57 protein-coding genes and 1 riboswitch (1 of these 58 running past the window's edge) are annotated in these 56,564 nt (G+C 73.8%); of the genes, 17 read left to right on the top strand and 40 right to left on the bottom strand.

The features are described 5' to 3' along the window. Positions 1-500 precede the first annotated feature (500 nt). Entirely contained in the window at positions 501-1,784 is a 1,284-nt protein-coding gene (gene tyrS / locus OC439_RS25650) for a tyrosine--tRNA ligase (protein ID WP_262015738.1), read from the bottom strand. A 107-nt stretch (positions 1,785-1,891) separates the two neighbouring features. Here tyrS and OC439_RS25655 point away from each other — a divergent pair, with 107 nt between their 5' ends. From OC439_RS25655 to OC439_RS25670, 4 genes are all read left to right on the top strand, one after another. After that, positions 1,892-2,275: a PaaI family thioesterase gene (locus OC439_RS25655; protein ID WP_262015739.1), complete on the top strand. Its 384-nt coding sequence runs from the start codon at positions 1,892-1,894 to the stop codon at positions 2,273-2,275. Between the two features lie 71 nt (positions 2,276-2,346). Then, positions 2,347-3,573 carry an NRAMP family divalent metal transporter gene (locus OC439_RS25660; RefSeq protein WP_262015682.1) on the top strand — a complete coding sequence of 409 codons (1,227 nt, stop codon included), beginning with the start codon at positions 2,347-2,349 and terminating at the stop codon, positions 3,571-3,573. Next, positions 3,570-3,950, top strand: coding sequence for a hypothetical protein (locus OC439_RS25665; protein WP_262015683.1), 381 nt, complete (start codon positions 3,570-3,572; stop codon positions 3,948-3,950). Before OC439_RS25660 ends, OC439_RS25665 begins: the two co-directional genes overlap by 4 nt. Then, complete coding sequence (locus OC439_RS25670; protein ID WP_262015684.1) at positions 3,937-4,254, top strand: PRC-barrel domain containing protein; 318 nt, start codon at positions 3,937-3,939, stop codon at positions 4,252-4,254. Before OC439_RS25665 ends, OC439_RS25670 begins: the two co-directional genes overlap by 14 nt. 27 nt (positions 4,255-4,281) lie before the next feature. On the opposite strand, the gene OC439_RS25675 is transcribed toward OC439_RS25670, so the two are convergent. From OC439_RS25675 to OC439_RS25685, 3 genes are all read right to left on the bottom strand, one after another. Continuing rightward, a complete protein-coding gene (locus OC439_RS25675; RefSeq protein WP_262015685.1) occupies positions 4,282-5,652 on the bottom strand; it encodes a hemolysin family protein in 1,371 nt (456 codons plus the stop codon). 147 nt (positions 5,653-5,799) lie between these two features. Next, positions 5,800-6,435 (bottom strand): hypothetical protein, encoded by a 636-nt coding sequence (locus OC439_RS25680; protein WP_194802827.1) that lies wholly within the window; start codon positions 6,433-6,435, stop codon positions 5,800-5,802. 9 nt (positions 6,436-6,444) lie between these two features. Continuing rightward, entirely contained in the window at positions 6,445-6,948 is a 504-nt protein-coding gene (locus OC439_RS25685) for a GNAT family N-acetyltransferase (RefSeq protein ID WP_194802828.1), read from the bottom strand. 133 nt (positions 6,949-7,081) lie between these two features. On the opposite strand from OC439_RS25685, the gene ppdK reads away from it, so the two are divergent. From ppdK to OC439_RS25715, 6 genes are all read left to right on the top strand, one after another. Continuing rightward, positions 7,082-9,742 carry a pyruvate, phosphate dikinase gene (ppdK, locus tag OC439_RS25690; RefSeq protein ID WP_262015686.1) on the top strand — a complete coding sequence of 887 codons (2,661 nt, stop codon included), beginning with the start codon at positions 7,082-7,084 and terminating at the stop codon, positions 9,740-9,742. Between the two features lie 12 nt (positions 9,743-9,754). Beyond that, the gene (locus tag OC439_RS25695; protein ID WP_262015687.1) at positions 9,755-10,210 is read left to right on the top strand and encodes a hypothetical protein; all 456 of its coding nucleotides are present in this window, start codon (positions 9,755-9,757) and stop codon (positions 10,208-10,210) included. 165 nt (positions 10,211-10,375) lie between these two features. After that, positions 10,376-11,386, top strand: coding sequence for an alcohol dehydrogenase AdhP (gene adhP / locus OC439_RS25700; protein ID WP_262015688.1), 1,011 nt, complete (start codon positions 10,376-10,378; stop codon positions 11,384-11,386). 65 nt (positions 11,387-11,451) lie between these two features. Further along, positions 11,452-13,695: a formate C-acetyltransferase gene (gene pflB / locus OC439_RS25705; protein ID WP_262015689.1), complete on the top strand. Its 2,244-nt coding sequence runs from the start codon at positions 11,452-11,454 to the stop codon at positions 13,693-13,695. Next, entirely contained in the window at positions 13,692-14,477 is a 786-nt protein-coding gene (pflA, locus tag OC439_RS25710; RefSeq protein WP_262015690.1) for a pyruvate formate-lyase-activating protein, read from the top strand. Before pflB ends, pflA begins: the two co-directional genes overlap by 4 nt. Positions 14,478-14,509: 32 nt before the next feature. Further along, positions 14,510-14,764, top strand: coding sequence for a hypothetical protein (locus tag OC439_RS25715; protein ID WP_262015691.1), 255 nt, complete (start codon positions 14,510-14,512; stop codon positions 14,762-14,764). Positions 14,765-14,767: 3 nt separating this feature from the next. On the opposite strand, the gene OC439_RS25720 is transcribed toward OC439_RS25715, so the two are convergent. Continuing rightward, positions 14,768-15,238 carry a cyclic nucleotide-binding domain-containing protein gene (locus OC439_RS25720; RefSeq protein ID WP_013285560.1) on the bottom strand — a complete coding sequence of 157 codons (471 nt, stop codon included), beginning with the start codon at positions 15,236-15,238 and terminating at the stop codon, positions 14,768-14,770. Between the two features lie 159 nt (positions 15,239-15,397). Between OC439_RS25720 and OC439_RS25725 the strand changes: the two genes are divergently transcribed. Then, positions 15,398-16,306, top strand: coding sequence for a universal stress protein (locus tag OC439_RS25725; RefSeq protein WP_262015692.1), 909 nt, complete (start codon positions 15,398-15,400; stop codon positions 16,304-16,306). Between the two features lie 70 nt (positions 16,307-16,376). After that, on the top strand, positions 16,377-17,261 hold the full coding sequence (locus tag OC439_RS25730) for a universal stress protein (RefSeq protein WP_262015693.1): 885 nt from the start codon (positions 16,377-16,379) through the stop codon (positions 17,259-17,261). Between the two features lie 181 nt (positions 17,262-17,442). Here the strand turns inward: OC439_RS25730 and OC439_RS25735 are convergent, their stop codons facing one another. Further along, positions 17,443-18,069 carry a CE1759 family FMN reductase gene (locus OC439_RS25735; protein WP_013285557.1) on the bottom strand — a complete coding sequence of 209 codons (627 nt, stop codon included), beginning with the start codon at positions 18,067-18,069 and terminating at the stop codon, positions 17,443-17,445. Then, positions 18,066-19,163: an LLM class flavin-dependent oxidoreductase gene (locus OC439_RS25740; RefSeq protein WP_194802838.1), complete on the bottom strand. Its 1,098-nt coding sequence runs from the start codon at positions 19,161-19,163 to the stop codon at positions 18,066-18,068. Before OC439_RS25740 ends, OC439_RS25735 begins: the two co-directional genes overlap by 4 nt. Before the next feature lie 139 nt (positions 19,164-19,302). Between OC439_RS25740 and OC439_RS25745 the strand changes: the two genes are divergently transcribed. From OC439_RS25745 to OC439_RS25755, 3 genes are all read left to right on the top strand, one after another. Next, positions 19,303-19,941, top strand: a complete 639-nt coding sequence (locus OC439_RS25745) for a DNA-3-methyladenine glycosylase (protein WP_262015694.1) — start codon at positions 19,303-19,305, stop codon at positions 19,939-19,941. Positions 19,942-20,087: 146 nt separating this feature from the next. Continuing rightward, positions 20,088-20,522, top strand: a complete 435-nt coding sequence (locus OC439_RS25750) for a DNA-binding protein (protein ID WP_225853232.1) — start codon at positions 20,088-20,090, stop codon at positions 20,520-20,522. A 72-nt stretch (positions 20,523-20,594) separates the two neighbouring features. Next, positions 20,595-20,948 carry an MmcQ/YjbR family DNA-binding protein gene (locus tag OC439_RS25755; RefSeq protein WP_145822649.1) on the top strand — a complete coding sequence of 118 codons (354 nt, stop codon included), beginning with the start codon at positions 20,595-20,597 and terminating at the stop codon, positions 20,946-20,948. Between the two features lie 369 nt (positions 20,949-21,317). Here OC439_RS25755 and argH read toward each other — a convergent pair whose 3' ends face one another. The 26 genes from argH to rpe all read right to left on the bottom strand — a co-directional run bounded on the left by argH (position 21,318) and on the right by rpe (position 45,814). Then, the gene (gene argH, locus OC439_RS25760) at positions 21,318-22,781 is read right to left on the bottom strand and encodes an argininosuccinate lyase (RefSeq protein ID WP_262015740.1); all 1,464 of its coding nucleotides are present in this window, start codon (positions 22,779-22,781) and stop codon (positions 21,318-21,320) included. Between the two features lie 14 nt (positions 22,782-22,795). Beyond that, entirely contained in the window at positions 22,796-24,001 is a 1,206-nt protein-coding gene (locus OC439_RS25765) for an argininosuccinate synthase (protein ID WP_262015695.1), read from the bottom strand. Beyond that, entirely contained in the window at positions 23,998-24,510 is a 513-nt protein-coding gene (locus OC439_RS25770) for an arginine repressor (protein WP_262015696.1), read from the bottom strand. Before OC439_RS25770 ends, OC439_RS25765 begins: the two co-directional genes overlap by 4 nt. Next, a complete protein-coding gene (gene argF, locus OC439_RS25775; protein WP_262015697.1) occupies positions 24,507-25,433 on the bottom strand; it encodes an ornithine carbamoyltransferase in 927 nt (308 codons plus the stop codon). The genes OC439_RS25770 and argF overlap by 4 nt, the downstream gene beginning before the upstream one ends. After that, a complete protein-coding gene (locus OC439_RS25780) occupies positions 25,430-26,692 on the bottom strand; it encodes an acetylornithine transaminase (RefSeq protein WP_262015698.1) in 1,263 nt (420 codons plus the stop codon). The genes argF and OC439_RS25780 overlap by 4 nt, the downstream gene beginning before the upstream one ends. Further along, positions 26,689-27,576, bottom strand: a complete 888-nt coding sequence (gene argB, locus OC439_RS25785) for an acetylglutamate kinase (protein ID WP_262015699.1) — start codon at positions 27,574-27,576, stop codon at positions 26,689-26,691. Before argB ends, OC439_RS25780 begins: the two co-directional genes overlap by 4 nt. Then, positions 27,573-28,745 carry a bifunctional glutamate N-acetyltransferase/amino-acid acetyltransferase ArgJ gene (gene argJ, locus OC439_RS25790; protein WP_194802844.1) on the bottom strand — a complete coding sequence of 391 codons (1,173 nt, stop codon included), beginning with the start codon at positions 28,743-28,745 and terminating at the stop codon, positions 27,573-27,575. The genes argB and argJ overlap by 4 nt, the downstream gene beginning before the upstream one ends. Further along, the gene (argC, locus tag OC439_RS25795) at positions 28,742-29,743 is read right to left on the bottom strand and encodes an N-acetyl-gamma-glutamyl-phosphate reductase (RefSeq protein ID WP_262015700.1); all 1,002 of its coding nucleotides are present in this window, start codon (positions 29,741-29,743) and stop codon (positions 28,742-28,744) included. Before argC ends, argJ begins: the two co-directional genes overlap by 4 nt. 172 nt (positions 29,744-29,915) lie before the next feature. Beyond that, a complete protein-coding gene (locus OC439_RS25800) occupies positions 29,916-32,480 on the bottom strand; it encodes a phenylalanine--tRNA ligase subunit beta (RefSeq protein WP_262015701.1) in 2,565 nt (854 codons plus the stop codon). Between the two features lie 26 nt (positions 32,481-32,506). Further along, complete coding sequence (pheS, locus tag OC439_RS25805) at positions 32,507-33,568, bottom strand: phenylalanine--tRNA ligase subunit alpha (protein WP_013474913.1); 1,062 nt, start codon at positions 33,566-33,568, stop codon at positions 32,507-32,509. 168 nt (positions 33,569-33,736) lie between these two features. Beyond that, a complete protein-coding gene (locus tag OC439_RS25810; protein ID WP_262015702.1) occupies positions 33,737-34,621 on the bottom strand; it encodes a TrmH family RNA methyltransferase in 885 nt (294 codons plus the stop codon). Between the two features lie 32 nt (positions 34,622-34,653). Then, a complete protein-coding gene (gene rplT, locus OC439_RS25815; protein ID WP_043324928.1) occupies positions 34,654-35,046 on the bottom strand; it encodes a 50S ribosomal protein L20 in 393 nt (130 codons plus the stop codon). A gap of 32 nt (positions 35,047-35,078) precedes the next feature. After that, positions 35,079-35,273 (bottom strand): 50S ribosomal protein L35, encoded by a 195-nt coding sequence (gene rpmI, locus OC439_RS25820; protein WP_007075851.1) that lies wholly within the window; start codon positions 35,271-35,273, stop codon positions 35,079-35,081. A 19-nt stretch (positions 35,274-35,292) separates the two neighbouring features. Then, on the bottom strand, positions 35,293-35,940 hold the full coding sequence (gene infC, locus OC439_RS25825; protein WP_043324929.1) for a translation initiation factor IF-3: 648 nt from the start codon (positions 35,938-35,940) through the stop codon (positions 35,293-35,295). Between the two features lie 325 nt (positions 35,941-36,265). Next, the gene (locus tag OC439_RS25830; protein WP_194802848.1) at positions 36,266-36,739 is read right to left on the bottom strand and encodes a PH domain-containing protein; all 474 of its coding nucleotides are present in this window, start codon (positions 36,737-36,739) and stop codon (positions 36,266-36,268) included. Continuing rightward, complete coding sequence (locus tag OC439_RS25835; protein ID WP_262015703.1) at positions 36,736-37,698, bottom strand: DMT family transporter; 963 nt, start codon at positions 37,696-37,698, stop codon at positions 36,736-36,738. Before OC439_RS25835 ends, OC439_RS25830 begins: the two co-directional genes overlap by 4 nt. After that, positions 37,695-38,540, bottom strand: a complete 846-nt coding sequence (gene hisG / locus OC439_RS25840) for an ATP phosphoribosyltransferase (RefSeq protein WP_262015704.1) — start codon at positions 38,538-38,540, stop codon at positions 37,695-37,697. The genes OC439_RS25835 and hisG overlap by 4 nt, the downstream gene beginning before the upstream one ends. A gap of 43 nt (positions 38,541-38,583) precedes the next feature. Then, positions 38,584-38,865, bottom strand: coding sequence for a phosphoribosyl-ATP diphosphatase (locus tag OC439_RS25845; protein WP_198039659.1), 282 nt, complete (start codon positions 38,863-38,865; stop codon positions 38,584-38,586). 46 nt (positions 38,866-38,911) lie between these two features. Then, positions 38,912-39,604, bottom strand: a complete 693-nt coding sequence (locus tag OC439_RS25850; RefSeq protein WP_262015705.1) for an alpha/beta fold hydrolase — start codon at positions 39,602-39,604, stop codon at positions 38,912-38,914. Positions 39,605-39,629: 25 nt separating this feature from the next. Then, positions 39,630-40,127: a 6,7-dimethyl-8-ribityllumazine synthase gene (gene ribH / locus OC439_RS25855; RefSeq protein ID WP_091424378.1), complete on the bottom strand. Its 498-nt coding sequence runs from the start codon at positions 40,125-40,127 to the stop codon at positions 39,630-39,632. A gap of 4 nt (positions 40,128-40,131) precedes the next feature. Continuing rightward, positions 40,132-41,397: a bifunctional 3,4-dihydroxy-2-butanone-4-phosphate synthase/GTP cyclohydrolase II gene (locus OC439_RS25860; protein ID WP_262015706.1), complete on the bottom strand. Its 1,266-nt coding sequence runs from the start codon at positions 41,395-41,397 to the stop codon at positions 40,132-40,134. After that, complete coding sequence (pnuC, locus tag OC439_RS25865) at positions 41,394-42,089, bottom strand: nicotinamide riboside transporter PnuC (protein WP_194802852.1); 696 nt, start codon at positions 42,087-42,089, stop codon at positions 41,394-41,396. The genes OC439_RS25860 and pnuC overlap by 4 nt, the downstream gene beginning before the upstream one ends. After that, positions 42,089-42,700, bottom strand: a complete 612-nt coding sequence (locus OC439_RS25870) for a riboflavin synthase (protein ID WP_262015707.1) — start codon at positions 42,698-42,700, stop codon at positions 42,089-42,091. Before OC439_RS25870 ends, pnuC begins: the two co-directional genes overlap by 1 nt. 1 nt (position 42,701) lies before the next feature. Next, positions 42,702-43,763 carry a bifunctional diaminohydroxyphosphoribosylaminopyrimidine deaminase/5-amino-6-(5-phosphoribosylamino)uracil reductase RibD gene (gene ribD, locus OC439_RS25875; protein WP_262015708.1) on the bottom strand — a complete coding sequence of 354 codons (1,062 nt, stop codon included), beginning with the start codon at positions 43,761-43,763 and terminating at the stop codon, positions 42,702-42,704. Positions 43,764-43,928: 165 nt separating this feature from the next. After that, positions 43,929-44,101, bottom strand: a riboswitch (FMN riboswitch). 74 nt (positions 44,102-44,175) lie between these two features. Further along, positions 44,176-45,132: a response regulator gene (locus OC439_RS25880; protein ID WP_194802855.1), complete on the bottom strand. Its 957-nt coding sequence runs from the start codon at positions 45,130-45,132 to the stop codon at positions 44,176-44,178. Position 45,133: 1 nt separating this feature from the next. Then, positions 45,134-45,814, bottom strand: coding sequence for a ribulose-phosphate 3-epimerase (rpe, locus tag OC439_RS25885; protein WP_128137820.1), 681 nt, complete (start codon positions 45,812-45,814; stop codon positions 45,134-45,136). A gap of 261 nt (positions 45,815-46,075) precedes the next feature. On the opposite strand from rpe, the gene OC439_RS25890 reads away from it, so the two are divergent. After that, positions 46,076-46,963 carry a septum formation family protein gene (locus tag OC439_RS25890; RefSeq protein WP_262015709.1) on the top strand — a complete coding sequence of 296 codons (888 nt, stop codon included), beginning with the start codon at positions 46,076-46,078 and terminating at the stop codon, positions 46,961-46,963. A 77-nt stretch (positions 46,964-47,040) separates the two neighbouring features. Then, on the top strand, positions 47,041-47,931 hold the full coding sequence (locus OC439_RS25895; RefSeq protein ID WP_262015710.1) for a septum formation family protein: 891 nt from the start codon (positions 47,041-47,043) through the stop codon (positions 47,929-47,931). Between the two features lie 43 nt (positions 47,932-47,974). Here OC439_RS25895 and OC439_RS25900 read toward each other — a convergent pair whose 3' ends face one another. The 7 genes from OC439_RS25900 to OC439_RS25930 all read right to left on the bottom strand — a co-directional run. Beyond that, entirely contained in the window at positions 47,975-49,723 is a 1,749-nt protein-coding gene (locus OC439_RS25900; RefSeq protein WP_262015711.1) for a M28 family peptidase, read from the bottom strand. A gap of 236 nt (positions 49,724-49,959) precedes the next feature. Then, entirely contained in the window at positions 49,960-51,624 is a 1,665-nt protein-coding gene (locus tag OC439_RS25905; RefSeq protein WP_262015712.1) for an RsmB/NOP family class I SAM-dependent RNA methyltransferase, read from the bottom strand. Further along, positions 51,621-52,547, bottom strand: a complete 927-nt coding sequence (gene fmt / locus OC439_RS25910) for a methionyl-tRNA formyltransferase (RefSeq protein WP_194802937.1) — start codon at positions 52,545-52,547, stop codon at positions 51,621-51,623. The genes OC439_RS25905 and fmt overlap by 4 nt, the downstream gene beginning before the upstream one ends. Positions 52,548-52,552: 5 nt before the next feature. Continuing rightward, a complete protein-coding gene (def, locus tag OC439_RS25915) occupies positions 52,553-53,113 on the bottom strand; it encodes a peptide deformylase (protein ID WP_030271057.1) in 561 nt (186 codons plus the stop codon). Between the two features lie 42 nt (positions 53,114-53,155). Further along, a complete protein-coding gene (locus tag OC439_RS25920; protein ID WP_262015713.1) occupies positions 53,156-54,418 on the bottom strand; it encodes a cytochrome P450 in 1,263 nt (420 codons plus the stop codon). A gap of 94 nt (positions 54,419-54,512) precedes the next feature. Then, positions 54,513-55,493, bottom strand: coding sequence for an AAA family ATPase (locus OC439_RS25925; RefSeq protein WP_262015714.1), 981 nt, complete (start codon positions 55,491-55,493; stop codon positions 54,513-54,515). Between the two features lie 229 nt (positions 55,494-55,722). Beyond that, positions 55,723-56,564 carry the 3' end of a primosomal protein N' gene (locus tag OC439_RS25930; protein WP_262015715.1) on the bottom strand. It continues 1,156 nt past the right edge of the window, so only the last 842 of its 1,998 coding nucleotides appear in the window; its start codon lies beyond the right edge, outside the window; it ends in the stop codon at positions 55,723-55,725.

The following is a 56,564-nucleotide window of genomic DNA, read 5'->3' on the forward strand; positions in this document are numbered from 1 at the left end:
GCTTTACAAGCACCCTGTTGAGTTCTCAAAGAACAACCACACACCAACCAGAAGCCCCACACCGTGGAACCCCGACCGGGGTATTTCGTTCGTTCACCCGCCGCTCTCGCGCCGGGCACTTCTACTACGTTACCCGGTGGTTTCTGCGGCGTCAAATCGGTGTCCACCGGTTTTTCGCGCATCACCCTTTTACCGGGCACCCCGATTCAACCGGCTTCCGCCGGTCGTTCCGAGGAATTCGGTAGGCCGACCGCCCGCGGTTTCCCGCTGGCTCGTCCGTTTCCCTACCGGCCGACAACCTTACCCGGTCGGTTCCGCCTCGCCAAATCCGCCTCCCGGCGAATCCGGGGCACCACCCGGTTCTCAGGTCCTGCGCTCCGGCCTTCCAGGTCTTTCGCCCTGTTTCGTCCGTTCCGCGCTGGCAGAGAGAAAGTTACGCGCCCAGCCGAGCGATCGTCAAATCCGCTGGGCGCGTCCCGCGTCACACAGTCGACAGGCAGCTATCCGCGCAGCTCGACGCCCGCGAACGAGCGCTTGCCCCGGCGCAGTACGAGGTAGCGGCCGTGCAGCAGGTCGTCCGCCGACACGGTGGCGTCCACCTCGGAGATGCGCGTGTTGTTGACGTACGCGCCGCCTTCGGCGATGACCCGCCGTGCCTCCTTCATGCTCGGCACCAGGCCCGACTCCTTGAGTAGGCCGGCCACGTCCGGCAGCTCGTCGAGGTGCACCAGGCCGGCCTCGGTCAGCGCGGCGCGCAGCGTCTCCGGGGCCAGCTCGTCGAGCGAGCCGCGCCCGAACAGCGCCTGGCTCGCGGCCACCGCCTGGGCCATCTCCCGCTCACCGTGCACCAGCGTGGTGAGCTCCTCGGCGAGCGCCCGCTGGGCCAGGCGCGCCTGCGGGCGTTCCGCTGTCGCCTTCTCCAGCTCCTCCAGCTCCTCACGGGAGCGGAAGCTGAAGTACCGCAGGTAGCGGCTGACGTCGCGGTCGTCGGCGTTGACCCAGAACTGGTAGAACGCGTACGGGCTGGTCATCTGCGGGTCGAGCCAGACCGTGCCGGTCTCGCTCTTGCCGAACTTGGTGCCGTCGGCCTTGGTCACCAGCGGCGTGGTGAACGCCTCCACCGGCCCGGCGCCGCGCCGCCGGATGTAGTCCACCCCGGCGGTGATGTTGCCCCACTGGTCGGAGCCGCCGTACTGGAGCCGGCAGCCGTGCCGGCGGTGAAGCTCGAAGTAGTCGTTCGCCTGGAGGAGCTGGTAGCTGAACTCGGTGTAGCTGATGCCCGTCTCCAGCCGCGCCTTGACCACCTCGCGGGCGAGCATCTTGTTCACCGGGAAGTGCTTGCCGACGTCCCGGAGGAACTCGACCACCGACATCTCGCCGGTCCAGTCCAGGTTGTTGACGAGTTGCGCCGCGTTCTCCCCGGTGTACGTGACGAACGGCGAGAGCTGCTCGCGGATGCGCTCGACCCAGCCGGCGATCACCTCGGGCGGGTTCAGCGTCCGCTCCGCGCTCTCCTTCGGGTCGCCGATCTGCCCGGTGGCGCCACCGACGAGCAGCAGCGGACGGTGCCCGGCCTGCTGGAGCCGGCGGGCCATCACGACCTGCATCAGGTTGCCGATGTGCAGGCTCGGCGCGGTGGGGTCGAAGCCCACGTAGAAGGTGGTGCTCCCGCCGTCGAGCAGCTCGCGCAGTTCGTCGAGGCCGGTCGAGTCCTGGATCAGGCCCCGCCACAGCAGGTCGTCGGTCAGGGAGTCCCGCCCCTGCGGGAGGTTGCTGTCGGTCACGGTCACCGATTCTCCCCCATCACCGGGCCCGGCCCGTACCGGGTTTGCCGAGGTACGGCCGACTAGGCTGGCGGCGCCGTCGAACGCGAGGAGGAACCGCGGTGGACATGCCGAACCTGACCGGTGGCTTCGTGGCCCTGCTGGGCCTGACGTTCGACGAGGTCAGCGGGGACCGGGTGGTGATCCGTTGGAAGGTGCGCCCGGAGCTGCACCAGCCGTACGGGATCCAGCACGGCGGCGTCTACTGCTCGGTGGTGGAGACGGCGGCGAGCATCGGCGGCGCGCTCTGGCTGGGCGACAAGGGCAACGTCGTCGGGGTGTCGAACCAGACCGACTTCCTGCGCGCGGTGCGCGACGGCGAGCTGACCGCTGTCGGCACGCCGGTGCACCGGGGCCGCAGCCAGCAGCTCTGGCTCGTGGAGATCACCGACGCCGACAGCCGGCTGGTGGCGCGCGGTCAGGTACGGCTACAGAACCTGACCGCCTCCTGACGCATTCGCCCAAAACCGGGCACTGACGCCGATATCGTCGCCTCGGTGAGATCGTCCGCTCCCGACCCGACGTGAGGAAGCTGTTCGCCGCCACGCTCGGCGTGCTGTCGGCCGTCGGCGGCTTCGTCGACATCGGTGACCTGGTGGCGGCCAGTCAGGCCGGCGCGCTGTTCGGTATGGCCCACACCTGGGTGCTGCTGGTCGGCGTGGTCGGCATCTGCGCGTACGCGGAAATGGCCGGCCGGATCGCGGCGGTGAGCGGACGGGCGGTTTTCGACCTGGTCCGGGAGCGGCTCGGGCCGCGCGTGGCGCTGCTGAACCTGGTCGCGTCGTGGCTGGTCACTGTGGTCACGCTCGCCGCGGAGCTGGGCGGGGTGGCGCTGGCGCTGCAACTGGCGACCAGGCTGAGTCACCTGTTCTGGGTGCCGCTGGCCGCGCTGGCGGTCTGGCTGGTGCTGTGGCGGTTGCGGTTCGAGCTGATGGAACGGATCTTCGGCCTGGCCGGGCTGGCGCTGCTGGTGTTCGCGGTCGCGCTGGTGGCGCTGCCGACCGACTGGCCGCAACTCGGGCAGGGCGTGTGGCAGGTCAGCGCGTCCGGGCACGGCTGGCCGCTGTACTGGTTCGTGGCGGTGGCGTTGTTCGCCTCGACGGTGAGCCCGTACGAGGTGTTCTTCTTCTCCTCCGGCGGCGTCGAGGAGCGGTGGGGCGCGGCGGACCTGGCGCGGGCCCGCTCGAACGTGCTGATCGGTTTCCCGGTGGGTGGGTTCCTGGCGTTGTCGCTGGTCGCCGTGGCGACGGTGGCCTACCACCCGTCGGAGGCGTCGTTGAGCACGCTCGACGAGGTGGCGCGGCCGGTGGCGACGGCGCTCGGCGGCGCCGGCCTGGCCGCCGCGGTGCTGGCGTTCTTCGCGGTGACGTTCGGGGCGGCGCTGGAGACGGGACTGTCGGCGGCGTACGCGGCGGCGCAGTACTTCGGGTGGCAGTGGGGCAAACGGGTCCGCCCGCGGGAGGCGGCCCGGTTCCACAGCGTGCTGCTCGTCGGTCTGCTGCTCGGTGTGGTGATGCTGATGACGACGGTGGACCCGGTGCGGCTGACCGAGTACATGCTGGTGCTGAGCGCTGTGGTGCTGCCGCTGACGTACCTGCCGATCCTGGTGGTCGCCAACGACCGCGGGTACCTCGGCGACCGGGTCAACGGGCGGTGGATGAACCTGCTCGGCGCGGTGTTCCTGCTGCTCATCGTCGCGGCGTCGGTGGCGGCGATCCCACTGGCGATCATGACGGGGATGGGGCGATGAGGGTTCAGCTCGCCAAGCGGCTGCTCGACCGGCAGATCGTCGACGTGGACGGGCGGCTGGTCGGGCGGGTCGACGACATCGCGTTCGCCGTGGACGACGCGGGCTATCCGTACGTGGACTGCCTGCTCACCGGGCAGGGCGCGCTCGGGCAGCGGATCGGCGGGCGGGTCGGGCGGCTGCTGGTGGCGGTGGCGGACCGGTTCACCGACGACCCGCCGGTGCCGCCGTTGCGCGTACCGCTGTCGCAGGTCGCCCGGGTGGACAGCGCGGTGCGGTTGCGCTGCCCGGCGGCGGACCTGCCGCCGTCACCGGTGGAGGCGTGGCTGCGCCGGCACCTGATCGAGCGCATCCCGGGGTCCGGCCGTGCGAGCGGGTGAGCTGCTCGGCCGCACCGCGTACGACCTGCACGGACGGCGGCTGGGCCGGGTGGTGGACGTGGTGGTGCGCGGCGGGTGGCCGCCGGACCGGCTGCGGATCACCGACGTGATCGTCGCCGGGCACTGGTGGACCCGGGTGATCAGCCGGCTGATCGGCCCGGAGCTGCACCCGTCGGGGCCGTGGCTGCTGCGGGTGGTGGCCCGGCTGGTCGGGCGGAGCACCCGTCAGCTGCCCGCCGACGCGGTGCAGCTGCTTCCGCCGGTGCCGGGTTTCCCGTTCGGCCCGCCCGCCGGGCACCGCTGAGCCGGGCACCGGGAGACCCGGCGCCGGTCAGCGGCGGGCGTCGTCGAGTTCGGGGGCGTCGGCCGGGTCGGCCGCGTCGTCGTCCGGGCTGCCGGTCGCCGCGTCGTCGTCCGCCGAGTGCTCGCCGCGGCGGTGGCGGCGCACGTGCACCTCGGTGATGGCCCGCTGGTCGACGCCGGCCACGGACAGCTCCCAGCCGTCCACGGTGACCTGCTCCCCCGCCACCGTCGGGATGTGCCCGAGGCAGATCAGCACCAGCCCGGCGACGGTGGTGTAGTCGCCGGCCGGCCGGTTCGGCAGCTCCACGCCGAGGTCGGTCAGGTCGTGCACCGGGAACGTGCCGGGCAGCACCAGCGTGCCGTCGGCCTCGGTGCGCACGGCGCGCAGGTCCCGGTCGGTCTCGTCGTAGATCTCGCCGACGATCTCCTCCAGGATGTCCTCCAGCGTCACGATCCCGTCGACCGCGCCGCGCTCGTCGACAACGAGCGCGATGTGCTGGCGCTCGGCCTTGAACTGGCGCAGCGCGTCGACCACGGGCAGCGAGTCGGGCAGCAGCATCGGCGGGCGGGCGATCTCGTCGACCGGCCGGTCGTCGGAGACGCCGACCAGGTCCCGCAGGTGGATCACGCCCACCGCCTCGTCCAGGCCGCCGTGGCGGACCACCGGCGCCCGGGAGTGGCCGGTCGCCGCCAGGACGAGCCGCGCGGCCTCCGCGGTGGTGCCGCTGTCGAGCGTGAAGACCTGCAACCGGGGTACGAGCACCGCCCGCAACTGCCGGTCGGCGATCTCCACCGCGCCGGCGATGATCGTGCGCTGTTCCTTGGTGAAGCCGTGGTTGCCGGCCACGATGTCGCGCAGTTCGTCCGGGCCGATCTCGTCCGGCTCGGCCTTCGGGTCCAGACCGAACAGGCGTACCACCAGGTCGGTGGTGGCGCCCAGCAGCCAGACGGCGGGCCGGGTGATGCTGGACAGCACGTCCAGCGGGCGGGCCACCAGCAGCGCCCACCGCTCGGCCGACTGCATGGCGATCCGCTTCGGGGCCAGCTCACCGAAGACGAGCGTGACGAATGTGAGCACCAGCGTGACAGCGACGATGGCGACGGTCTCGGCGGCGTTGCCGAAGACGCCCAGCAGCGGGACGAGCGGCCGGGCCAGGGACACCGCGGCGGCGGCGGAGGCCAGGAACCCGGCGAGCGTGATGCCGATCTGGATCGTGGCCAGGAACCGGTTCGGGTCCTTCGCGAGACGGGCGAGGGTCCGTCCGCCGCGGCTGCTGCGCTCCAGCCGCTGCACCTGGCTGTCGCGCAGGGACACCAATGCCATCTCGCTGCCGGCGAACACCGCGTTGAGGATCACCAGCACACCGACCAGGGCAAGCTGGCTCCAGTAGCTCTGCACGACCGGTTATCTCCCTCGGCCCGATCCGGGTCGGCCGATGGCCGACTCGCCGGCCGGTAGATCCGGTCGGCGTGGCCCTCTGTTGCCCCGCGGGCCCGCGCCTGAATCCTGTGCGATCACTGAGCGTCGGGCGGCGGGTGCCCGCTTTCACCCGTGCGTGGCGGGGACCGGCAGGTCGAGCACGTACGCGCCGCCCTCGGGGCGGAACCCGAGCCGGTGGTAGTAGGGGGCGATCATGCCGGGCGGGCTGACCACCCGGCGGAAACCCCGGTCGGTGAACAGCCGGCTGCGCCGGTAGACGAACTCCCCCGGGGTGAAGTCGCGGAACGGCGGGGTCACGTAGTCCAGGTCGACCTGGGCCACGCCGCCCGGTTCGGCGTGCGAGAGCATCACGCCGACCACCTCGTCGGCGCGTACCACCAGGAACGCCGAGCGGTCGGCGGCGGCCGGGTCCCAGTGGAAGCCGGGGTTGAACCGGGCGATGTCGGCGGCGTGCACCCGCAGCGTGTGCGCCAGGAAGGCGTCGCCGGTGCCCACCTCGACCACCTGGTAGGTCTGCTCGTCGTGCCGGGTGGCCAGCAGTTTGCGCAGGTACCACACGTTGATCACGGCGAGCACCACGTTCAGCCCGACCATCGGCCAGACCTGCACCGCGGTGTTGTAGCCGATCAGGATGAGGCAGCCGACCAGGTTGAGCGCGCGCAGCCGCAGGATCCGGGTCTGCAGCAGGGACCAGACCAGCAGCGCGGAGCCGGCCCAGCCGACGAGTTCCAGCCAGTTCACCCGGGGAGACTAGCGGTCTGCCTGGTCAGGCCCCTCGGCGGGCAGCTCCAGCACGTACTCCTCGACCTCGGTGCCGCGCGACGGGGCGTACCCGGAGTCCTCGCCGACCACGACGAACCCGCACTTGCGCAGCACCGCGAGCGAGGCGGCGTTGTCCTTCGCGGCGCGGGCGTGCAGCGGCCGGTGCGGCACCTCGCGCAGCAGCGCGCGCAGCGCGGCGGTGGCGTGGCCGCGCCCCCAGTGCGCCGCGTCGATCCAGTAGCTGACCTCGGTCTGCTCGCCGACCGGGAACGCGGCGACCCGCCCGACCAGCCGGCCGTCGACGGTGACGGCGCGGTTGACGATCCGCTCGTCGGCGCGGATGCGCGCCCAGTGCGCGTCGAACGCGGCCCGGTCGGACGGGTCCTTCGGGCCGAACGCGGCCATCCAGTTCGCCTGCGGGTCCTGCTCGTGGGCGAAGAAGGCGGGCAGGTCGTCGTCGCGCACCGGGCGGAGCAGCACCTCGTTCGTCACGGCCGGAACGATACGGGCACCCACCGACACTCTCGGGACCTCCGGCCCGGTGTGTGTCCCGTCCGGCCCTGCCGCGCCGCCGTCCGTCCCGGTTACCAAGGAGGTGGAACGACGCAGTCGAGGAGGCCGGACCATGTCGAAGTACGTCTACGACTTCATCGAGGGTGACCGCAGCCGGGCCGACCTGCTCGGCGGCAAGGGCGCGAACCTCGCCGAGATGACCCGGCTCGGGTTGCCGGTGCCGCCCGGGTTCACCGTGACCACCGACGCGTGCCGGGCGTACCTGGCCACCGGCGCGCCGCCGGACGGCCTGTACGAGGAGATCAACGCGCATCTGCGGGAGGTGGAGGCGCGGCTGGACCGGTGGCTGGGCGACCCGAGTGACCCGCTGCTGCTGGCGGTCCGCTCCGGCGGGCGGTACTCGATGCCGGGGATGATGGAGACGATCCTCGACATCGGGCTCAACGACACCACGGTGGCCGGGCTGGCCGCCCGCACCGGTGACGAGCGGTTCGCCTGGGACTCGTACCGGCGGCTGATCCAGATGTTCGGCCGGACCGTGCACGGCATCCCGGCCGACGAGTTCGAGCACGAGCTGGCCGCGCTGCGCGCCACCGCCGGGCCGGACGGGCCGGGCGCCGGGCAGTTGCGCGACCTGGTCGAGACGTACAAGAAGATCTTCGTCCGGCACGTCGGGCACGACTTCCCGCAGGCCCCGCACGAGCAGCTGTTCCTGGCCGTACGCGCGGTGTTCGAGTCCTGGCACTCGGAGCGGGCCCGGATCTACCGGCGGCAGGAGCGCATCCCGGACGACCTGGGCACCGCCGTCAACGTGATGGCGATGGTGTTCGGCAACCTCGGCCCGGACTCCGGCACCGGTGTGGCGTTCACCCGCGACCCGGCCACCGGCGCCCCCGGCGTGTACGGCGACTACCTGACCGACGCGCAGGGTGAGGACGTGGTGGCGGGCATCCGCAACACGGTGCCGCTGACCGAGCTGGAGCGGCTGGACCCGGCGAGCTTCCACCGGCTGCGGGAGATCATGGCGACGCTGGAGCGGCACTACCGCGACCTGTGCGACGTCGAGTTCACCATCGAGCGCGGCCGGCTGTGGATGCTCCAGACCCGGGTCGGCAAGCGCACCGCGGCGGCGGCGTTCGTGATCGCCGCGCAGCTGGCCGAGGAGGGCCTGATCACCGCGGACGAGGCGCTCACCCGGGTCAGCGGGGCGCAGCTCGCCCAGCTGATGTTCCCGGCCTTCGACACCGTCGGCGCGCCCGAGCCGCTCGCGGTCGGCGTCGGCGCGTCGCCCGGCGCCGCGGTCGGGCGGGTGGTGTTCGACTCGGCCGCCGCGGCGGCGGCCGACGGACCGGTGATCCTGGTCCGCCCGGAGACCAACCCGGACGACCTGCCCGGCATGATCGCCGCGACCGGGGTGCTCACCTCGCGCGGCGGGAAGACCTCGCACGCGGCGGTGGTGGCCCGGGGCATGGGCCGGACCTGCGTGTGCGGGGCCGAGGCGCTGGGCATCGACGTCGAGCGCGGCGAGTTCACCGTCGGCGAGCAGGTGGTGCGCGCCGGCGACGTGATCTCGATCGACGGCACCAGCGGGCGGATCTGGCTCGGCGAGGTGCCGGTGCAGCCGTCGCCGGTGGCCCGCTACCTGACCGGTGAGCTGCGGCCGGAGGCGGACCCGCTGGTCGCCGCCGTGCACCGGCTGCTCGGGCACGCCGACGCGGTGCGCACGCTCGGCGTCCGCGCCAACGCGGACACGCCCGACGACGCCCGCCGGGCCCGTGAACTCGGCGCCGCCGGGATCGGGCTGTGCCGCACCGAGCACATGTTCCTCGGCGAGCGCCGGGAACTGGTCGAGCGGCTGATCCTGGCCGAGGGCCCGGCCGAGGTCGGCGCGGCGCTGGACGAGCTGCTGCCGTTGCAGCGGGCCGACTTCCTCGGGCTGCTCACCGCGATGGACGGGCTGCCGGTCACCGTCCGGCTCCTCGACCCGCCGCTGCACGAGTTCCTGCCTCCGCTCGCCGAGCTGACCGCCCGGGTGGCGGGCGCGCAGGCACGCGGCGAGGAACCGGGCCACGACGGCGTGCTGCTGGCGGCGGTGCGCCGGATGCACGAGACGAACCCGATGCTGGGGCTGCGCGGCGTACGGCTCGGACTGGTGGTGCCGGGCCTGTTCGCGATGCAGGTGCGGGCGCTGGCCGAGGCGGCCGCGCAGCGGGTCCGGGCCGGCGGTGACCCACGCCCGGAGATCATGGTGCCGCTTGTCGGTGACGTGCGGGAACTCGTCGCGGTGGCGGACGAGGCTCGGCGGGTGCTGGCCGAGGTGCCTGATGCACCGGCCATCCCGGTCGGCACCATGATCGAGACGCCCCGGGCGGCGCTGACCGCCGGGGACATCGCCGCCGAGGCGCACTTCTTCTCCTTCGGCACCAACGACCTGACGCAGATGACCTGGGCGTTCTCCCGGGACGACGTGGAGGGGGCGTTCTTCTCCACGTACCTGGAGCGGGGGATCTTCCCGGTGTCGCCGTTCGAGAGCATCGACGCCACCGGCGTGGGCCGGCTGGTCCGCCTCGCCGTCGCCGAGGGGCGGGCGGCCCGGCCGGACCTGACCGTCGGCGTCTGCGGTGAGCACGGTGGCGACCCGGAGTCGATCGGGTTCTTCGCCGACGCCGGGCTCGACTACGTCTCCTGCTCGCCGTACCGGGTGCCGGTGGCGCGGCTGGCCGCCGGCCGGGCCGCTGTCGAGGCCCGCACCGAGAAGTCCGACTCCCGCTAGGAGGGCAGCACCATGACCGCCATCTTCAACCCGACCGGACCGGCTGTCACGCCGCTCCCCCGGCCCGCGCCGCCACCGGCCGCGACGCCGGTCCCCACCCCGGCCGCGACGCCGACTGGGCCGGTCGGCCCGGTGCTGGAACTGCCCGGGGACGCCGCGCTGGTGCCGGTGAACCGCGACGGCCGCCCGGTCGGCGTGTTCGTCGCGGCCGGCGGCCGGGTCCGCTACCGGCGTGTGGTCGAACCCGACCAGTTGGTCGCCGCCGCCACCGGCGCGTTCGCGGTCGCCGCGCTCACCGCCGCCGTGGCGGTCTGGTCGCGGCGCCGCCCGCCGTCGGTCGGCGCCGTCACCATGGGGCCGGGCGGATGGGTCAGCCTGCGCGGCGTGCCGGCGCCGCGGCTGCGCCCGGACCACAGGCCCTGGTGGGCGCGCCTGCTGCGGGCCCGCCGCCTGGTCGTCGACCGCTGAGCACCCCAGGGGTACGGCCGCCGGTACGTCACCGGCGGCCGTACCGCCGTTCCCCGGGCCGCACGGGAGGGGCCGTTGGTCCCGGGTCACCGCGGTCCTGCGCCCCTGCCGGGACGCTCCCGGACGGACGACGCTGAGGGGGAGAACGAGAGAAGGAGGCCCCCGATGCGCGCCAGTGTCGTCACCGCGTTCGACCGTCCGATGGAGATCACCGAGCGTCCCGTGCCGGAGGTCGGCCCGGGCGAGATCCTGGTCCGCATCGAAGCCAGCGGACTCTGCCACACCGACATCCACGCCGCCCGCGGCGAGTGGCCGGTGAAGCCCACCCCGCCGTTCGTCCCCGGACACGAGGGCGTCGGCCTGGTCGAGCGGGTCGGCCCCGGCGTCACCGAGCACGCCGTCGGCGACCGCGTCGCGCTGCCCTGGCTCGGCTGGGCCTGCGGCACCTGCGCGTACTGCGTGACCGGCTGGGAGACGCTGTGCGAGTCGCAGCGCAACACCGGCTACAGCATCGACGGCGCGCACGCCGAGTACGCGGTGGCCTCGGCCCGCTACGCGGTACGCGTGCCCGACGCCGTGGACCCGTTCGAGGCCGCGCCGCTGACCTGCGCGGGCGTCACCACGTACAAGGCCGTCAAGGTCGCCGGGGTGCGGCCGGGCGAGCGGGTCGCGATCTTCGGCATCGGCGGCCTGGGTCACCTCGCCCAGCAGTACGCGCAGATCTTCGGCGCCGAGACGGTGGCGGTGGACGTGACCGCCGAGAAGCTGGAACTGGCCACCTCGCTGGGGGCCGCGCACACCGTCGACGCCGCCACCACCGACCCGGTCGAGCGGATCACCGCGCTGGGCGGCGTGGACGTGGCGATCGTGCTCGCGGCCAGCCCTCGGGTGATCGAGCAGGCCCACCGCTCGCTGCGGCGCGGCGGCCGGCTGGTGCTGGTGTCCCTGCCCGCCGACAACGCGATCACCCTGCCCGTCTTCGAGACGGTGCTCAAGGGCATCACGGTGCTCGGCTCGATCGTCGGCACCCGCGCCGACCTGGCCGAGGTCTTCGCGCTGCACGCCGCCGGCCGTACCCGGGTCGTCTACGAGACCCGCAAGCTGGACGACATCAACGACGCGGTGGACGACGTCCTCGCCGGCCGGGTCGCCGCCCGGCTCGTGCTCCAGCCCTGACCCCCGCCCCGGTCCCCGCACCCCGCGGGGACCGGGCCACCCCCGACGCCCGGAGAGGGACCGACATGACCGCCACCGAACCCCTGGCCCCCTGGCGCGGATTCCACGCCGGAGCGTGGCAGGAGACGATCGACGTGGCCGACTTCGTCCGCCACAACCACGAGCCGTACACCGGGGACGCGTCGTTCCTCGCCGGGCCGACGCCGCGCACGCTCGCCGTGTGGGACCGGCTGCGGGAGATGTTCCCGGAGGAGCGGCGGCGCGGCGTGTACGACGTCGACGCGGCCACCCCGTCGACGATCACCTCGCACGCACCCGGGTACATCGACCGGGAGCGGGAGCTGATCGTCGGGTTGCAGACCGACGCGCCGCTGCGGCGGGCGATCATGCCGGCCGGCGGGCTGCGGATGGTGGAGACGGCGCTGCGGGCGTACGGGCGCGAACCGGACCCGCGCGTGCACGAGATCTTCACCCGGTACCGCCGCACCCACAACGACGCGGTCTTCGACGCGTACCCGGAGAGTGTGCTGGCGGCGCGGCGCTCGCACGTCATCACCGGACTTCCCGACGCGTACGGGCGCGGGCGGATCATCGGCGACTACCGCCGGGTGGCGCTGTACGGCGTGGACCGGCTGGTCGAGGAGCGCCGCGCGCTCAAGGCGGCGCTGGACGAGCGGCGCAGCACCGACGACGTGATCCGCGACCGGGAGGAACTGGCCGAGCAGATCCGCGCGCTCGGTGAGCTGCGGGAGATGGCCGCCTCGTACGGCTTCGACATCTCCCGCCCGGCCGCCACAGGCGCGCAGGCGATCCAGTGGCTCTACTTCGCCTACCTGGCGGCCACGAAGGAGCAGAACGGCGCCGCGATGTCGCTCGGGCGCACCGCCGGGTTCGTCGACGCGTACCTGCGGCGGGACATCGCCGAGGGGCGGCTGGACGAGAGCGGCGCGCAGGAGCTGATCGACGATTTCGTGATCAAGCTGCGGATCATCCGCTTCCTGCGCACCCCCGAGTACGACCAGCTGTTCTCCGGCGACCCGACCTGGGTCACCGAGTCGCTCGGCGGGATGGGGGCGGACGGACGGCCGCTGGTCACCCGCACCGCGTTCCGCTACCTCCAGACGCTCTACAACCTCGGCCCGGCGCCGGAGCCGAACCTGACGGTGCTCTGGTCGCCGCGGCTGCCCGAGGGGTTCAAGCGGTTCTGCGCCCAGGTGTCGCTGGACACCAGCGCCATCCAGTACGAGAACGACGAGCTGATCCGCCCGGCGTTCGACGACGACACCGCTATCGCCTGCTGCGTGTCGGCCATGCGGGTCGGCCGGGACATGCAGTTCTTCGGCGCCCGGGCGAACCTGGCGAAGGCGCTGCTGTACGCGATCAACGGCGGCCGGGACGAGCTGACCGGCACGCAGGTGGCCCCGCCGGCCGCGCCGGTGGGCGGCGAGACGCTCGACTACGACGAGGTGCTGGCCGCGTACGACCGGACGCTGGACTGGCTCGCCGAGACGTACGTGGACGCGCTGAACGTGATCCACCACCAGCACGACAGGTACGCGTACGAGCGGCTGGAGATGGCGCTGCACGACCACCCGGTGCGCCGGTTCATGGCCACCGGCATCGCCGGCCTGTCGGTCGCCGTGGACAGCCTGGCGGCCATCCGGTACGGCCGGGTGAAGGTGCTGCGCGACGCCACCGGTCTGGCCGTCGACTTCGCCGTCGAGGGCGAGTTCCCGACCTACGGCAACGACGACGACCGGGCCGACGAGATCGCGGTGTGGCTGGTCGAGACGTTCGCGGAGAAGCTGCGCCGGCAGCGCACGTACCGCGACGCGGAGCTGACCATGTCGGTGCTCACCATCACCTCGAACGTGGTGTACGGCAAGCACACCGGCAACACGCCGGACGGCCGGCGCGCCGGTGAGCCGTTCGCGCCGGGGGCGAACCCGATGAACGGGCGCGACACGCACGGCCTGGTCGCGTCGGCGCTGTCGGTGGCGAAGCTGCCGTACGACGCGGCCCGCGACGGTATCTCGCTGACCGGCACCGTGACGCCGGACGGCCTGGGCCACACCCGCGACGAGCGGATCACGAACCTGGCCGGGGTGCTCGACGGCTACGCCGACGCCGGCGGGTTCCACCTCAACGTCAACGTGCTGGACCGGGCCACGCTGCTGGACGCGATGGCGCACCCGGAGCGGTACCCGCAGCTCACCGTCCGGGTCTCCGGGTACGCGGTGAACTTCGTCCGGCTCACGCCGGAACAGCAGCGCGACGTGGTGTCGCGGACCTTCCACGGGTCGCTGTGACCGGCCGCCCGCCCGCGCCGCCGGAGGTGACTCCGGCGGCGCCGGGTGCCGTCACGGGCGCGGTGCACTCGTGGGACACCTCGGTCGGGGTGGACGGGCCGGGCACCCGGTTCGTCGTGTTCCTGGCCGGCTGCCCGCTGCGCTGCCGCTACTGCCACAGCCCGGACACCTGGTACGGCCGCAGCGGCCGCCGCCGCACGGTGGACGAGATGGTCACACTCGCCACCCGCTACCGCCGGTTCATCCAGGTGGCGGGCGGCGGCGTCACTGTGAGCGGCGGGGAGCCGCTGCTGCAACCGGCGTTCACTCGGGAACTGCTGCGCCGCTGCCACGACGACCTCGGCCTGCACACCGCGCTGGACACGTCCGGCTTCCTCGGCGTCCGCGCCGACGACGCGCTGCTGGACGCCACCGACCTGGTGCTGCTCGACGTCAAGGCGGGCAACCCGCAGACGTACCGCCGGGTCACCGGCACCGGCCGGCTCGCGCCGACGCTGCGGTTCGCGCAACGGCTGGCCGACCGGGGTACGCCGATCTGGATCCGGTACGTGCTGGTGCCCGGCCTGACCGACGCGGTCGACGAGGTGGAGCGGGTGGCCGACGTGGCCGCCGGGCTGGCCACCGTGCAGCGCGTCGAGGTGCTGCCGTTCCACCGGCTCGGCGCCCACAAGTACGCCGAGCTGGGCCTGACGTTCCCGCTGGCGGACACCGAGCCGCCGGATGCCGACCTGCTGACCCGGGTACGCGGCCAGTTCGCCGCCCGCGGTCTCACCGTCACCTGACCGGCCCGCCGTCACGCCACTAGGATCGGGGCATGTCTCGTCTGCGTCCGATCGTCCGTGTCCGCCCGGTGGCCGCGACCGGGGCGCAGGCCACCGGTGCCGGTGCGACGGGCGCGCGGGCGCTGGGCGCGACCGCGATCGGCGCGCTGGCCTTCGGCGCGATCGCGCTCGGCGCCGTGGCGGTGGGCTCACTCGTGGTCGGCCGGCTGGCAGTGCGCCGCGCGGTGATCCGCGAGCTGCGCATCGGCCGGCTCGAGGTGGACGAGCTGGTCGTCCGCGACCGCTGAGCCCTAGCTGGCCGCTGCCGTCGGGTAGCCGTACAGGTCGAGCAGCCGGACCCGGGACGCCTGGAGCCGGTCCACCACCACGCTCATGAACCGGGTGGTGAGCTGACGGCCGAGCGTGTCGTCGGACTCCATCAGCCGGCGTACCCCGTCGGCGTCGAGTTCCACGGCGGTGCTGCGCTGGGTGGCGACCGCGCCGAACTGCCAGCGGTACGGCGGGAACAGCCAGGACCAGCCGAGCACCCCGCCCGGCCCGATCGTCTCGATGCCCACGTCACCTCGGCCCGGCACCGGGAAGTCCAGCGCCACCTGGCCGCCGCGGACCAGCCAGAACCGGTCGGCCGGCTGGCCGGCGCGGAACAGCCGGTGCCCGGGATGCCAGACCACCGGACGGGCGTAACCGGTGAGCCGGGGCAGCCACTCGTCGGGCAGCCCGGCCAGGAAAGGGTGGACGCGGAGCATCTCCAGCGGGGTCATCGCGCCTCCAGGGTCGACAGGAGGGGAGCACTGGCTTCCATTCCACCCCGCCACCGCCCCGGCCGGTAGGGGCCGATGGTCCCGGCCGTGCCGGGCGGATCGACTCTGCCCAGGTGGGAGCTGTCGGCGCAGGCTGAGGGGGAACCGAAGGAGGACGTGATGACCGACAGAACCGGTGCCCCCGTCGTGGTGGGCGTGGACGGCTCCCCGTCCGCGCTGGACGCGGTACGGCTGGCCGCACGCGAGGCGGTGCTGCGGCACCGGCCGCTGCGGGTGGTGAACGCCTTCCTGTGGCCGCTGGTCGGCACGCCGCTGGGCATGGTCGCCCCGGTGCTGCCCGACATCGAGCTGCGCCAGGAGGCCGAGAAGCTGGTCGAGGAGGCGGTGGACGAGGCCCGCAAGGTCGACGCGGAGCTGGCGGTGACCGGTGCGGTCGTCGACGGCGGGCCGGTGGCGGTGCTGCTGCGGGAGAGCCGCGACGCCGCTTTGCTCGTGCTGGGTCACCGGGGACTGGGCGGCTTCGCCGAGCTGCTCGTCGGCTCCGCCGCGGTGCAGCTCTCCGCCCGCGCCGACTGCCCGGTGCTCGTGGCCCGGGGTGAGGCCCGCGCCGACGGCCCGGTGGTGGTCGGCGTGGACGGCTCCGCGCTGTCGGACGAGGCGGTCGGGTTCGCGTTCGCCGAGGCCGCGGCGCGCGGCGCCGAACTGGTCGTGGTGCACACCTGGCTGTACCCGCAGCCGGTGACCTACCGGGAGGCGTTCGGCGACGTCGTACCACTGGCGTACGACCCGCAGGAGCTGCGCGCCGACGAGCAGCGGGTGCTGGCCGAGGCGATCGCCGGCTGGTCCGAGCGCTACCCGGAGGTCACGGTACGGCCGAAGCTGGTCGCCGCCGCCACCCCGTCCCGGGTGCTCGTCGAGGAGTCCGTCGGCGCGCAGCTGACGGTGGTCGGCGCGCACGGGCGCGGTAGCCTCGGTGCGCTGCTGCTCGGCTCGGTCAGCCACGCCGTGCTGCACCACTGCCACAGCCCGCTCGCCGTCGTCCGGCACCGGGGCGACCGGACCCACTGAGCCGGTTCCCCGGTCCGGGCGGGGCCGGTACCGCCACAATGGCCTGAGCCGACCGGAGGGAAAGCACCAGATGAACCGACCCGTCGTGGCGGGAGTGGACGGATCGCCGTCCAGCCTGGCCGCCGCCGACCTGGCCGCCGCGACCGCCGTCGCCCGTTCCCGGCCGCTGCTGCTCGTGCACGGCTACCTGCACCCGATGGGCTACGGCGTGCCGCTCAACCCGTACGACCTGGGGGTGCCGGCGCCCACCGCGGAGTCGGAGAAGATGCTGGAGTCGGTCGCCGCCGACCTGGCCGAGCGGCACCCGGGCCTGCGGGTGCAGGTGCGCCAGGTCGCCGGCGGCCCCGGCGCGACGATGGTCGAGGAGTCCCGCCGCGCCGAGCTGGTCGTGGTGGGCAGCCGGGGCGTGGGCGGCTTCGCCGGCCTGCTGCTCGGCTCGGTCAGCGGGCAGCTCGCTCAGCACGGGCACTGCCCGGTGCTCATCGTCCGCCCGGAGGAGCAGCCGATCCCGGTGGACGGTCCGGTGCTGGTCGGCGTGGACGGTTCCGACTCGGCCGCGTACGCGATCGAGCTGGCCGCGGACGAGGCCGCCCGGCGCGACGCGGAGCTGGTGCTGATGCACGTGCGGTCGCCGGAACGGGGCGCGGTGGCGCCGGAGGTCGCGGCGGAGGCGTCCACCGCCGAGCGGGCCGAGGCGGCGGGGCTGCTGGTGGAGGCCGCGGACCGGGTCCGGGCCGCGCACCCGGGCCTGCGTGTGACGGAGCGGGCTGTGACCGCCGCCTCGCCGGAGACCGCGCTCGTGGAGGCCAGCGGCGAGGCGTCGCTCGTGGTGGTCGGTTCCCGGGGCCGGGGCGGCTTCGCCGGGCTGCTGCTCGGCTCGGTCAGCCAGGCGCTGGTCCAGCACTCCCACTGCCCGGTGCTCGTCGCTCACCGGCCCGAGCCGGCCGACGACTGACGCGCCGCGGGGCTAGCCGGTCCGCTCAGGTCCGGTGAGCCGCTCGGTCAGAGGGATGTCCTGCAAGCGTTATGACTGAGAGGCATGAACATGCCTCTCAGCCATAACGAGTTCTCCGGCGTGGTTCGCGGGCGACGGCCACGCCCGGCGGCGGTCGTCTCCGCGCCGAACCTCCCCGGCATCAGGACGGGTCGCGGCCGGCGAGCAGGTCGGCGAAGTCGGTGGTGAGCGCGAACGGGTCGGCCGGGCCGGTCGCGGGCGGGCGTCGGTCCACCTGCTCGGCCAGCTCGGCTCCGGCCCGGCGGATCCGGGACCGCAGCGCGCTGTCGCCGTCGTCGCCGGCCCAGTCCTCCGGCGCGGCGAACACCGCCGTGGGCAGTGTCGCCGCCCGCAGGTACGTGAACATCGGCCGGACGGCGTGCTCCAACGCCAGCGAGTGCCGGGCGGTGCCGCCGGTCGCCCCGAGCAGCACCGGCTTGCCGGCCAGCGCGTCGCGGTCGACCACGTCGAAGAACGACTTGAACAGCCCGTTGTAGGACGCGTTGAAGATCGGCGTCACCGCGATCAGCCCGTCGGCGGCAGCCACCTCGTCGAGCGTCCGCCGCAGCGCGGCCGGCGCGAAGCCGGTGAGCAGGTGGTTCACCACGTCGTGGGCGTGCTCGCGCAGCTCGACCACGCGCAGTTCCACAGTGGCGCCGCGGCCGGCCAGCTCGTCGCGGGCGGCCGCGGCGAGCTGGTCGGCGAGCAGGCGGGTCGACGACGGCTGGCCGAGACCGGCCGAGACGACAGCGAGGGTACGGCTGGTCATCGCTGCTCCCCGGCCGGGGCGGCGTCGCGGGCGGCGAGCAGGCTGGCGTGGGTGGGCGCCTCGGGCACGTGTGCGGGCCGCAGCGAGTCGAACTCCTTGCGCAGCACCGGTACCACCTCCTCGCCCAGCAGGTCGAGCTGCTCCAGCACCGTCTTCAGCGGCAGTCCGGCGTGGTCGATCAGGAACAGCTGCCGCTGGTAGTCGCCGACGTACTCGCGGAAGCCCAGCGTGCGGTCGATGACCTGCTGCGGGCTGCCGACGGTCAGCGGCGTCTCCCGGGTGAACTCCTCCAGCGACGGGCCGTGCCCGTAGACCGGGGCGTTGTCGAAGTAGGGGCGGAACTCGCGTACCGCGTCCTGGGAGTTGCGGCGCATGAAGACCTGCCCGCCGAGGCCGACGATGGCCTGATCCGGCGAGCCGTGGCCGTAGTGCGCGAACCGTTCCCGGTAGAGGCCGACCATCCGCTGGGTGTGCTCCTTGGGCCAGAAGATGTGGTTGGCGAAGAAGCCGTCGCCGTAGTACGCGGCCTGCTCGGCGATCTCCGGGCTGCGGATCGAGCCGTGCCAGACGAACGGCGGTACGCCGTCGAGCGGGCGCGGGGTCGAGGTGAACGACTGCAGCGGCGTCCGGAATCGGCCCTTCCAGTCGACCACGTCCTCGCGCCACAGCCGGTGCAGCAGGTCGTAGTTCTCGATGGCCAGCGGGATGCCGTTGCGGATGTCCTGCCCGAACCACGGGTAGACCGGACCGGTGTTGCCGCGGCCCATCATCAGGTCCACCCGGCCGTCGGCCAGGTGCTGGAGCATCGCGTAGTCCTCGGCGATCTTCACCGGGTCGTTCGTGGTGATCAGCGTGGTCGATGTCGACAGCAGCAGCCGTTCGGTACGCGCGGCGATCCAGCCGAGCATGGTGGTCGGCGACGACGGCACGAAGGGCGGGTTGTGGTGCTCGCCGGTGGCGAAGACGTCGAGGCCGACCTCCTCGGCCTTGAGCGCGATGGCGGTCATGGCCTTGATCCGCTCACGCTCGGACGGCAGCCGCCCGTTCGTGGGGTCGACGGTGACGTCACCGACGGTGAAGACTCCGAACTGCATGACCAGCTCCTCGCGTGGGGTCCGGACCGGTCGGCCCGGGATCGCTCCTCACAACATATTTGACGAGTCAACTATTCCGGTGGCCGCCCGCCCCGGCGTGGCCCGGATCACGCGCCGCCCGCCGACTACCCTTGCCGCGATGACGTACCCCTGGCTCTCCGCGCCCGCCGCGCAGGTCGCGCAGACCGCGCGGACGCTGCTCGGCTGGACCGTGTCGGCCGGCGGCGTCACCGTCCGGCTCACCGAGGTCGAGGCGTACGCGGGCACCGGCGAGGACCCGGCGTCGCACGCCCACCGCGGGCCGACGCCGCGCAACAGAGTCATGTTCGGGCCCGCCGGGCACGTCTACGTGTACTTCGTGTTCGGCATGCACTGGTGCGCGAACATCGTCTGCGGTCACGACGGCGAGGCGGCGGCGGTGCTGCTGCGCGCGGGCGAGGTGGTAGACGGCGTCGAGATCGCCCGCGAGCGCCGGCCGCGCGCCGCCGACCGGGAGCTGGCCCGCGGGCCAGCCCGGCTGGTCACCACGCTCGGGCTCGGGCGGGACGCGAACGGCACCTCGGCGATCGACGGCAGCGGCCCGCTGCTGCTGACGCCACCGGCGAGCCCGGTCGACCCGGCGCGGATCGTCGCCGGGCCGCGCGTCGGGGTCGCCGCCGCGCACGACCTGCCGTGGCGGTTCTGGCTGGCGGACGAGCCGAGCGTGAGCGTCTACCGGCGGCACACCCCGCGGCGTCGGCCCGCTCCGGCCGCCTCGGTGCGGAACTCACCGGCCTGAATCGGCCGTCCCGGGCAACCCGGGACACCTCGCGGCGCGTCTGTGGTGGCATGACGCGCCGACTCTTCACCACGTGTTGAGGTCACGGTGTTTTACACGAAGGGCTTTCAACGGGGTGTTGACAACGGGCCATTCTTGGGTGTGGGATGGACGACATGGTCACCGTGGACAACGACCCGTTCACCGCTCCGGATGCTGCCCAGGCCCGGGCGCACCGCAACTACGCGGCGCTGCTGCGGATCGCCGAGCGGCACGCCGGCACCAACTCGCGCCGCCGGCGCTACGCCCACCCCGACGTGCCCGACGCCTACGAGGCGGCCACGCTGGTGATGGCGCTCGCCGGTGGCGCCGAGCTGGACGAGGGTGAGGAGCCCGTCGACCAGGCCGACCTGATGGCCGCGCTGACGCTGATCCCGCACGTACGGGCCGAGGTGGACGCACTGGAGGCCGGCCTGCTGCAGGTGGCCCGCGGCCGGGGCATGACCTGGCAGGCGATCGCCTTCGGGCTGGGGCTGGGCAGCGCCCAGGCGGCCCGGCAGCGCTACGAGCGGCTCACCGTCCGCACCGGCACCGGCGACTGACCGGCGGCCCGGCGACGCGGGCTGTCACAGCGGCGGGCGAGACTGCGCCGGACGACGGCACGGGAGGACGCGATGACGCGCGAGGAGATGCTGGCCTACTGCCTGGCCAAGCCGGGAGCCTGGCTCGACCGGCCGTGGGAGGGCGACGAGGTGGTGAAGGTGGGCAGCCGGATCTTCGCGTTCCTCGGCTCCCCCGACGGCGAGGCCCGGCTCGGGGTGAAGTGCGGGGCGTCCCGGGAGGTGGCCGATGAGTGGCTGCACCGGTTCCCGGCCGACGCGCGCCCCTCCCCCTACATCGGCCGGTCGGGCTGGAACACGCTGCGGCTCTCCGGCGGCATCCCGGACGACGAGCTGATCGAGGCGGTCGACGGGTCGTACGACGCGGTCGTGGCGAAGCTGCCGAAACGCGAGCGCCCCACCGGCTGACCGGAAACGCGGACGGAGCACCGACCGCCCGGCTCGCCGAACGACCCTGCGCAAACGGACCAGCGCCGCTGATGGTGCGGCAGATCAGGGCAACAGCGGAAGCCGCTCCGTGCGGCTGAGCCCGAAGTCCGAGGCCGCAGCGCGAGGTCCCGCAATCCGGGATCCGCGTTCCACAAAGCAGGACCCCTTGTAGATCTTGGAAGCTAAGCGCCCCTATGGGGGCCATTTCGTACCAAGATCTCGCGCGGGACGCGGGACGCGGGACGCGGGACGCGGGACGCGGGACGCGGGACGCGGGACGCGGGACGCGGGACGCGGGGCGCGAGGGCTGGTCCGGGGCGGGCGCCTGGCCCGGACCAGCCGCGCAGGTCAGCGGGGGACGACCCGCTCGGCGGCCCACTCGCGCCAGCCGGTCAGCTTGTCCGCCGCGGCAGCGAGCTGGTCGGCGACCGGGCCGGGGCCGGTGGAGCCGGGCGTGATGCGGGCGGCCAGCGCCGAGCGCACCGACAGCACGTCGCGCACCGACGGGTCCAGGTGCTCGCTCACCGCGGCCAGGTCGGCGTCGGACACCTCGTCCAGCGCGCAGTCGCGGGCCGCGCAGAGCGCCACCAGCTTGCCGGTGATCTCGTGCGCGTCGCGGAACGGCACGTTGCGCCGGACCAGCCAGTCGGCGACCTCGGTGGCCAGCGAGAAGCCCGACGGCGCGCTGGCCACCAGACGGTCCACCCGGACCGTCATCGTGGAGATCATCCCGGCCAGCGCAGGCAGCAGCAGCTCCAGCGTGTCGACCGCGTCGAACGCCGGCTCCTTGTCCTCCTGCATGTCCCGGTCGTACGTCATGGGCAGGCCCTTGAGCATGGTGAGCACGCTCATCAGGCCGCCGACCAGGCGGCCGGACTTGCCCCGGGCCAGCTCGGCGATGTCCGCGTTCTTCTTCTGCGGCATGATCGACGAGCCGGTGGCGAAGGCGTCGTCCAGCTCGACCCAGCCGAACTCCTGCGACGTCCAGAGCACCACCTCCTCGCCGAGGCGGGACAGGTGCACGCCGATCATGGCGGTGACGAACAGGAACTCGGCCACGAAGTCGCGGTCCGCGACCGCGTCCATCGAGTTGGCGAACGAGGTGCGGAAACCCAGCTCCTTGGCGACCGCCACCGGGTCCAGCGGCAGCCCCGAGCCGGCCAGCGCGCCCGCGCCGAGCGGGCTGATCGCGGTCCGCTCGTCCCAGTCGCGCATCCGCTCCAGGTCGCGCAGCAGCGGCTGCACGTGGGCCAGCAGCCAGTGCCCGAACGTCACCGGCTGGGCGTGCTGCAGGTGCGTCATGCCCGGCGCGGCGGTGTCCACGTGCCGCTCCGCCTGCTCGACGAGGGCCTCGGCCAGCTCGACCATCCGGGCCGCCACGCCGCGGGCATGGTCGCGCAGGTAGAGCCGCAGGTCGGTGGCGACCTGGTCGTTGCGGGACCGGCCGGCGCGCAGCTTGCCGCCGAGGCTGCCGAGCCGCTCCAGCAGGCCGCGTTCCAGCGCGGTGTGCACGTCCTCGTCGTCAACGGTCGGGCGGAACGCGCCGGAGGCGCAGGCCGCCTCCAGGTCGTCCAGCGCGGCCAGCATCCGGCCCAGTTCGTCCGGGTCGAGCAGGCCGGCGCCGGCGAGGACCCGGGCGTGCGCGCGGGAACCGGCGATGTCGTACGGGGCGAGGCGCCAGTCGAACTGGACGCTCACCGACAGCCGCGCGAGCGCCTCGGCGGGACCGCCGGCGAACCGGCCGCCCCAGAGGCTCGTCCGGTTGGCGGGGGCGCTGTTCTCGGTCAGGCTCTTGTCGTCCACCCCACCCATTGTGGTGCCCCCCATCAGGCCCCTCCCATCCGGGCGTCCCGTTGTGCGGCCATCGTGCTGGGCAGTCCCCACAGTTGTACGAATCCCTTCGCCAGCGACTGGTCGAACGTGTCGCCGGTGTCGTAGGTGGCAAGGCCGAAGTCGTAGAGGCTCGCCTCGGAGCGCCGGCCGGTGACGACCGCCCGGCCGCCGTGCAGGCGCAGCCGTACCTCGCCGGTGACGTGCCGCTGGGCGTCCTCGATGAACGCGTCCAGCGCGCGCTTCAGCGGCGAGAACCAGAGCCCGTCGTAGACCAGCTCACCCCACCGCTGGTCGACGCCGCGCTTGAACCGGGCGAGATCCCGCTCGACTGTCACCGCCTCCAGTTCCTGGTGGGCGGTGATCAGGGCGAGCGCGCCGGGCGCCTCGTAGACCTCGCGGCTCTTGATGCCGACCAGCCGGTCCTCGACCATGTCGAGCCGGCCCACGCCGTGCGCCCCGGCCCGCCGGTTCAGCTCCCGGATCGCCTGGTAAGGGGTGACCGTCTCGCCGTCGATGGCGACCGGTACGCCGCCGTCGAACGTGATCACCAGGTCGTCCGGGTCGCGTTCCGACGCCGGGTCCTCGGTGTACGCGTAGAGGTCCTCGACCGGGGCGTTCCAGATGTCCTCCAGGAACCCCGTCTCCACGGCCCGGCCCCACAGGTTCTGGTCGATCGAGTACGGCGACTTCGCCGACACGTCAATCGGCAGCCCCTTCTCCTCGGCGTACGCGATCGCCTTGTCCCGGGTCCAGGCGAAGTCCCGGGCCGGCGCGACGACCTTCAGGTCCGGCGCGAGGGCGGCCAGGCCGACCTCGAACCGGACCTGGTCGTTGCCCTTGCCGGTGCAGCCGTGCGACACGATCGTGCCGCCGTGGGCACGCGCCGCCGCGACCAGGTGCTTGACGATCAGCGGCCGGGACAGCGCGGACACCAGCGGGTAGCGGTCCATGTAGAGGGCGTTGGCCCGGATCGCCGGCAGGCAGTAGTCGGCGGCGAACTCGTCGCGGGCGTCGACCACCTCGGACTCGACGGCGCCGCAGTCGAGCGCGCGCTGCCGGATCACGGCCATGTCCTCGCCGCCCTGGCCGACGTCCACGGCTACCGCGATCACCTCCGCGCCGGTCCGCTCGGCCAGGTACGGGATCGCGACCGAGGTGTCCAGGCCCCCGGAGTACGCGAGCACGACCCGCTCGGTCACGAGGTGCCCCCTTCGACTGTGTCGTCGCGGCGGGCCCACGCGGCGAGCCGCTCGCCCAGCGCGGCGCCGCCGTCGGCCTCGCGGGCCACGACGAGGATGGTGTCGTCGCCGGCGATGGTGCCGACGATCTCGGTCAGGCCGGCCCGGTCCAGCGCGCTGGCGAGGTACTGGGCGGCGCCCGGCGGGGTGCGCAGGACCGCGATGTTGCCGCTGGAGTCGACGCCGTTCAGCAGCTCACGCAGCAGCCGGACCAGCCGGGCCGGTGCGCCCTCGGCGTCGCGCAGCGGCCGGTGCCCGTCCTCCGGGATCAGGTAGACGCCGCGCCCGTCGCCGCCCCGCGCGGTCACCGCTCCCAGTTCCTTCAGGTCGCGCGACAGCGTGGCCTGGGTGACCTGGATGCCGTCCCCGGCGAGCCGGTCGGCCAGCTCGGTCTGCGAGTGGATGGGGGTGTCGCGGATCAGCTCGACGATGCGGGCGTGCCGCGCGGCGCGGGTCAGCGGAGCGGTCATGCGGATTCCTCCAGGAGAAACGTCAGCAGCGCCTTCTGGGCGTGCAGCCGATTCTCCGCCTGGTCGAACACCGCGCTGTGCGGGCCGTCGAGCGCCTCGTCGGTGATCTCCTCGCCCCGGTGGGCGGGCAGGCAGTGCAGCACGATCACGCCGGCGTCGGCGTGGCCGAGCAGCGCGGCGTTGACCTGGTACGGCAGGAACGGGGTGATCCGGTCCAGCCCGTCGTCCTCCTGCCCCATCGACGTCCAGGTGTCGGTGGCGACGACGTGCGCGCCGCGCACCGCCTCGACCGGGTCGGTGAACAGCTGCACCGACCCGCCGGTGGTGGCGGCGATCTTCTCGGCGCGGGCCACGATCTCCGGGTCCGGCTGGAACCCCTCCGGACCGGCGATCCGCACGTGCATCCCGGCGGTCGCCCCGGCCAGCAGGTACGAGTGGGCCATGTTGTTCGCCGCGTCGCCCACGTACGTCACGATCCGCCCGGCGGTGCCGCCGAAGCGCTCCCGCACGGTGAGCAGGTCGGCCAGCAGCTGGCAGGGGTGGTACGTGTCGGTGAGCGCGTTCACGACGGGCACCGTGGCGTGCTCGGCGACCTCGGCGATCCGGTCGTCGCCGTGGGTGCGCAGCACGATCGCGGCGACGTAGCGGGACAGCACCCGGCCGGCGTCGCCGAGCGTCTCGCCCCGGCCGAAGTGGGTGACCTGGGTGTCCACCACGAGCGGGTGCCCGCCCAGCTCGGCGATGCCCACGTCGAACGAGATCCGGGTACGCAGGCTCTGCTTGTCGAACAGCACCGCCACCGACTTCGGCCCGGTCAGGGGCTGGTGCGCGTACCGGTCGGCCTTCATCCGGGCGGCGAGGTCGAGCACGGCGGCCTGCTCGGCGGGCGTGAGGTCGTCGTCGCGCAGGAAGTGGCGGATCATGCGGGAGCCTCCGTCGGGGTCGTGGCGTCGGGCGCGGCGGCCTCGGCGGTCGTGGCGATGCCGGCCGGCGCGGCGGCGTCGGTGGAAGGGGCCGGCGCGGCGGCGGACAGCGCGGCCGGCAGCGCGGCGAGGAACGCGTCCGCCTGCGCGGCGGTGAGGATCAGCGGCGGGGCGAGCCGGACCACGTCCGGCTGCACCGGGTTGACCAGGAAACCCGCCTCGCGCAGCGCTGCCGCGGCGGCGGCGGAGACCGGCTCGTCGAGCACGATGCCGAGCAGCAGCCCGGCGCCGCGCACCTCGCGGACCAGCGGGTGCCCGAGCGCCTCGACGCCGCGCCGCAGCCGCTCACCGACCCGCTTGACGTGATCGAGCAGACCCTCGTGCGCGATCGTGGAGACGACAGCGAGCGCGGCGGCGCAGCTGACCGGGTTGCCGCCGAACGTGGTGCCGTGCGAGCCCGGGGTGAGCAGGTCGGCGGCCCGGCCGAAGGCCAGGCAGGCGCCCAGCGGCAGCCCGCCGCCGAGACCCTTGGCGAGCGTGACGACGTCCGGCTCGACGCCCTCGGCCTGGTGGGCGAACCAGTGGCCGGTCCGGCCGACGCCGGTCTGCACCTCGTCCAGCACCAGGAGCGCGCCGTGCGCGGCGGTGATCCGCCGGGCCGCGGCCAGGTAGCCGGGAGGCGGGACGACCACGCCGTTCTCGCCCTGGATCGGCTCGATGATCAGCATGGCGGTGTCGCCGGTGACGGCCTCGGCCAGCGCGGCGGCGTCGCCGAACGGCACGTGGGTGACGTCGCCGGGCAGCGGGCGGAACGGGTCGGCCTTCGCGGGCTGCCCGGTCAGCGCCAGCGCGCCCATGGTCCGGCCGTGGAAGCCGCCGTGGGTGGCGACCACGTGCCGGCGGCCGGTCAGCCGGGACAGCTTGAACGCGGCCTCGTTGGCCTCCGCGCCGGAGTTGGCGAAGAAGACCCGGCCCGGGCGTCCGGCCAGCGCGAGCAGCAGTTCGGCCAGCGCCACCGGCGGCTCGGCGACGAACAGGTTGGACACGTGCCCGAGCGTCGCCACCTGCTTGCTGACGGCGGCCACCACCGCCGGGTGGGCGTGGCCGAGCGCGTTGACGGCGATGCCGCCGAGCAGGTCGACGTACTCCCGGCCGGTCTCGTCGGTCACGACGGCGCCGGAGCCGGAGACGAGCGCCAGCGGCGGCGTGCCGTAGTTGTCCATCATGGTGGCGTTCCACCGCTGCACGAGCGTGCTCATGACTCGATCACCATCGTTCCGAAGCCCTCCGACGTGAACACTTCCAGCAGCGTGGAGTGGGCGACCCGGCCGTCGACGACGTGCGCGGCCGGCACTCCCCCGCGCACCGCCCGCAGGCAGGCCTCCATCTTCGGGACCATGCCCGACTCCAGGGACGGCAGCAGCTTCGCCAGGTCGTCCGCGGTGATCTCGCTGATCAGGCTGGACGTGTCGGGCCAGTCGGCGTACAGGCCGGGCACGTCGGTCAGCACGACGAGCTTGCGGGCGTCCAGCGCCACGGCGAGCGCGGCGGCGGCGGTGTCCGCGTTGAGGTTGTGCAGCACCCCGTCGGCATCAGGCGCGACTGTCGAGATGACCGGGATCCGGCCGGCCGCGATCAGGTCGGTCACAGCCGAGACGTTCACCGACTCCACGTCGCCCACCTGGCCGACGTCGACCGCTTCCCCGTCCACGTACGCGGGGCGGCGCACCGCGGTGAACAGCCCGGCGTCCTCGCCGGAGAGGCCGACCGCGTACGGGCCGTGCGCGTTGATCAGCCCGACCAGTTCCCGGCCGACCTGACCGACCAGGACCATCCGGACCACGTCCATCGCCTCCGGGGTGGTGACCCGCAGGCCGCCCCGGAACTCACTGGCGATGCCCAGGCGGCCGAGCATGGCGGAGATCTGCGGGCCGCCGCCGTGCACCACTACCGGCTTCAGGCCGGCGTAGCGCAGGAACACCATGTCGGCGGCGAACGCCCGCTGGAGTTCGGGGTCGACCATGGCGTTGCCGCCGTACTTGACCACGACCGTGGCGCCGGAGAAACGGGCCAGCCAGGGCAGTGCCTCGATCAGCGTGGCGGCCTTGGCCTGGGCCCGGGTGAGGTCAGCACTCAAGTTCATGTGGAATAAGCCGAGTTCTCGTGGACGTACGCGTGGGACAGGTCGTTGGTCCAGATGGTGGCCGCGTCGGTGCCGGCGTGCAGGTCGATCCGGACCGTGACACCGCGGCCGGTGAGGTCCACCTTGGCGCGGTCCTCGGCGGCGGCGCCGCCCCGGCACACCCAGATGCCGTTGACCGCGACGTCCACGCCGTCCGGCTCGAACACGGCGGCCGTGGTGCCGACCGCGGCGAGGATCCGGCCCCAGTTCGGGTCGTTGCCGAACAGCGCGGTCTTCACCAGGTTGTTGCGGGCCACCGTGCGGCCCACCTCGACCGCGTCGTCCTCGCTCGCCGCGCCGACCACCTCGATCGCCACCTCCTTGGTCGCGCCCTCCGCGTCGGCCAGGAGTTGCTGGGCCAGGTCGTGGCAGGCGGCGGTGACCGCGGCGGTCAACTCCTCGGCGGTCGGCTCGATGCCCGAGGCGCCGCTCGCGAGCAGCAGCACCGTGTCGTTCGTGGACATGCAGCCGTCGGAGTCGATCCGGTCGAACGTGATCCGGGTGGCGGCGCGCAGCGCGGCGTCCAGGGCATCAGGCCCGGCCACCGCGTCGGTGGTGAGCACGCAGAGCATGGTGGCCATGGCCGGGGCGAGCATGCCCGCGCCCTTGGCCATGCCGCCGACGGTCCAGCCCGTACCCTGCGCCACAGTCGTCTTGGGCCGGGTGTCGGTGGTCATGATGGCCTCGGCGGCCGCCGGGCCGCCGTCGCGGGACAGGCCGCGCACCGCATCGCGTACGCCGGGAAGCAGTTTGTCCATCGGCAGCCGCTCGCCGATCAGGCCGGTCGAGCACACAGCGACCTCGCCCGCGCCGACGATCAGCCGGGCGTTCGCCGCGGTGATCGCGGCGGCGGTGTGCTCGGCGGTGGCGTGGGTGTCCTGGAAGCCGGCCGGGCCGGTGCAGGCGTTCGCGCCGCCGGAGTTCAGCACCACGGCGCGCACGACGCCGCCGTGCACGACCTGCTGGCTCCACAGCACCGGCGCGGCCTTGACCCGGTTGGCGGTGAAGACACCGGCCACACCGGCGTCCGGGCCGTCGTTGATCACGAGGGCGACGTCGGCGGCGCCGGAGGACTTCAGTCCGGCCGCGACACCTGCGGCGCGGAACCCACGGGGGACGGTGACGCTCACGGGGCCACTCCAAACACGGACAGACCGGTGGTCTCGGGGAGACCCACCATCAGGTTGGCGTTCTGCACGGCCTGGCCGGCCGCGCCCTTGCCCAGGTTGTCGATAGCGCTGACCACGATCACCCGGCCCGAGTCGACGTCCACAGTCGCCTGGAGGTGGCAGGAGTTCGACCCGGCGGTGGCGGCGGTGTGCGGCCACGATCCTTCGGGCAGCAGGTGCACGAACGGCGCGTCGGCGTACGCGGCGGCAAGCACCGCGCGCGGGTCGGCGTCGCCGGTGGGCACCGCGGTGACTGTGGACAGGATGCCCCGGGGCATCGGCGCGAGCACCGGGGTGAAGGACAGGCCGGTCGCGCCGGTGGCCTGCTTGATCTCCGGCACGTGCTGGTGCGCGCCCACCTTGTAGGGGGTCAGGTCGCCCATCACCTCGCTGCCGAGCAGGTGGGCCTTGGCGGCCCGGCCCGCCCCGGAGGTGCCGGAGGCGGCGACCACCACCACGTCGTCGGGGCGTACCGCGCCTGCGGCGATCAGCGGCGCCAGCGCCAGCGTGGTCGCCACCGCGTAGCAGCCGGTGCTGGCGACCCGCGTCGCGGCGGCGATCTCGGCCCGCTGCCCGGGCAGTTCGGGCAGCCCGTAGGTCCAGGCGCCGGCGTGCTCGCCGCCGTAGTAGCGGGACCAGGCGCCGGCGTCGCGCAGCCGGTGGTCCGCGCCGAGGTCGACCACCTTGACCGAATCGGGCAGCGCCGCGGCGAGCGCCGCGGACTGCCCGTGCGGCAGGGCCAGGAAGACCAGGTCCGCGTCGGCGAGGGCCGCCGGTTCGGTCGCGGCGAACACCAGGTCGAGGCCGGCGAGGTGCGGGTGTACGGCGCTGACGGGCTGACCGGCCTGGCTGTGTGCGGTGGCGGTGATCAGCTCGAACTCGGGGTGGCCGGCGAGCAGGCGCAGCAGTTCGCCCCCGGCGTATCCACTCGCCCCGGCCACGGCAACCCGAATGCCCATACCCACCTCCGCATGACTATGCAGAGAAGAGTACCGGTCGAGGCAGCGCCACCGCAAGGTCATACGGCGCGTTGCATAGCCATGAGACGACGTTCACCAGCGGCTCGCGTGGGCCGGCGTGTTAATAGGGGCCCCCTCCTCTACCGGAGGCGTTAAGAGGGGGCCCCTCCTTTCATGCGCCGCGCAGGGTGGCGCCGAAGCGCTCGGCGGCAACAGCCACCGCCGCGTCGCGCGCCGCCACCGCCTCCTCGCCCGCGAGGGTCCGGTCCGGGGCGCGGAACGTCAGCTTGTACGCCAGCGACTTGCGTCCCTCGCCGAGCTGCACGGAGGTGTAGACGTCGAACAGGCGGACGTCCTCCAGCAGCGCGCCGGCGCCCTCGACCAGCGCCGCCCGCACCTCGGCCGCCGGCACCGCGTCGTCCACCACCAGCGCCACGTCGATCAGGGCCGGCGGGAACGTGGAGATGGCCGGGCCGGCCGCCAGCGGGGCGGCGGGCAGCGCGTCCAGGTCCAGTTCCATGGCGCTGGTACGCCGGGGCAGCTCCAGCGCGGCCAGCACGGCCGGGTGCAGCTCACCGGCGTGGCCGACGACCACGTCGTCCACCACCAGTTCGGCGCAGCGGCCCGGGTGCCAGGGCGCCCGCTCGCCGGCCCGTACCGTCACCCGGTCGGCGGGGATCCCGGCGGCGTCGAGCACCGCCCGGCCCGCCTCGACGGCGTCCGCCCAGCCGGCCGTGCGGCCCGCGCCCCACCAGCCGGCCGGTTCGATCTCGCCGGTGAGCGCCACCGCGACGTGCCGCGGCTGGGCGGGCACCACCGCGTCGGCGGCGGCGAACTCCTCGTCGGTGGGCCGCCGGTCCACGCCCATCGCGGGCGGGGCACCGGCGCCGGGGCGCGGGTGGAAGACCGTGCCGATCTCGTAGATCGCCACGTCTCGCTGGCCCCGGCCGACGTTGCGCTTGACGATGCCGAGCAGCGGGCCGAGCAGCGTGGTGCGCAGCAGCGGCTCCTCCTCCGACAGCGGGTTCGCCAGCCGTACCGCGGGGCGGCGCGGGTCGTCGGCGGGCAGGCCGAGCTGGTCGACCAGCTCCGGCGCGACGAACGGCTGCGCCAGCACCTCGACGTAGCCGCGCTCGGCGAGCGAGCGGGCGACGGCCCGGCGGCGCTGCTGCTGCCAGGTCAGGCCCCGGCCGGGCGGCGCGGTGGGCAGCACCGACGGCACCCGGTCGTAGCCGTCGAGGCGTACCACCTCCTCCACCAGGTCGGCCGGGTCGGTCAGGTCGGGCCGCCAGCTCGGCGGCGTCACGGTCAGCACCTCGCCACCCCCGGCGGCGGAACCGCCACCGGTGGTCGTGCCGGCGCTGCCCGGGTCCTCGGCGAGGCGGTCGGCGCCGCGCGTGACGGTGCAACCGACCTGCTCCAGCATCTCCACCACCCGGTCCGGCGAGTACGTCACGCCGACCCGCCGCGAGGGCAGGTCCACCGGCAGCGTCACCGGCGTACGCGGCACGACGTGGTCGATGTCGAGCACCTCTTCGCCCGCGGTGCCGCCGGCGAGGTCGGTGAGCAGCCGGACCGCCTTCTCCAGCGCGACCAGCGGCAGCGCCGGGTCGACGCCCCGCTCCCACCGCTTCGCGGCCTCGCTGAACAGCTTGTGCCGCCGCGCGGTACGGCCGACGGTGGCCGGATCCCAGTGCGCCGCCTCGAACAGCACGTTCGTGGTGGAGGCGAGCACCTCGCTGGTCTCGCCGCCCATCACCGCCGCCAGCGAGATCGGACCCGAGTCGTCGCAGATGACCAGGTCCTCGGCGGACAGCGTGCGGTTGACCCCGTCCAGCGTGGTCAGCTTCTCCCCCGCCTCGGCGCGGCGTACCACGAGCGTCCCGGCGATCCGGTCCGCGTCGAAGGCGTGCATCGGCTGGCCGAGTTCGAGCATCAGGTAGTTGGTGATGTCCACGGCGAGCGAGATGCTGCGCACCCCGGCCACAGTGAGCCGCTGCCGCATCCAGCCGGGCGTCTCCACGGTCGGGTCGACGCCGCGCACCATCCGCGCCGCGAACCGGTCGCAGCCGACAGTGTCGCGGACCTCCACCGGGTACGCGGGCTCGGCGGTCGCGCCGGGCGCGGGCGCGTCGGCCGGGTCGCGGAACGGCACGCCGAGCGCGTGCGACAGCTCCCGGGCGATGCCGCGCACGCTCAGCGCGTACCCGCGGTCCGGGGTGATCTCCATCTCGACCACGACGTCGTCCAGGCCGACGACGGGCCGGGCGTCGTCGCCGGGCTGGGCCTTGACGTCCTCGGGCAGCACGACGATGCCCGAGTGGTCGTCGCCGAGCCCCAGCTCCTGCGCCGAGCAGATCATGCCGTGGGAGTTGCGCCCGTACGTCTTGCGCGCGCCGATCGCGAACCCGCCGGGCAGCACACCGCCGGGCAGGATCACCACGACCTTGTCGCCCACGGCGAAGTTACGCGCCCCGCAGACGATCTCCTGCGGCTCACCGGTGCCGTTCGCGGCGCCGACGTCGACCCGGCAGAAGCGGATCGGCTTCTTGAAGCCGGTCAGCTCCTCGATCTCCAGGACCTCGCCGACGACCAGCGGGCCGGTGACCGACTCGCGCAGGTCCACCACGGACTCGACCTCGATACCGAGGTCGACCAGCGCCTGCTCCAGGTCGCCGGTGGGCAGGTCGGCCGGCAGGTCCACGTACTCCCGCAGCCAACTGACAGAGACTCGCATGACTGTTAAACCACCGTTCCCGTAGCTCAGGCGCCGAACGCGCGGGTGAACCGCACGTCGCCCTCGGCCATGTCCCGCATGTCACTGACGCCGTGCCGGACCATCACGGTCCGGTCGATGCCCATGCCGAACGCGAATCCGGAGTAGACCTCCGGGTCGATGCCGCAGGCGCGCAGCACCCGCGGGTTGACCATGCCGCAGCCGCCCCACTCGACCCACTGCGGACCGTCCCGGTGCTCCGGGAACCACACGTCGAACTCGGCCGACGGCTCGGTGAACGGGAAGTAGTGCGGCCGCCAGCGCGTCTTCGCGCCCTCGCCGAACATGGCCCGGGCGAAGTGGTCGAGCGTGCCGCGCAGGTGCGCCATGGTGATGCCCTTGTCCACCACCAGGCCCTCGACCTGGTGGAAGACGGGCGCGTGGGTGGCGTCCAGCTCGTCGGTGCGGTAGACCCGGCCGGGCACCACCACGTAGATCGGCGGCTTGCGGCTGAGCATGGTGCGCGCCTGCACCGGCGACGTGTGGGTACGCAGCACCAGGCCACTGCCTTCGGGTGCGATGTGGAACGTGTCCATCAGGCCGCGCGCCGGGTGGTCGGCCGGGATGTTCAGCGCGTCGAAGTTGGTCCACTCCAGCTCGACCTCGGGGCCCTCGGCCACCTCGTAGCCCATGCCGATGAACAGGTCACTGATCTGCTCCATCAGCACGCTCAGCGGGTGGCGGGCGCCGCGCGGCCGGCGGTCGTACGGCAGGGTCACGTCGACCCGCTCCTCGACCAGCACCCGCGCGGCCCGTTCCCGGTCCAGGATCTCCTGCCGGGCGGCGTACGCGGACTCGATGGCCCGGCGGGCCTCGTTGACCCGCTTGCCGGCGTCGGCCTTCGCGGCCGGCGGCAGCGCGCCGATCTCCCGGCGCGCCAGCGACACCGGGGACCGGTCACCGAGGTGCGCGGGGCGCAGCGCGGTGAGCGCGTCCGGGTCGGCGGCCTCGGCGAACGCCTTCTCGGCGTCGGCCACTGCTCCGGCCAGGGCGTCCGGGTCGAGCAGGGCGACCTGCTTCGGGTCGTACGGATCGTTGCGGTAGCTCATGGTGAACGGGCACTCCCTCACGGCGGCGCCGACCCTCGCGGGTGGCTAGGCGAGTCTACGGACGCGCGGCTTCGCCGCAGCCCGCCGGTGGGGAGTCGTGCAGGGGGAAGGGTCAGGCCCGCCGCCCGCCGACACCGGCGGGCTGGCTAAACGAACGCCGTGGCGCGTTCATGACGAGGCGGACTCCCCTGCTGTCTCTCGCGCGCCCCGGGGGACACGCAGTGCTCTGGCGGAAGAATACAGGCAGACGGCGGCCGCCGCAGCCAGGTTCAGGCTCTCCGCGCGCCCGTGCAGCGGCACCCGGACCCGGGCGTCGGCGGCGCCGGTCAGCTCCTCGGGCAGGCCGTGCGCCTCCGAGCCGAACAGCCACGCGGTGGGGGCAGCCAGCCGTCCCGAGTCGGCGAGGTCGTCCAGGTCGCTGTCGCCGTACCCGGTGGTGGCCAGGATCTCCAGGCCGGCGGCCCGCAGCGCCTCGACGGCGGCGAGCGGGTCGGCGGCGCGCACCACGTCGACGTGGAAGAGGCTGCCGGCGGAGGCCCGCACGCACTTGCCGTTGTAGGGGTCGACCGCCTCGCCCGCGAACACCACAGCGCCCGCACCGGCCGCGTCGGCGGTGCGCAGCACGGTGCCGGCGTTGCCCGGGTCGCGGATCCCGGCGAGCACCGCTACCAGTCGCGGCCCGTGCGCGAGGGCCTGCTCCAGGGGTACGTCGAGGTGCCGGCACACCGCCACCAGGCCCTGCGGCGCGACGGTCTCGGCCAGCGCGGCCAGGGCGTCGTCGGTCACCTCGGAGACGGGCACGTCGGCCCGGGCGGCCGCGGCGGCGAGGTCGGCGTACCTGTCGAGCGCCGCCGGGGTGCCGAACAGCTCGACCACGGTGCCGGTGCGGGCGAGCGCCTCCCGGACCGCCTGCGGCCCCTCGGCCAGGAACCGGCCGGCCTGGTCGCGGTCGCGCCGGCGCTGCAGCCGGCGGGCCGCCACGACCCTGGGGGTACGCGGGGTGAACGGTCCGGGAACGGCGTCGAGGCGCCTCCCCTGCGAACGTGACTGCATGGGAGACGCCTCGATCTGCCGTACGGGGTGGGTCAGGCGGCCTGAGCCGCGGCGCCACCGGTGCCCTCGGCCGCCACGGCGGCGCGAGCCAGCTCGACGATCGCCGCGAACGAGGCGGCGTCGTTGACGGCCATGTCGGCCAGGATCTTCCGGTCGACCTCGATGCCGGCCAGGCGCAGGCCCTGGATCAGCCGGTTGTAGGTCAGACCGTTGGCCCGGGCGCCGGCGTTGATCCGCTGGATCCAGAGCTGCCGGAAGTCGCCCTTGCGGTCGCGACGGTCCCGGTAGGAGTACTGCATCGAGTGCAGCACCTGCTCCTTGGCCTTGCGGTACAGCCGGGAGCGCTGACCGCGGTAACCGCTCGCGGTCTCCAGCAGGGTACGACGCTTCTTCTGGGCGTTCACAGCCCGCTTGACGCGTGCCATCTCAACTCCTTCTTCGGTTCAGGTGGCTCGCGTCAGCGGCCGAGCAGCTTCTTGATGCGCTTGGTGTCGGCCTTGGCCAGCTCGACGGTGCCGGTCAGCCGACGGGTCTGGGTGCTGGGCTTCTTCTCCAGGTTGTGGCGAAGGCCGGCCTGCTGGGCAACGATCTTGCCCTTGCCGGTCACCTTGACCCGCTTGCCCATACCCGTGTGGCTCTTCATCTTCGGCATTGGAACGTCTTCTCCCCTGTTACTGGCCGCTGGTCTCAGCGGTCGTGCCGGTCTCGCCGGCTGCTGCGGTGTCGCCGGCCGCCGGGGTCTCGCCGGCCGGAGCGGCCGGTTCCTCCGCCGCCCGGTCGCGCGGTCCACCGCGGGACGCCGTGGCGGCGACCGCGGAGGCCTTGACGGCCCGGTGCGGAGCGAGAACCATGATCATGTTTCGGCCGTCCTGCTTCGGCGCGGCCTCGACGTATCCCAGGTCCGTGATCTCGGACTCGAGCCGGCGCAGGAGCCGGTAACCCAGCTCCGGGCGGCTCTGCTCGCGACCGCGGAACATGATCGTCACCTTGACCTTGTCGCCGGCCTTGAGGAACCGCACCACGTGACCCTTCTTGGTCTCGTAGTCGTGCGGGTCGATCTTCGGCCGGAGCTTCATCTCCTTGATGACGGTCTGCTGCTGGTTACGCCGCGCTTCGCGCGCCTTGAGTGCGCTCTCGTACTTGAACTTGCCGAAGTCCATGAGCTTGCACACCGGCGGGCGCGCCATCGGCGCAACCTCGACCAGGTCCAGGTCGACGTCCGCGGCCAGCTGCAGGGCGCGCTCCAGCGGGACGATGCCCACCTGCTCACCCTCAGGACCGACCAGTCGGACCTCACGTGCCCGGATCTGCTCGTTCACGCGTGGTTCGACGCTGATGGGGCCTCCTCGAGTCGAGTCTCCTACGGTGCCGACTCCGTGGGCTCCCGGGTGGGAGCCGACCCGGAAAGCAGAAGGCCCCGGCGTATGCCAGGGCCCACTCGACCGGTCGGCACGATCACAGGATCGCGCATCCGGCGTCGGGACATGCCCGAAACCGGGGACCGGACCCGGCCACCGTGGCGGCGACTCGGGTGGGAGCGGGCGCTCCGCTTCTCGACCGCCCGCGCGTCAGGGACGGGGGCAGTCTGGTCGACTCCGCAACACTACACCCTCGGCCCAGGTCCGCCCAAACCGGGCTCGCAGGTCAGCGGGGTGCCGACTGGCCGGCGGACAGCGCCGCCAGGTGCGCCTGGTGCAGGCGGCGCAGCGCGCGCACCGCCTCGACCGCGCTCTCCTTGTCGGCGGCCTGCAACGCGACCATCGGCAGCAGGTCGTCGTCGTGCAGCTCCAGGCTGGCCCACGGTGCGCCCCGGTCGAACCGGACACCGCGGACGACCTCCCACGGCAGCTCGTACGAGCTGAACACGTTGCGCACCCGGACGCCCTTGGCGTCGGCGATCACCCGGGGGCGGGTGAACAGCAGGAAGCCGAGCGCGCCGAAGACACCCAGGCCGATCATGGCGAACTGGTCGCCGCGCTGGAACGTGCCGTAGCCGTTGCCGGTGGCGCCGGTCAGCGACGTCGCGACGAGGCTGAACACCACGATCAGCGTGACGGCCGACACCCAGCAGACGACCCGGACGCGGCGGGGTCGCACGGTCACCACGGAATCGCTCACCCGACCAGTCTGCCATCCGGTTCACGCGCGCCTTCGGCCGCCACACGGTCCGGGCCACGCCGGCGCAGGCCGGTGACCACCACGGCGAGCAGCGTGAGCAGGGCGCCGGCCAGCACCGGCAGCCGCACACCGGGGCCGCCGGGCAGGACCAGGTCGAGCAGCAGCGCGCCGCCGAGCTGCCCGGCCACCAGCGCCAGGCCGGTGCGCAGCACCCCGGCGGCGCGTACCCCGACCAGCAGCGAGAGCACGATGCCGACGCCGAGCAGGCCGCCGACGTAGAGCCACCACTGGCCGGGCCAGCGGGGCTGACTCGCGAGCGCGCCGGTGAGCGCCGCGACCGCGCCGATCACCACGGTGCTGACCGCGAAGTTGACGGCGAGCCCGGCCGCCGGGCCGACCGACGCGGCGACCCGCCCGTTGAGCGCGGACTGCGTCGCCACCGCCAGCCCGCCCAGGACGCAGAGCAGCACCAGCCCGACCGCCAGGTCGCCGACCGGGCGGCCGAGCTGCGCCAGCGCGACAGCGCCGACGCCGAGCACCGCCCCGCCGACCCGGGGCACTGTGAGCGGCATCCGGCCGGTCGCGGCCAGCCCGGCCCGGTCCACCGCGAGGCCGCCGAGGCTGCCGCCGGCCACCTGGGCGATGGTGAACACCGCCACCCCGAGCACCGGCACCACCACCGGCGCGACCAGCACGATCACCGCACCGCCGACCCCGCCCAGGTACGCCCACCACGGCAACCCGGAGCGGCGCAGCCCGGCCAGTCCGGCGCGCATCGAGGGCAGCGCCACGATCCCGGCCAGCACCAGCAGGCAGCCGCCGAGGTTGTTTACCACCGCGCCGAGAACCGGGGCACCGGTCCGCTCCCCCATCTCGGCGTTGACCGCGCCCTGGGCGGCCGACGCCACGCCGCCGGCCACCACCACGGCCAGCGCGGCCGGGAGCGGCAGCGGCTTCACAGCCGGCAGGCGTGGATGTTGGTGACCAGGATCGCGCGGGCGCCCAGCTCGTACAGCTCGTCCATGATCCGGTGCACGTCGTCGCGGAGCACCATCGCCTGCACCGCGACCCAGCCCTCCCGGTGCAGCGGCGAGACCGTCGGCGACTCGATGCCCGGGGTCAGCGAGCTGGCCCGGTCCAGCAGACCGGCCGGGACGTCGTAGGCGAGCATCACGTACCGGCGGGCCACCAGGACCCCGTGCAGCCGGCGCTGCAACTGCTCCTGCTGCGCGCCGCCGGTCGCGCCGGCGCGGCGGACCAGGACCGCCGAGGAGCGCAGCAGCGGCTCGCCGAAGACCACCAGGCCGGCCTGGCGCAGCGTCGCGCCGGTCTCCACCACGTCGGCGACCACGTCGGCCACGCCGAGGCGGATGGCGTTCTCCACCGCGCCGTCCAGGCGGATCACGTCGGCCTTGACGCCCAGCTCGGCCAGGTGCCGCTCGACCAGACCCGGGTACGCGGTGGCGATGCGGTGCCCGCCGAGCTGCTGGACGGAGGCCACGTCGTCGGGCCGGGCGGCGAACCGGAAGGTGGCCCGTCCGAAGTTGAGGTCGACGATCTCCTCGGCCGGCGCGCCGGAGTCGATCAGCAGGTCACGGCCGGTGATGCCGACGTCCAGGTCGCCGGAGCCGACGTAGGTGGCGATGTCCTTGGGGCGCAGGTAGAAGAACTCGATGTCGTTGGCCTCGTCCCGGCAGACCAGGTCCTTCGGGTCGGTGCGCTGGCGGTAGCCCGCCTCGCGCAGCATCTGGGCCGCCGACTCGGCCAGGGCGCCCTTGTTGGGTACTGCGACACGCAGCATGGGAGTGCTCCTTCGTTCGATCGGATGATCAGCGGACGGGCACTCACAGATGTCGGTAGACGTCCTTCAGTTCCAGGCCGGTGGCGAGCATCAGCACCTGCGCCTGGTAGAGCAGCTGGGAGATCTCCTCGGCGGCCCGCTCCGGGCCCTCGTGCTCGGCGGCCATCCACGACTCGGCCGCCTCCTCGACGACCTTCTTGCCGATGAAGTGCACGCCCTTGGCGAGCGCCTCGACCGTGCCCGAGCCCGGGGTGCCGGCGGCGGCCTTGGCCTGCAGCTCGGCGAACAACTCCTCGAACGTCTTCACGGAAGGCGATTCTTCCAGCCGCCCCGGGTGAGCACGCCCACCGGGTCCACCCGCGTCGTCCGGCTCACCTGGGCAGCGCGGCGAGGAAGTCCCGCACCGCGGTGGCGAACTCGGCGGGGCGCGCGGCCGGCACCGCGTGACCGGCCTCGACTGTCACCAGGCGGGCGGCGGGGATCCGGGCCGCCATCCGCGCCAGCTCGTGCTGCGGCAGGTGACTGGCGGGACCACCGGCCACCACCAGGGTGGGCGCAGTGATCTCGGTCAGCTCCTCCCACCACGTGGGAGGCGGGGCGTTGAGTTCCGCGACGACCGCTTCGCGGGCGGCCCAGTCATAGGGCAGCGGGCCGGCCGGCCGAGGTGGCAGCCGCAGGCCGAGCGGCACCGGTGGCGGCGGTTCGACGAGCACCAGCGCCGCCACCCGGTCCGGATACGCCCGGGCGAACAGATGGGCCGCCACCGCCCCCGAGGAGTGGCCCAGCATCACGACCCGGGGCAGCGCCAGGGCGTCCAGAAACGCCAGCACGTCGTCGCGGACCAGTTCCAGCGAGTAGGCGCCGGCAGGCCCGGTCGCGCCGTAGCCGCGCAGGTCGGGGGCGTACGTGCGGGTGGCCGAGCCGAGCGCCGCCGCGAGGGCGGCCCAGGTCTCCCCCGATCCGGCGCCGCCGTGCAGCGCCACGAGTGGGCGGCCGTCGGCCCGGCCCCAGGTCCGGTACGCCATCCGCAGCCCCGGCAGGTCCGCGTACCCGATCTCCGTCACCGCGGCAGTCAACCACAGCGGTGGGTCAGGCGAAGCCGACCCGGTGGGCGGACTGGGCGTCGAGGGCGCGGACGGCCAGGGCGGCGTCCAGCGCTGCCACCGTCGCCGACCAGCCCTTGTCCTCGGCCGAGCCGGGCAGCCCGGCCCGGTCCCGGGCCTGCTCGATGGTGTCGACCGTGAGCACACCGTGCGCCACCGGCTTGCCCTCGTCCAGCGCCACCCGGGTCAGCCCCTCGGTGACCGACTGGCAGACGTAGTCGAAGTGCGCCGTCGCGCCGCGGACCACCACGCCGAGCGCGACGACCACGTCGAAGCGGCGGGCCATCGCCTGGGCCACCACCGGCAGCTCCACCGAACCGGCCACCCGGGCCACCACGGCCCGCGCCCCGCACGCCTGCGCGGCGGCCACGGCCCGCTCGGTCATGTGGTCGGTCAGGTCGCCGTGCCACCGGGCGGCCACCACGCCGACGGTCATCCCGGCGGCGTCCACCGCGGTCACGCCCGGCTCACCGAAACCCGCCATCGCCCTACGCTCCGATCTCGTCACCGGCGACCGGGCGGCCCATCGGCGCCTCGGTCACCTCGTCCAGTCCGTCCAGCAGGTGACCCATCCGGTCCCGCTTGGTGCGCAGGTAGCGCACGTTCTCCGGGTTGGACCGCACCGGCAGCCCCTCCCGGCCGGTCACGGTGAGGCCGTACCCCTCCAGCCCGGCCCGCTTGGCCGGGTTGTTGGTCAGCAGCCGCATCGACCGGACGCCCAGGTCGTAGAGGATCTGCGCGCCGGTGCCGTAGTCGCGGGCGTCGGCCGGCAGGCCCAGGTCGAGGTTCGCGTCCACGGTGTCGCGGCCCTGGTCCTGGAGCTGGTACGCCTGCAGCTTGTGCAGCAGGCCGATGCCCCGGCCCTCGTGCCCGCGCACGTAGAGGACCACGCCGCGCCCCTCCTGGGCGACCCGGGCCAGCGAGGCCTGCAACTGCGGCCCGCAGTCGCAGCGCAGCGAGCCGAACACGTCGCCGGTGAGGCACTCGGAGTGCACCCGCACCAGCACGTCCCGCCCGTCGCCGAGGTCGCCCATGACCAGCGCGACGTGCTCGGCCGGGTCGTGCTCGGCGCGGTAGCCGAGCGCCTTGAACACGCCGTACGGGGTGGGCATCCGGGCCTCGGCGGCCAGCTCGACCTGCTTCTCGGTACGCCGCCGGTGTGCGATCAGGTCCGCGATGGTGACGAGCGTCAGCCCGTGCTCGGCGCAGAACTTCTCCAGGTCCGGCAGGCGCATCATGGTGCCGTCGTCGTTCACCAGCTCGCAGAGCACCCCGGCCGGGCGCAGCCCGGCCATCCGGGTCAGGTCCACCGCCGCCTCGGTGTGCCCGGGGCGGCGCAGCACCCCGCCGGCGCGGGCGCGCAGCGGCACCACGTGGCCGGGCCGGGCCAGGTCGGTCGGGCCGGTGACGGCGTCGGCGAGCAGCCGGATGGTGTGCGACCGGTCGGCGGCCGAGATGCCGGTGCTGACGCCCTCCCGGGCGTCCACCGTCACCGTGTACGCGGTGCCGCGCCGGTCCTGGTTCGTGTGGTGCATCGGCGGCAGGTCGAGCCGGTCGCACTCGTCCTCGGTCAGCGGCACGCAGATGTAGCCGGAGGTGTACCGGACCATGAACGCGACCAGCTCCGGGGTGGCCAGCTCGGCCGCGAAGATCAGGTCGCCCTCGTTCTCGCGGTCCTCGTCGTCGACCACTACCACCGGACGCCCGGCGGCGATGTCCGCGACCGCCTGCTCGATCGAACCGAACGTGCTCATGCCACGGCCTCCGAGTACGTCGCCGGGATCGGGGCGGGCGCGGTCGCGACGGCCCGGGAGGTGCGCCACCAGCTGTACAGGCCGGCCGCGCAGAACGCGCCGTAGACCAGGTACATGGCGGCCGACGGGTAGAAGCCGCCGCGCAGCAGCAGCGGTACGCCGACCGCGTCGACGGCGATCCAGATCAGCCAGAACTCGACCCAGCCGCGGGCCATGCCGTACGTGGCGAGCAGGCTGCCGACCAGGATCCAGGCATCAGGCAGCGGCCCCCACGAACCGAGCGCGGCGAGCACCGGGTACGCGGCGGCGGTGCCGGCGACGGCTGCGACGAGCAGGCCGAGCCGCTCCGGCCAGGTGGCCCAGCGCGGCACCACGGCCGGCTCGTCCCCGCCACCGGCGCGCCGGTTGCGCGACCAGCGCCACCAGCCGTACACGCTGACGGCGAAGAAGAAGACCTGCCGGCCGGCCTGGCCGTAGAGGTCGTGCGCCTGCGGGGTGACGAAGACGCCGCCGAGGAACACGGTGAGCAGCAGCGCGTTGCCGATCATGCCGACCGGCCAGGCCCAGACCACGCGGCGCAGCCCGAGCAGCGCCGAGCCGAGCCCGAAGACGTTGCCGACGATCTCCCGGACCAGCACCGGCGAGCCGGCCACGTGCACCTGGGCGTCGAGCAGCCAGCCGAGCGGGCCCATCACCGCGCACCCCCCGCGCTCCGGTCGCCGAGCAGCCGCTCGACGTACTTGGCCAGCACGTCGACCTCCAGGTTGACCGGGTCGCCGACCTGCTTCGTGCCGAGCACCGTGAGCTTCAGCGTGGTGGGGATCAGGCCGACCGTGAACCAGTCGTCGCCCGCCTCGGCGACGGTCAGGGACACGCCGTCGACGGTGATCGAGCCCTTCTCCACCACGTACCGGGCCAGCCCGGCGGGCAGCCGGAACCGGACCGTCTCCCACTGCGCGGCCGGCTCCCGGGCGACGATCTCGCCGACGCCGTCGACGTGGCCCTGCACCAGGTGGCCGCCGAGGCGGCTGTTCAGCGCGGCGGCCCGTTCCAGGTTGACCGGGTCGCCGGGGCGCAGCGCGCCGAGCGCGGTACGGCGCAGCGTCTCGCCCATCACGTCGGCGGTGAACACGCCGCCGTCGACGTCGACCACGGTGAGGCAGACGCCGTTGACGGCGATGGAGTCGCCGTGCCGGGCGTCCGAGGTGACGAGCGGGCCGCGGATGGCGACCAGCGCGGAGTCGTCGCCGGTCTCGGTGCTCCGGACGATCTCGCCCAGTTCCTCGACGATGCCGGTGAACATGTCAGCCCTCCCTCTTCCGGGGCAGCGCGGTGATCCGCAGGTCGGGACCGACCCGCGTAACGTCGGTGATCTCCAGATCGATGGCGTCGGCGATGGTGCTCACGCCGGCGTCGAGCAGCGCGGTCGGGCCGGCGCCGAGCAGCTTCGGCGCCACGTACCCGACGATCTTGTCGATCAGGCCGGCGGCGAGGAACGCGCCGGCCAGCGTCGGCCCGCCCTCCAGCAGCGCGGCCCGCACGCCGCGGTGGTGCAGCTCCGCCAGCAGCGCCGCCAGGTCGACCCGGCCGTCCGGCCCGGCGCCGACCTCCGCGGCGGTCGCCACCCAGGTGCGGGCGGCGCCGTCGCGGACCCGGGCGTCGGCCGGGGTACGCCCCGAGCTGTCCACCACGACCCGCAGCGGCTGCCGGATGGCCAGGGTGCCGTCGCGCAGGTTGCGGGCGGTCAGCCGGGGGTCGTCGGTGAGCACGGTGCCCACGCCGGCGAGCACCGCGTCGACGGTGCCGCGCAGCGCGTGCACGTCGATCCGGGCCGCCTCGGAGGTGATCCACATGCTGGTGCCGTCGGCGGCGGCGGAACGCCCGTCGAGCGTGGCCGCGTACTTCCAGATCACGTACGGCCAGCCGCGGCGCATCGAGGTGAGCCAGGCCACGTTGCCCGCCTCGGCCTCCTGCGCGCGTACCCCGAGAGCGACCTGGACCCCGGCGGCGCGCAGCGTGGCGGCGCCGCCGGAGGCGACCGGGTTGGGATCGGGCACGGCGATCACCACGCGGGACACCCCGGCGGCGATCAGGGCGTGGCTGCACGGGCCGGTGCGGCCGGTGTGGTCGCAGGGTTCCAGGGTGACCACAGCGGTGCCGCCGCGGGCGCGCGTGCCGGCCTGGGCCAGCGCGACGATCTCCGCGTGCGGGCCACCGGCGTACGCGTGGAAGCCCTCGCCGACGACCTCGCCCTCGGTGTCGAGCAGCACGCAGCCGACCACCGGGTTGGGGCTGGTGGTGCCGAGGCCGCGCGTGGCCAGTTCGATGGCACGACGCATCGCCTCGTCGACGGAGACGCTCGCCATGGCCGCCTGTCCTCCCGCTCGCCGGTCGCGCGCGGGCGGTTCGGGAGCAGCGGCAGGAAGCCGCGGACACGCGGCGGCGGGAACCCGGGGACGGCGACGCCGACCCCGGGGAGCCCACGCGGCGGCTGAGGGTGCTCAGCGGCCGGCAGGGGCCTCCCCCGTTCCGCGCGCTGTCTCCCATCCGGACTTTCTGGGGGCGGACGAGCCGCACCCCAACCGTCGGCCCCGGATTCTCACCAGGTCCACCGTCCGGCCGAAGCCGTCCGGGTCGCGGGCTTACCACGGTCGGACCGTGGATCACCGCCGGTTCGGAATTTCACCGAGCCCCGCCAGCGCGTGGTGGGTATACGGGAAGTCTTACACGTTCCGCCCGGGCGCGCGCCACAGAGGCGAGCTACCTCACAGGACCGCCTCAGGTGACGCCGCGCCGGCGGTCCACCGCCACGTACGAGCCGGGCTGGCTCTTGGCCACCGTCTTCATCTCCGAGGCCACCGCGATCGCCTCCAGCGGGTCGGTGAACCGTTTGCCGGAATCGGACAGCGACACGCCGATGGAGAGCGTCACCAGCGCGGCGCGGCGGATGTTGCCGCGCCGGTCCTTCAGCTCGACGAAGCCGCGTTCCCGGTCGGTGGCGTCGTAGAGCGCGTCCGCGGCCTTCTCGAAGTCGACGACGGCCCGGCTGGTCAGCGGCCGGACCTGGCTGGGGGCGCAGACGATGACGAAGTCGTCGCCGCCGACGTGGCCGAGGAACGCCGGCGGCATCCCGATCGACACCACCGCCCGGTGCAGGCTGCGGGCCAGCGCCGAGATGAACTCGTCGCCGCGCACGAAGCCGTACCGGTCGTTGACGCTCTTGAACCGGTCGATGTCGATGTAGCCGACGGCGTAGTCGACGCCGTTGCGGACCCGATCGCTGATCTCCCGCCGGATCCGGCTGTTGCCGGGCAGCCCGGTCAGCGGCGAGACCTCCCGGAACTCCTTGTTGCGGCGCAGCGTGGAGTTGACCCGGGCCACCAGTTCCAGCGTGTCGAACGGCTTGACCAGGTAGTCGTCCGCGCCGACGCTGAGCCCGTTGACCTTGTCCTGGGTCATTCCCTTGGCGGTCAGCATGATCACCGGCAGGGCCGAGGTCATCGGGTCTGCGCGCAGCCGCCGGGTCAGTTCCAGCCCGTCGATGCGCGGCATCATCAGGTCGACCACTGCGAGGTCGGGCCGCTGCCGCTCGATGACCTCCAGCGCCTCCTGGCCGTCGGCGGCGTGCAGCACCTCGAAGCCGTGCAGGCGCAGGTTGAACTCGACGAAGCGGGCGATGTCCTCGTCGTCGTCGACGACGAGGATCACGTCGGGTCGCTCGCCGGCCGGGTCCATCTCAGGCCCCGGTCATCGCGCGTTCCGCCAGGCCCCGCAGGCGGCGCACCGCCTCCGCGGGATCGTCGGCGCCGTAGACGGCGGTGCCCGCGACGAACGCGTCGGCGCCGGCCGCGGCGGCCTGCTCGATGGTGTCCGCGGCGATGCCGCCGTCGACCTCGATGCGCAGCTCCAGGTGCCCGCTGTCGACGTGCCGGCGGGCCGCGCGCACCTTGTCCAGCAGCTGCGGCAGGAACCGCTGGCCGCCGAAGCCGGCCTTGATCGTCATGATCAGCAGCGTGTCGAAGCTCGGCAGCAGCTCCAGGTACGGCTCGATCGGGGTGTCCCGGTCGATCGCCAGCCCGGCCTTCGCCCCGGCCGAGCGCAGGTCCTTCGCCAGCGCCACCGGGTCGTCGCACGCCTCGGCGTGGAACGTGACGTTGTACGCCCCGGCGTCGGCGTACCCGGGCGCCCAGCGGCGCGGATCCTCGATCATCAGGTGCACGTCGAACGGGATCCCGGTGACGGCGCGCAGGCTCTGCACCACCGGCAGCCCGATGGTCAGGTTGGGTACGAAGTGGTTGTCCATGACGTCGACGTGCAGCCAGTCGGCGGCGGGCTCCACGGCACGGACCTCGTCGGCGAGGCGGGCGAAATCGGCGGCCAGGATGCTGGGCGCGACGATCGGCGGCGGTACGGTCACGGGGCCAGTGTACGAACGCGGTGATCCGGAGGTAGCGGCACGGCTCCCGGAGCGACCAGCGGTGATCCTTCCGTCACCCGCGGTGCACCATCCGGCCGTCCGGAGAGAAAATCGGCACGAATAGTCGCCGGTGACTGGCCGATCGATTGAAAGATGACGAAACTCCTACAGGGACGGTCACGTATGCTGCACGCCCGGGCGCGGGGGACGCCGGTCGGGCCTATGACGACCGGCTGTCATCTCTCCCGGAAGGGGCGGACGATGCGACGGTGGCTCCACGTGCTCGCGCTGGCCGGCGCCGCGACTGCGGTGCTCGCGGGTTGCGCTCAGGTGCATCGGGCCGACGGCGACCTGATCGACGACTGGGCGGCGCTGCCGGTACCGCAGCTGTTCGTCCCGGCGACCGAGGCCTGCCTGCCCCGGCTGAGCACCGTGGTGGCCGCCGCCACCTACGAGACGGTCAACTGCGCGGGCAGCCACCTGGCCGAGACCGTGCACGTCGGCCGGTTCACCGGGCCGGCGGCGCAGGGCGTACGCCCGGAACCCGGCTCACCGGCGCTGCGGACCGCACGCGCCGAGTGCGACCAGCGGGCCCGGGAGATGATCGGCGGGGACTGGCGGGCCGCCCGGCTGACGCTGAACATCGCGCTGCCCACCGTCACCGCCTGGACGTCCGGCGCCCGCTGGTTCCGCTGCGACCTGGCCGAGACCGACAGCATCGACAACACCCGCCCGGTCAACCGGGTCGGCAGCCTGCGCGGCGCGCTCGTCGGCGACAACCCGCTGGTGCACAGGTGCTTCGACCCGAAACTGATCGGCCAGAACCTCAACTACATGGCACCGGTGCTGTGCACCGAACCGCACCGCGCGGAGTTCGTCGGCGTGTACGAGGAACGCGACATGAGCTGGGCGGAGTTCACCAAGGGCGCGCCCGCCACGCACCGGCGCTGCATGACGCTGATCGCCGCGTTCGCCGAGGTGCCGGACAACGCCGAGCTGCCGTACCGGGCCGGGTCCATCTTCTACCCGCCGTCACAGCGGGAGTGGGAGGAGGGCGACCGGGGCGTGCGCTGTTTCCTGTGGAGTGACGACCGCAAGCTGAACCGATCGGTGCGCGGCGCCGGCCCCGAGGGACTCCCGGTCACCTGATCGGCTGCCGTATGCTCCACCGCCGAGGCGTACCGGGTGACCGGACGGCGCCGGATGCGCGGGGGAGGTCGGTCGGGATGCGGCGATGGCGGGTGGCGGTCACCGTGGGCACGGCGCTGGCGCTGGCGCTCGGCGGCTGCGCCGCGCCGGCCGGAGTGGACCGGGACCTGGTCGACGACTGGCCCGCGTTCGCCGCGCCGGTCGGGTTCGTGCCGAAGTCCGGCGCCTGTCACCCCACGGTCGCCGACGTCGGCTACCTCAGCGGCTACCAGCCGGTCGACTGCGCCACCCCGCACCGCACCGAGACGCTGCACGTGGGCACGATGACCGGCGCGGAGGCGGAGCGTTCCGCGCCGCCGCGTACCGGATCGGCGGGGATGCGTGCCGCGCACGCCGAGTGCGCCCGCCAGGTCACCCGCGCCGTCGGCGCGGACTGGCGCTCCGGGCGGCTGCGCCTGGCGGTGGTCTTCCCGTCGGCGCTCGCGTGGTCCGGCGGGGCCCGCTGGTACCGCTGCGACGTCGCCGAGATCAGCGATCTGGACGAGGGCGCCGTGTCCCAGCGCACCGGCAGCCTGCGGGGGGCGTTGAAGCCCGGCTCGAAGCTCGCGCTCGGCTGCTTCAACCCGAAGCTGAGCAAGGACGAGGTGCAGTCGATGCGGCCGGTGGCCTGCACCAGCAAGCACCACGCCGAGTTCGTCGGCGTCTACCAGGCGCCGGACATCAGCTACGCGGAGTTCGACCGCACGCCGCTGCGCGCGCACAAGGCCTGCCGCGGCCTGATCGCCAAGTACGCCGGGCTGCCGAACGACGGCAACATGCAGTACCGGGCCGGCACCATCATCTATCACCCGTACGAGGAGCAGTGGCGCGACGGCGACCGGGGCGTGCAGTGCTTCCTGTGGGTCTCGGGACGGTCGCTGACCCGCTCGGTCAAGGGCGCGGGCGCCAAGGCGCTGCCGATCAACTGAGAACCGGGCGGGGCGGGCCGGCGCCCACCCCGCCCGGTACCGCTCAGCCGACCTGCAGCGTCACGTCGTCCACGACGAAGCTGGTCTGCAGCGAGGAGTCCTCGACCCCGGTCCACTTCAGCGTGACCGTCTGACCGGCGTACGCGGCCAGGTTGAAGGTGCGCTGGGTGTAGCCGGTGGCCTTGTTCAGGTTCGAGTACGTGGCCAGCGTGGTCGAACCGACCTGCACGGTGAGCTTGTCGTACGCGGTCGAGGTGGTCGTCTCGGCCGAGTCGATGTGCAGCCAGAACGAGAACGTGTAGCTGCTGCACCCGGCCGGCAGCGTGACCGACTGGGACAGCGTTTCGGTACGCGAGGAGCCGTACCCGTTCATCCACGCCTTGTACGACCCGGTGCGGGCCGCCTGGCTGGAGCTGTTGGTGATCACGCCGGAGCTGGCCGTCCACGGCGTGGTGCCGGACTCGAAGCTGCTGTTGCCGATCAGCTGCCCGCCGGTGCAGCCGCCGCTGCCGCCGGTCACGGTGATCGTGTAGCCGGCGGTGCGGGTGACCGAGCCGGTACCGGTCACGGTGAGCGTGAACGTACCGGTGGTGGCCGTCGACGAGGCGGTGACGGTCATGGTGGCCGAGCCGCCCGAGGTGACCGAGGACGGGCTGAAGCTCACCGAGACGCCGCTCGGGGCGCCGCTGGCGGACAGCGCCACGGTCTGCGCGCTGCCGGCGGTGGTGGCGGTGCTGACCGTGGCGGTGGTGGAGCCGCCCCGGGCGACGCTGCCGGAGGTGGGGCTCACCGAGACGGAGAAGTCGTTTGTCGGCGTGCCGCCGCCGACCGCGAGCTGCCAGATCGCGTACGCGACGCCGTCCGCGGCCCGGTTCAGGATGGTCGTGTTGATGTTGCTGGTGTTGTCGCAGGAGCGGTGGTAGCACCCGTCGTACGCCGCGCCCGCGGTGCCGCCCCACTTGCTGGCCTGCGCCGAGGTCTTGGTGTAGCTGGCGCCCGCCGCGTAGCCGGAGGTCTGGATGCCGGCGTTGGCGAACGAGTAGTCGTCCGAGCGGCCCTGCCCCTCGGTGTTCTCCTCCGGCGAGATGCCGAACGAGTCCCAGTACGCCTTCAGCGGCGCGGCGGTGGCCGAGGTGATCCGGTTGATGAAGTACCCGCCGTTGGGCGAGCCCACCATGTCGAAGTTGTAGTAGCCCTTGATGTAGCCGCGCTGGGTGGAGCTGAGCTGGTTGACGTAGTGCTTGGAGCCCTGCAGGCCCTGCTCCTCGCCGTTCCACCAGGCGAACCGGACCCGCTTGGTCATGGTCGGGTTCTGCGCGGCCAGCACCAGCGCGTTCTCCAGCAGCACCGACGAGCCGGAGGCGTTGTCGTTGATGCCGGGGCCGGCGGCGACGCCGTCCAGGTGCGCGCCGAACATGACGACCTGGTCGGAGGGGCCCTGCGGCCACTCGGCGATCAGGTTGTTGCCCGGGTAGGTGCAGGTGGAGCAGTTCTGCTCGGTGACCGTGTAGCCGGCGGCCTGGAGCTTGCCCTTGACGTAGTTGACCGACGCCGTGTAGCCGGCCGAGCCGGCGCGCCGGTTGCCGCCGTTGCTGGTGGCGATGGAGTTGAACTGGGTGAGGTGGGCCTGGATGTTGCTCAGGGAGACGTCCGGGGCGGCGAGTGCGGCGACGGCCGGGGCGGGGGCGGCGGCCGGGGCGGGCGCGGCGGAGGCGGTGCCGGCCAGGCTCGCCGTCGTCAGGGTGGCGACGAGGGCGAGCGCGAGGCTCGTGGTCGGCGTTCTGCGTCTCATGGAGACTCCTCGTGGGGGTTCGGCGGGCGGGGGTGCCGGGACCGGTGGTCGAAACAGTTACATGCATCGATCAAACAGTCAACGGGCTGTCACATCCCACCGGCCCCCTCCCCCCACCGGGATGCCGCACACGCTCCATCCCTCCCCATTTCTCCCATGACGATCAAGGAGTTCGTGTCCGGGCGCGGCGGCCCCGGGGACACGAACTCCTTGATCGACTGCGAGAGGGAGGTGGATCAGACCCGGCGGAGGACCGCCAGGAACATGGCGTCGGTGCCGTGACGGTGCGGCCAGAGCTGCACCGTGGGGCCGTCGCCCAGGCCCGGCATGCCGGCCGGCAGCAGCGGCCGCGCGTCGACGAAGTCGACGCCGAAACCGCACCGCCGGGCCGCCTCGGTCACCGTCACGTGCGTCTCCACCACGTGCGGCGAGCAGGTCACGTACGCGACCAGGCCACCCGGCCGGGCCGCCCGCAGCCCGGCGGTGAGCAGTTCCCGCTGCAACCGGGTCAGCGGCGGCAGGTCCGACGGCTGGCGGCGCCACCGCGACTCCGGACGGCGGCGCAGCGCGCCCAGCCCGGTGCACGGCGCGTCCACGAGCACCCGGTCGAAGTGCTCCTCCGGCAGCTTCGGATCGCTGCCCACCGTGCGTCCGTCGGTGTGCAGCACCGTCACCGGCAGCCCACGGGTCGCCTGCTCCACCAGTCGTGCCCGGTGCTCGGCCACCTCGACCGCGGTGAGCCGCGCGCCACGGATCGCGGCGAGCGCGCCGAGCAGGCCGGACTTGCCGCCCGGACCGGCGCACAGGTCCAGCCAGCGGCCGTCCGGGCCGTCCAGCGGCGCCGCCGTCAGCGCGTCCGCCACCAACTGGGAACCCTCGTCCTGCACGTGCGCGCGGCCGTCGGCCACCGCCGGCAGGTCACCCGGCGCGCCGCCGGGCAGGTAGACCGCGTACGGCGAGAACGCGCCTGGCGCGCCGCCCACCTCGTCGGCCAGCGCCACCGGATCGGCCAGCCCCGGCCGGGCGCACAGGTGCACCGGCGGGCGCTCGTTGTCCTCGATGAGCAGCCGGGTCGTCTCGCCCATGTCGCCGCCGAGCGCCTCGGCGAACGACCGCACGATCCACTGCGGATGGCTGTACGCGAGCGCGAGGTGCCCGATCGGATCGGTCTCCTGCGCCGGGGCGAGCTTCGCCACCCAGGCGTCGGCGTCCCGGGTGGTGATCTCCCGCAGTACCGCGTTGGCGAACCCGGTGGCGCCCGGCCCCACCGACCGGACCAGGTCCACAGTGGAGGACACCGCGGCGTGCGCGGGCACCCGGGTGTGCAGGATCTGGTACGCCCCGAGCCGCAGCGCGTCGCGCACCGGCGGGTCGATGCGCTGCACGTCCCGCCCGGCCGCGTCGGTGACGATCGCGTCCAGCGTGCCGGTGTGCCGCAGCGTGCCGTAGGTCAGCTCGGTGGCGAACGCGGCGTCCCGGCCGGTCAGCCCGGCCTCGCGCAGCATCGCCGGGAGCACCAGGTTGGCGTACGCGTCGTCGCGGTGCACCGCCGCGATCGCCTCGTACGCGATCTGCCGGGGCAGGTCGACTGCCGGACGGACCGGACGCCCGCCCCGCCGGTCCCCACCGAACCGGTCGCCGCCACGCCGGTCGCCGCCGGGCCGGTCCCCGCCCCGCCGGTCACCGCGCTCACGGTCACCGCGCTCACGGTCCCCGCCGAACCGGTCGCCGGCACGCCGGTCCGCGGCGGGCCGGTCGGAACGCTGCCGGGCGCCGCGCTCACGGTCACCGAACCGGTCGTCGCCCCGGCGCTCGCCGCCGGGCCGGTCGCCGTGCTCACGCGCGTACCCCCCGGGACGCTCGCCCTCGACGGGCCGGTCCGGGCGCTGCGGCCCCGTCACGCGAACACCTCGCCGGCGGTGACCCGGGCGCCGCGCGCCCAGTCGCCGGCGGGCATGGCCTTCTTGCCGGCGGCGCGCACCTCGCCGAGGCGCACCGGCGTGGTGGCGGTGCCGACGAGCACACCGGACTTCTCCACGTGCAGCTCCCCCGGCTTCAGCTCCGGGCCGTCGGGCAGCGGCGTGACCGGGCCGAGCTTGACCCGGTCGTCGCGGAACGTGGTCCACGGGCCGGGCGCGGGCGTGCAGGCGCGGATGCGCCGGTCCACCGCGAACGCGGGGTCACCCCAGCGGACCCGGGCGTCCTCCACCGTCAGCTTCGGGGCGAGCGAGACGCCGTCGGCCGGCTGCGGCACGGCCCGGGCGGTGCCGGCGCCGATCGCGTCGAGCACGGCGACAAGCAGCCCGGCGCCGGAGTGCGCGAGCCGTTCCAGCAGGTCACCGGAGGTGTCGGCGGGCCGGATCTCGTCGGTGACGGTGCCGTAGACCGGGCCGGTGTCCAGCCCCGCCTCCAGCTCGAAGACGCTGGCCCCGGTCAGTTCGTCGCCGTGCAGCACGGCGTGCTGCACCGGCGCGGCGCCGCGCCAGGCGGGCAGCAGCGAGAAGTGCAGGTTGATCCAGCCGTGCCGGGGGATCTCCAGCGCGACCGGCGGCACCAGCGCGCCGTAGGCGACCACCGGTACGCAGTCCGGCGCCAGCTCGCGCAGCCGGTCGAGGAACTCCGGCTCGCGCGGACGGGCCGGGGTGAGCACCTCGACGCCGTGCGCGTCGGCCCACGCGCCGACCGGCGAGCGGACCAGTCCCCGGCCGCGCCCGGCCGGGGCGTCGGGGCGGGTGACCACGGCGAGCAGCTCGTGCCCGGAGGCGGCGATCGCGTCCAGGGCGGGTACGGCGACGGCCGGCGTGCCGGCGAAGACCAGGCGCATCCGGGTCACCGCCCCAGACCGAACGGGTTGCCGGCGGCGTGCGGGCTGAGCTTGACCGTCGGCGGGGCGGCCTGGTCGTACCACTCGGCCTGGCGGATCGCCTTCATGGCCTCCTTACGGCCGGCCGCGTCGAGCCGGTCGACGAAGAGCACGCCGTCGAGGTGGTCGGTCTCGTGCTGCACGCAGCGGGCCATCAGGCCGGTGCCGACGATCTGCAGCGGGTCGCCGTAGCCGTTGAAGCCCTTGGCGATCACGTTCTGCCGGCGCTTGGTGTCGAAGTAGAGCCCGGGGATGGACAGGCAGCCCTCCGGGCCGTCCTGTTCCTCCTCGTCGGGGAACTCCAGCACCGGGTTGACCAGGTGGCCGAGGACGTCGTCGACGTCGAAGGTGAACACCCGCAGGCCCACCCCGAGCTGCGGCGCGGCCAGGCCGGCGCCGCTCTGCTCGCGCATCGTGTCGGTCAGGTCGGCGATCAGCTTGCGCAGCTCGGCGTCGAAGTCGACGACCGGGTCGGCCGGCGTGCGCAGCACCGGATCGCCGAACAGACGGATGGGCTGGACGGTCACTCGGCGTGGCTCCTTGTCTGGGTCGAACGATGCGCGTCCAGTCTACGGAGTCGGCCCGGCCGCCCCGGGTCGCGTACCGGGAACGGTGACCGGGGCCGCCTCCCGCCCCACGGTCACCGGCAGCGTGGCGTGACCACGCAGGGTGAGCCGGACCCGCCGCTCGGGCCGGCCCGCCACCGCCAGCGCGGGCAGCCGGCGCAGCAGCAGCGGGAACGCCACCTGCGCCTCCAGCCGGGCCAGCGCCGCACCGAGGCAGTAGTGCGGCCCGGCGCCGAATGAGAGCGGCGCGATCTGCGCCCGCCACGGGTCGAAGCGGGCCGGCTCGGGATAGCGGCGGGGATCACGGTTGGCCGCGCCGAGCAGCACGATGACCCAGCTCTCCGGCGGCAGGTCGACGTCGCCGTAGCGGGACGGCGCGGTGCTCATCCGCGAGGTGAGCTGCACCGGCGAGTCGTAGCGCAGCAGCTCGTCGACGTAGGCGGGGGCGAGGTCGGGCCGGTCGCGCAGCGCCGCCGCGGCGCGCGGATGCTCCAGCAGCGCCACCAGGCCGTTGCCGAGCAGGTTGGTGGTGGTCTCGAAACCGGCCACCAGCAGCACGATCAGGTTGGCCAGCAGTTCGTCGCCGGAGAGCCGGTCGCCGCCGTCGTGGGCCTGGACCAGCGCGGTGGTGAGGTCGTCGGCCGGGGCCCGGCGGCGGGCCGCCACCAGCTCGGTGAAGTAGTCCCGCAGCTCGGTCGCGCCGCGGTCGGCCACCGCCAGCTCGTCGGCGGTGATCTCCGGTTCGAGCACACCGGTCAGGTCGGTGGCCCAGCGCCGGAACAGCGGCCGGTCCGCCACCGGCACGCCGAGCAGCGCGCAGATCACGCCGACCGGCAGCGGGTACGCGAACGCGGCCATGAAGTCGACCGGCCCGTCGGCGGCGAGCATCGCGTCGACCAGCTCGTCGGCCTGCGCCCGCACCACGTCGCGCATGGCGGCGATCCGGCGCGGGGTGAACGCGCCAGCGGCCAGCCGGCGCATCCGGCTGTGGTCGGGCGGGTTGGTGCGCAGCATCGACCGGGAGATCGACAGCACCGCCGGGCTCTCCCGCCAGCCCGGCATGAACTGGTCGCGCAGCGCGTCGTCCATCACACCGAAGCGCGAGTCGCGCAGGATCGCGTCGGCCTCGGCGTAGCCGGTGACCACGTAGAGGACCGGCCCGGCCTGGACCACCGGGCCGTGCGCGCGCAGCCGCTCGTACGTCGGGTAGGGGTCGAGACGACCCTCGGGGGACATCAGCAGCGCGAGCGCGTCGGTCGGATCCACGATTCCGCCTCCCCAGGCATCGGAGGCCTTCATCATGCTCCGGCCCGCCGGATCGGGTGAACCCTCACCGGCGAGGTGGCGGTGTCCCCGGCGGTCAGGCCCCGGCGCCCGGCTCCCCGGCGAGCACCGGGCCGCCACCGAGCAGCGCGTGCTCCGGCAGCGGCAGCGTGATGCCGTGCGCGTCCTCCCAGTCGTGGATGAGCCCCGGGCGGGCCTGCGCGGTGAAGAAGTCGACGGCGCTGATCCCGCCGACCACCGGCTCGTCCACCTCGGCGACCAGGCGGGCCGCGACCATCGGGAGGCCGGCGCGCACCGCGGCGCTGAGCCGCCGGTGCCCGTCGACGACGAAGAAGTACTCGCCGGTGTAACCGATGCTCAGCGGCTCCGGCTCACCGTCGCTGTCGGCCGCCCCGGCGGCGGCGTCGGCGTCCCAGAGGCCGCGCAGCGTCGACACGTCCTCGGTGGGGTACACCCGGTTCGGGTCGAGCAGCAGCAGCGGCCGGCCCGCCCGCAGCACGTCCGCGCCGAGGCGGCCCTCGTAGACGTCGATGACGTGCTGGATGACCTGCTCCGGGTCGGCCCGGGTGGTGTCGCAGACCAGGTCGTAGTTGCGCAGGCGGGCCTTGTCGACGCCGTACCGGACGATGAACCGGCCGCGCTCGCTCTCGCTGCGCTCGCGCAGCTTGGCCCGCGCCTCCTCCAGCGAGGTGTAGCTCTCGGCCGGGCCGGACGGGCGGGCCAGCACGCGCCGGGCCGCCTCGGTCGGCTCGGTGATCATGTGCACCTTGAGCGCGTCGGTGAAGAAGTGCCAGGCCAGCCGGGAGTCCATGACCAGGGACTCGCCGGAGGCGGCGATGTCGCGCTGGAGCTGGTCGACGTACCCGTCGACGGCCTGGTCCAGCTCGGCGTGCAGGTTGAGCTGGAGGGCGGTCATCTGCCGCTCCTGGGCCATCTGGCGGTAGAGGTCGCCGACGCTGACCCGGCGCAGCCCGAGCCGCTTGGCGATCTCGACCGAGACGGTGCTCTTGCCACTGCCGAGGTCACCGTTGAAGACGATCGACTGACGAACGGTCACGACTGGTCCACCCCTGCTCACCGGCTGACTGACGACATCGAATCCGTGTCGGCCCGACGTGCTCTGGCACCCGCCGCGCCGCGTCCCGCGCGGGAAAACCGCGCGGCTGGGCATGACGGGCGATGCTATCACCGCCCGCTACTCGATTGCCGGACCAGGTGTGCGGCAAACCCCAGGTCACGACCGTGCGCGAGGGTCCGCGTGCGCACTGTCACGCGGACGCGTCCGATCAGAACAGGGTGAGCGGGTCGACCTGGAGCCGTACCGGGTCCGCCGCCTTGCGGGCGCTGCGCTGCCCGGCGGCGGCGTGCAGCGCCTCGGCCATCGCGGCGGCCCGGGACCGGGGCACGCGGACCAGCATCCGCTCCCGGCCCTCGTCGGCCGGCACCGGGCCGAGCACCTCGGCGTCGCCCGGCAGCCGGGCGCCGGCGAGCAGGTCGGCCACCGCCTCGGCCACGCCGGTGACGCTCGCCATCCGTACCGCCGGAGGGAAGCCCAGCTCCCGCCGCTCGGCCAGTTCCCGGGCCGCGAACCAGGCGGAGTCCCACCGCAGCAGCGCCTGCACCGGGGCCAGCGCGCCGTCGGCGACCACCACCACCCGGCCACCTGCCGTACCGGGCCGGGCCAGCGCGGCGGCGGCCATCCACCGCCGCAGCGCCTCCTCGCCGGCCCGCAGGTCGGCCCGGGTCAGCAGCGCCCACGAGTCCAGCAGCAGCACCGCGCCGTATCCGCCCTCGGCGACCGGCTCGGCGCCCGGGGTGGCGATCACCAGCCCGGCTCCGCCCGGCACGCTCGCCAGCACCTCCTCCCGCCCGGAGGTGCGCACCGGCACGCCGGGGAACGCCCGGCCCAGTTCCTCGGCGGTCCGCCGGGCACCGGTCACCGAGGCGCGCAGCCGCCGCCCGCCGCACTCCGGGCAGGCGTACGCGGCGGCCACCCGGCCGCACCAGCGGCAGGCGGGCGTGCCCTGCGCCGACGGCAGCGCGAGCGGCCCGGCGCAGTGCGGGCAGCGGGCCGGGGCTCGGCAGTCGGCGCAGGCCACCGACGGCACGTACCCGCGGCGCGGCACCT

Source organism: Micromonospora sp. Mcm103, from assembly GCF_024519755.1.
Lineage (GTDB): Bacteria > Actinomycetota > Actinomycetes > Mycobacteriales > Micromonosporaceae > Micromonospora > Micromonospora aurantiaca.

Bases quoted from the DNA above. Each gene is read 5' to 3' on its own strand.
- OC439_RS25655 (WP_262015739.1), top strand. From the start codon at position 1,892: ATGCCGAACCTGACCGGTGGCTTCGTGGCCCTGCTGGGCCTGACGTTC.
- OC439_RS25665 (WP_262015683.1), top strand. From the start codon at position 3,570: ATGAGGGTTCAGCTCGCCAAGCGGCTGCTCGACCGGCAGATCGTCGAC.
- ppdK (WP_262015686.1), top strand. From the start codon at position 7,082: ATGTCGAAGTACGTCTACGACTTCATCGAGGGTGACCGCAGCCGGGCC.
- OC439_RS25695 (WP_262015687.1), top strand. From the start codon at position 9,755: ATGACCGCCATCTTCAACCCGACCGGACCGGCTGTCACGCCGCTCCCC.
- adhP (WP_262015688.1), top strand. From the start codon at position 10,376: ATGCGCGCCAGTGTCGTCACCGCGTTCGACCGTCCGATGGAGATCACC.
- pflB (WP_262015689.1), top strand. From the start codon at position 11,452: ATGACCGCCACCGAACCCCTGGCCCCCTGGCGCGGATTCCACGCCGGA.
- OC439_RS25715 (WP_262015691.1), top strand. From the start codon at position 14,510: ATGTCTCGTCTGCGTCCGATCGTCCGTGTCCGCCCGGTGGCCGCGACC.
- OC439_RS25720 (WP_013285560.1), bottom strand. From the start codon at position 15,238: ATGACCCCGCTGGAGATGCTCCGCGTCCACCCTTTCCTGGCCGGGCTG.
- OC439_RS25725 (WP_262015692.1), top strand. From the start codon at position 15,398: ATGACCGACAGAACCGGTGCCCCCGTCGTGGTGGGCGTGGACGGCTCC.
- OC439_RS25730 (WP_262015693.1), top strand. From the start codon at position 16,377: ATGAACCGACCCGTCGTGGCGGGAGTGGACGGATCGCCGTCCAGCCTG.
- OC439_RS25735 (WP_013285557.1), bottom strand. From the start codon at position 18,069: ATGACCAGCCGTACCCTCGCTGTCGTCTCGGCCGGTCTCGGCCAGCCG.
- OC439_RS25740 (WP_194802838.1), bottom strand. From the start codon at position 19,163: ATGCAGTTCGGAGTCTTCACCGTCGGTGACGTCACCGTCGACCCCACG.
- OC439_RS25745 (WP_262015694.1), top strand. From the start codon at position 19,303: ATGACGTACCCCTGGCTCTCCGCGCCCGCCGCGCAGGTCGCGCAGACC.
- OC439_RS25750 (WP_225853232.1), top strand. From the start codon at position 20,088: ATGGACGACATGGTCACCGTGGACAACGACCCGTTCACCGCTCCGGAT.
- OC439_RS25755 (WP_145822649.1), top strand. From the start codon at position 20,595: ATGACGCGCGAGGAGATGCTGGCCTACTGCCTGGCCAAGCCGGGAGCC.
- argH (WP_262015740.1), bottom strand. From the start codon at position 22,781: ATGGGTGGGGTGGACGACAAGAGCCTGACCGAGAACAGCGCCCCCGCC.
- OC439_RS25770 (WP_262015696.1), bottom strand. From the start codon at position 24,510: ATGACCGCTCCGCTGACCCGCGCCGCGCGGCACGCCCGCATCGTCGAG.
- argF (WP_262015697.1), bottom strand. From the start codon at position 25,433: ATGATCCGCCACTTCCTGCGCGACGACGACCTCACGCCCGCCGAGCAG.
- OC439_RS25780 (WP_262015698.1), bottom strand. From the start codon at position 26,692: ATGAGCACGCTCGTGCAGCGGTGGAACGCCACCATGATGGACAACTAC.
- argB (WP_262015699.1), bottom strand. From the start codon at position 27,576: ATGAACTTGAGTGCTGACCTCACCCGGGCCCAGGCCAAGGCCGCCACG.
- argC (WP_262015700.1), bottom strand. From the start codon at position 29,743: ATGGGCATTCGGGTTGCCGTGGCCGGGGCGAGTGGATACGCCGGGGGC.
- OC439_RS25800 (WP_262015701.1), bottom strand. From the start codon at position 32,480: ATGCGAGTCTCTGTCAGTTGGCTGCGGGAGTACGTGGACCTGCCGGCC.
- pheS (WP_013474913.1), bottom strand. From the start codon at position 33,568: ATGAGCTACCGCAACGATCCGTACGACCCGAAGCAGGTCGCCCTGCTC.
- OC439_RS25810 (WP_262015702.1), bottom strand. From the start codon at position 34,621: ATGCAGTCACGTTCGCAGGGGAGGCGCCTCGACGCCGTTCCCGGACCG.
- rplT (WP_043324928.1), bottom strand. From the start codon at position 35,046: ATGGCACGCGTCAAGCGGGCTGTGAACGCCCAGAAGAAGCGTCGTACC.
- rpmI (WP_007075851.1), bottom strand. From the start codon at position 35,273: ATGCCGAAGATGAAGAGCCACACGGGTATGGGCAAGCGGGTCAAGGTG.
- hisG (WP_262015704.1), bottom strand. From the start codon at position 38,540: ATGCTGCGTGTCGCAGTACCCAACAAGGGCGCCCTGGCCGAGTCGGCG.
- ribH (WP_091424378.1), bottom strand. From the start codon at position 40,127: ATGGCGGGTTTCGGTGAGCCGGGCGTGACCGCGGTGGACGCCGCCGGG.
- OC439_RS25860 (WP_262015706.1), bottom strand. From the start codon at position 41,397: ATGAGCACGTTCGGTTCGATCGAGCAGGCGGTCGCGGACATCGCCGCC.
- pnuC (WP_194802852.1), bottom strand. From the start codon at position 42,089: ATGGGCCCGCTCGGCTGGCTGCTCGACGCCCAGGTGCACGTGGCCGGC.
- OC439_RS25870 (WP_262015707.1), bottom strand. From the start codon at position 42,700: ATGTTCACCGGCATCGTCGAGGAACTGGGCGAGATCGTCCGGAGCACC.
- ribD (WP_262015708.1), bottom strand. From the start codon at position 43,763: ATGGCGAGCGTCTCCGTCGACGAGGCGATGCGTCGTGCCATCGAACTG.
- OC439_RS25880 (WP_194802855.1), bottom strand. From the start codon at position 45,132: ATGGACCCGGCCGGCGAGCGACCCGACGTGATCCTCGTCGTCGACGAC.
- OC439_RS25890 (WP_262015709.1), top strand. From the start codon at position 46,076: ATGCGACGGTGGCTCCACGTGCTCGCGCTGGCCGGCGCCGCGACTGCG.
- OC439_RS25895 (WP_262015710.1), top strand. From the start codon at position 47,041: ATGCGGCGATGGCGGGTGGCGGTCACCGTGGGCACGGCGCTGGCGCTG.
- OC439_RS25900 (WP_262015711.1), bottom strand. From the start codon at position 49,723: ATGAGACGCAGAACGCCGACCACGAGCCTCGCGCTCGCCCTCGTCGCC.
- fmt (WP_194802937.1), bottom strand. From the start codon at position 52,547: ATGCGCCTGGTCTTCGCCGGCACGCCGGCCGTCGCCGTACCCGCCCTG.